The following is a 42387-nucleotide window of genomic DNA, read 5'->3' as shown; positions in this document are numbered from 1 at the left end:
CTCTACAGTCATCGCTGGGAGATAGAGCTGGGATATCGTGAAATAAAGCAGGGTCTCCAGGACAGCAGGCTCACGCTTCGCAGCAGGAAGCCGGAGATGATAAGGCAGGAGCTGTGGGGCGTGCTGCTGGCCTACAATCTGGTGAGATATCAGATGATAAGAATGGCCTCAACGCTGAAGGGATACTGGCCTAACCAGCTCAGCTTCAGGGAATCGACAGCGTGGGTGATGAAACTGCTCTGGACACTTGAAGGCGCTTCGCCTGGGCGTATCCCGGAACTGGTAAAGGACGTAAGTTCGATAGCAGAGATGGTCAGACTACCGGGACGACGGGAGCGCTCGTTCCCAAGGGTGGTGAAAGAGAGACCCTATAAATATCCGACAGCCAGAAGAAAAAATGCCAGTCAGGCTTAACTGACTGGCATTAGGCCTTATGGCCGCCTTGAAATGCGCAGAGTATTTTTAAACAACAGGGCTTACTCGTTGCCCCATTCATTCAAAAAATTGGCAATCTCATCGATTCGCACCGCTTGAATACCCGCTTCACGGGCCATCTCTTGCTGCGACTCTTCGCTAATCTCTTCGTTATTGCTAAGACGAGTCAGTAACAGCTGGAAGTAGTGCGCCAGTGCATCGAGTTCTGCTTCGCTCACATCGTGTTCAGATTCCGACGCGTATTCTTCAGCAATGTCATAATACTTCAGTGGAATATTGTTATTCATTATCAGCTCCCCTTTAAACTTTGAGCATTTTCACTGCGGCATCAATGTCGATCTCATCTTCAGTAAAGATCAGCGTCGTCCCCTGGAAAGTGGTCACCGCCAGTTTTTTCACTGAGCGCATTTCATCAGGCTTAACGTCTGTCTTGGGTTTGATGTTGTTCATCAGAAGGCCCACCGACAGAACGGTGTTTTCTTTATCAATGCGGGTATCAACCGGCTCTTCTTCACTGTAAACCACGAAGGATTTAATCGATGTGAGCTTCAGACGCTCACCGGCGATAAAGATGTATTTGCTTTCCGGTATTACTTTCACCGAAAAGGCCGATAAACCTTTGTTATTGGTGGTCGGTTCGAACGTCACTGCCGCGTCTTTTTTAATCAGATCAGGGTTGGCGACCTTAATCACATGGAAATAACGGTTGTCTCCGTTTTCATCTTTGATAAATCCAAAACCTTTGTCTTCAAACCAGGTTGTGATCGTTCCGTTCATCGCCATTACCGCCTACTTAATCGTTAATCTAATCAGTTTTTTGCAGCGCGCAGTGTAAAGCACATTGCCTGCGCAGACTACGCCTTTGCTGTAAGTCTGGACGATAAATTTCTGCTGTGCGAGCGCGAGCCTGTGAGAAGAGGGCAAAATTCGTCAGCCCGCTGAAAATTGGTTATCATCCGCACCCACTTCCCAGCCTGGCAGTCCGATGTCCACCATTATCGATACTTTTATAGCTCCGCCGTGTTCTGAAGAGATCTCGATTCTCTATCAGGATGAGCATCTGGTATTGATCGATAAACCCACGGGGCTGCTCAGCCTTTCAGGTAAAAATCCGCAAAATCTGGATTCCGTGCATCACCGGTTGGTGAAGTTATTCCCCGGCTGCACCTTAGTGCATCGCCTCGATTTCGGGACATCCGGATTAATGGTGGTGGCGCGCAGCAAAGCGATCAACGCCTTGTTGTGCCAGCAGTTTAGCCAACGCAGCGTGACTAAAATTTACACGGCGCTATTGTGCGGACATCTCAGCCACGATGAAGGAATTATTGACGCCGCGATAGCAAAAGACCCGGCGCTGTTTCCGTTGATGTCGATTTGTGCCGAGACGGGGAAGCCTGCGCGTTCGCGCTATCAGGTAATAGAACGCTTAACTCATGAAGGGGATAATAGCGTGATATTGTCGGTTACGCGGGTGCAGCTATTGCCAGAGACGGGGCGCACCCATCAATTACGTATTCACTGTCAGCAATTGGGCCATCCGATTCTTGGCTGTGATCTGTATGGCGGGTTACTGCAGCCGGGCACGGAAAAGACACCCCGGCTGATGCTGCACGCCAGTGAATTGCATTTTGTCCATCCCATTAGCGGGGAGAACATCACTGCGCGTCATGCCAGCCCGTTTTGACACGGGCGGCATGTATTACCACATCAAATCATCCGGCACTTTGAAGTCCGCGTACGGATCGTCTTCATCCTGCTCTTCCTGACTCAATGCACTGTTCAACACAATGCTATCTGCGTCACGCTGGGCAATTTTATCAGCCACGCTGGCGGGAATAATCGCGTATTTGCTTTCGCCACTGCTATCCGCAGCCAGGCGCGCAATCGCCAGACGGCCATTGATCAACTGTGTTTGCGTGGTCTTATCCACACTGATCTTTTTAATTAAGTTGCTATCGGTGAAGTTGAAATCAATCGTCCCTTTGGCAACGGTGATCGCGTTCATTTCGATCAGTTGCTTAACCTGTGCTTTGTACTCTTTGGACAAAGTGGCTTGCTTCTGCTGCTCACTTAGCTGCTTATCACGCTCAATTTGCGCTTTTTTATTCTCTTCCACCGCTTCGCGAGCTTCACGTGCCTGCACACGAGACTTCTTGGCAGTGCGCTGCACTTTGGCCATTTTCTTGGTGGAAACTAATCCAGCTTTGAGCATCTGCTCTTGTAAGGTGAGTTTTGTCATCTTCGTCTCTAAAATCCGTTAAAACCTGGCCGGATTATACCTGTAATACGAAGGCTGATCACGGCGAGGTTCGAGATCCTGATAAATCGTCGTATCAGCGCAGGAGTAATGCCAGCAAGGCAATCAGAGCGGGAAGGGCCTGCACATAGAGAATTTTTCGACTGGCGGTCATCGCGCCGAAGATTCCGGCAATCAACACACAGATGAGGAAAAACAGAGTGACAGACACACCGTTTTCTCCCAGCCATAACCCCCAGAGTAAACCCGCCGCCAGAAAACCGTTATAAAGGCCCTGATTGGCCGCCAGCACTCGGGTTTCGCGCGCAAAGTCGACGCTGAGTTTGAAGGCTTTCCGGCCGGTTTTCGTCTCCCACAGAAACATCTCCAGTACCAGAATGTAGATGTGAATCACGGCGACGAGAGCAACAAGGATATTGGCTAACACGGAATTCCTTAATTGAGCGTTCTTAAAATGTATGGAAAGTTTAAGCCAGATTAGCGCCGGTTATTTTTTTCGGAAAAAAAGATTAGCGATAGCGGTTAATATTCCAATGAACGGCATCGTGATAGCCCCCGCTCGAAAATTATGCTGATCTATGTGTTTTTCTTTACGGATGTCATTAAAACGTGAAAGTGCTGCCTTTTCATCGGCCGCGCTGACTTCTTCAAACTGTTTTTCGAATCCCTGACGGGTTAACAGAGTTGCCCTCACATTATCTGACTTTTGCAGCGCCGCGATCTGGTTTCTTTTTTTATAAAAACAGTACTCAGGCATTCGATATTCCTTATCAAAAGAGGTAACAGCAATTTATCAGCAGGAACGAAAAGGTACCAAGGTGTCAGAGGTTTTTTTCATGAATATGTGACTTGCGTTATTAGGCAAGTAATACCATGCGACGAGGAGGTACATTTGTTATTGAATCCGCGAAGTTCAGCGCAGATGTTTTGACGCATTCCCAGACGTGTCAGAGCAGTCGCTGACCATCTAATCGCACTGTTCGAGGTTAATCAGCATTCACTGCAGCAGCTCTGAAACAGCACGGCGAAATCAGCACACGCCTGGCGAAGGTTTTGCGCTATATTGGCAGCACTAACACCCGAATATCTCTGCGAAACAGGTAACATTGGCAATGGCTCTGATCCCGAAAAACTATGCACGGCTGGAAAGCGGCTACCGTGAGAAAGCATTAAAAATCTATCCATGGGTTTGTGGACGCTGCTCACGTGAATTTGTTTACTCCAACCTGCGTGAACTCACCGTGCATCATATCGATCACGATCATACTAACAACCCGGAAGATGGCAGTAACTGGGAGTTGTTGTGTCTCTTTTGTCACGACCATGAGCACTCTAAGTACACCGAAGCTGACATGTACGGCACCCGAGTGGTGGCCGGGGAAGATGCGCAGAACGATGTAGAAGCAGCAACCTATAATCCCTTTGCTGATTTAAAATCGATGTTAAATAAGAAGAAATAATCCGCACTGATCATTGATGCTGCCAGCATGCCGAACAGAGGCTGGCAGCCTTTACCGTTTGATTTACTGGCGTAACTTCTCTAAAAGTTGCTCAGCCCCTTTATCAATTCCTGTCTCTGCTGCGCTAAGTGAACCAAAAGTCGCACCCACGTTCATCGCATTTGGATATTGTTCCGCAACGTACGCCAGTAAGAGTTCGTTTGATGCCGCATCTTTCACCTCCACGGCGAAATTCACGTAGCCACTCATCAAGCCACGTCCTCCACGTACCGACTGAACGATATTGTAAGGGCCTCCGGCTAAATCAAACTTTGTGAATGTGCCGATCACTTGCGGCGTGGTATCGGCGCCGGTCAGCGTCAGTTTCAATTTGAGCGCAGGAGCCGCCCCGGCAGGGGGATTGGTGATGAATTTCTCCGCTAGCACGTCTTCAAACTTCTTACGCATATATTCAGCGAGTTGACGACGATCATCCACAGACAAGTCATTGAATTGCGCATCATTGCCGCTGTAAATGTCGACCGGTTCAATGCTGATGCTGCGATATTTGCTCCAGTCTACGGGAGCGGCATAACGAAAGGGAATGCGATCGCTATCGTCAGACGTATTCGGCGACATGCGTGATGCTGACGCGATACCAGCATATTTCACCGGGCTGGTAGAGGAACAACCGACAGCGGCAAAAGCGGCCGCTAATACAAGGCTGCGATACAACGGGCTGAACAAACGACTCATGTTGAGGCTCTCCGATAGAAGTTATAAATGAACTGTACGGTTTAGTTAATATCAGTTAGCATAAATCTGTCAAGAAGAGGTTTAAGGTGTGACATCGTGATGCGGGGGCAGAGAGGTGAATGAAAGACGTTCGTTAGTGTCGAGTGAAAGGTTTACCGGAGACCTGGTGGAATGATGGCCGGATTTGCGGCAATTGTATTTTTGCTCATCCGCGCCATCCGCAATCTCGTGGAGTTAATTTATCTATGGCAATCAGGCATAAAACAAAGCCGTTTTTATGCGGTCAGGGTTTGGGGGGCGCGCCTCAAACCCCTAGTGATGCTGCTGATTATCGACACCATTGTGGTGGTGGCGCTAATTTTCATTCTGTCAGCCAGAATTCAGATGTTGTGAGCGGCACCTCTGAGGAACAACGAAACGGCGTTTTGCACCATAGTCGTCACCTCACTTTTGGTATAATTCGGCAACGTTCGCTGAAGGAATAGTTCATCGACTTCAGCTTTTACTAAAGCTGAAAATTGTTTGGCGCGTAATGCCGGGCTGCCGCCGATCAATTCCCCGCTGGCGATGTGATGCTCCATTACCGCCGTCAGGGCGTTCATACTCTCACGTACCCCGGACTCATGAAAAAGCGCGCCGATATCGGAATGGCCCGCTTCACCAACCACCATTCTGTACAACTGCAGAGCCTTCCAGTCTGATGTCAGCGCGCCCAGCATACCTTCACCAAAACGCTGTAACTTCTCACTTAACAACAGGGATTGAGTCTCCGGGTGGTTAAGTTCATCAGCCGCACGCATCAGAAAATTTGTACTAAAACATCTGACAACGGCTTCAAACAGGCTCTCTTTAGAAGCGAAGTAATTATAGAGTGTCGCCTTCGAGCAACCGGCCTGCTTTGCTACGCCATCCATTGAGGATCGCTCATATCCTTGTTCCAGGAACACGGCTGAAGCGGCGTTGATAATGTCAGTTCTCTTTTGTTCGGTTAGCGTGCGCATCACTCTCTCCTCTGTCGGCGATAAATATTAACAAAACCGGCTGGTTCATTAAAGGAGAGAGGATGGTGGATTCGACGTCTGGAAAATGTCGAGTGAAACCTTAATTGCCACGAAGGGATGTGCGCTGCACAAGCAACACGCTGATTAAAACGATGACCAGTCCGACAAAAGCCGTACCGCTCATCACCTGAGATAGCACTATCCAGCCGAGCAGCACGGCGGTGATCGGGCTGAGTAATCCAAGCGATGCCACCGCAACGCTGGGCAGGCGGCCAATTCCCCTGAACCACAACCCGTATGCCACAAATGCACCGGCCAGGGAGAGATAGGCATAAGCGGCCCACTGCGGCAGCGTCAGTGTGGGCAGTGGGGCGTCAATCAGCCACGCTGCGGGTAGCAACATTATTCCACCCAGTATCAGCTGCCAGCCGGTGAGGGCCATCACCGGCAAATCCATTTTCCAGCGGCGTGTCAGCCATACGCCTGTGGCCATACAGGTCGCGCCCAACAACGCTGCCACAATGCCGACCGGTTCGAACACTGTTTGCGGAGAGAGTAATAGCAAGGCCATCCCGACAACCCCGGCCAGCGCTGCCCATAAAGTGATTCTTGCTGGCGCCCGATGTTCAACTCCCCATGCCAGTAACATCACCAGCAGCGGTTGTATCGCGCCTAATACGGCAGCAAGCCCGCCAGGTAGTCGATAGGCAGCGACAAACAACAGCGCCTGGAAAACACCGATATTCAGCGCACTAAGAATAATGAGCCGTCCAATATCGCGGCTGGCGGGCAGGCGAAGAGTGAACAGCAACAACAATACCCCTGCCGGAAGTACCCGAATCAGCGCCGCCGTAAAAGGACGGTCGGGTGGCAGAAATTGTGTTGTGACGATGTAGGTCGATCCCCAGATAGCCGGGGCCAGGGCAGTCAATATCACGTCACGCCAGTACGAAAGAGAGAAAGAGGATTGCATCATTTTGCCTTTATCTTCAATTCAAGATAAAATCAGTGTGTCCACCAATTACCTTGAAGTCAAGATAAATGAATGATCCATCTGAAACCCGATCTGATGCCGTCGATCTCATCCTTCAGCAGTGGCAGCGCGAGCGGCCAGATTTAGACTGCAGCCCGATGGGGCCGATTGGACGCATCAAGCGTTGCACGGCGCTGATTGAACAGCGACTTGAAGAAGCCTTTGCCGAGTTTGAATTGAGCATGTGGGAGTTTGATATGCTGGCAACGCTGCGCCGTGCCGGAGCACCTTATAGTCTGAGTCCCACCGAGTTGTTTTCGACGCTAATGGTCACCTCGGGCACCATGACGCATCGCCTAAAGCGCCTTGAATCCAGAGGGCTGATTACCCGACAGGTAAATGCAGAGGACGCGCGAAGCATGCTGGTGCAATTAAGTCCGGACGGGCTGGCGTTAATCGACCGTGCGGTAGAAAAACACGTGGGTAACGAAAGAAAGATTCTCTCTGGGCTCTCTCCTGAAGTGCTGATGGCACTGGATAGCCACCTGTCGGGCTTACTGCAATCGCTTGAAGGATCCCACCAGCGCTAGTCGCCCCATTCCCACGCGTCAGCGTTGTGACGTAGCAATGCGTATTCCCCTTTCAGGCCACCGAAATTTAATTCAGGTCCGGTGCTGTGGCGTAAGTTGAGCACACCGGATTCTTCTATCACTTTCTTGCCAATCCCCGCGCCTGAACCCCCGTTTTTTTGCGATCCATAACACAATCGTATCGTGATCATATTGACAACATTTCATGAGATTCAGTAAAACTTTATACATCAGGTATACATGATAAATACCCGTGAAATGCATTAAATACTTACGCTTTACACCGCTAAAAAACCCTACGTTGTACGGGCAATCCGCCAGTACAAACAATGAAAACGTGTATTGGAGTAACGGAATTGCAAAAGATCACCTCACTGCCTGCCGATGATTCGATGCCGGGTTGGTTTCATACCAGTGCCGCTCGTACGCCACGCCCGGCGCATATTGGTCAGAAAAAAACACGCTTCGCGATTGTGGGGGCGGGCTTAACGGGTCTGGCAGCTGCGCGACAATTAGCGCTGAATTTCCCCAATGATGAAGTGGTGCTGATCGAGGCGCAGGAAGTGGGATATGGATCGGCAGGACGTAACGCCGGTTTTGCCATTGACGTACCCCATGATATCGGCGCGAAAGATTATATTGGCGACGTCACCATTGCGAATAAAGTCCTCAAGCTGAATACATTAGGGCAAAACTATCTGCGTCAGATTGTGCAGGAACACGGCATCGAATGTCAGATGACCGAATCCGGTAAATATCAGGCATCAGTCGGTGAGCAGGGCACGGCGATTCTCGAAGCCTATCGTAGCGGATTGGCAAAGATCGGGCGCGAATCCGAAATGATCTCGGGTAAAGATCTGCCGGATCACATTGGCACTTCTTATTACAAGCAGGCGCTGTTTATTCCCGGCACCATCTTGTTGCAGCCTTCAGCATTGGTAAAAGGTCTGGCGGATAATCTGCCTGCTAATGTCACGCTGTACGAGTACACGCCCATCACGTCGATTGATTACGGTGACAAAGTGACGTTGGTGCATGACAAAGGGAGCATCACCGCTGATACGTTGATCCTGGCTAATAACGGTTTTGCGTCGCACTTTGGTTTCCTGCAGCGCCGTCTGTTACCGACTTTTCTTTACGGCAGCCTGTCACGTCAGTTGACTGAAGAAGAGCAGGCACGATTGGGTGGCAAAGCGGTGTGGGGGGTGATTCCGGCGCATCCGTTTGGCAGCACCATTCGTCGCACAGTGGATAATCGTATTCTGGTGCGCAACAGTTTTAGTTTCCACCCGGATGGACGACCGCGCGAGAAATACCTTAAGCAGTATCTGGAAAACCATCGCAAATCGTTTGAACGCCGTTTCCCAATGCTGCCGCAGGTGGATTTTGAATACACCTGGAGCGGAGCGATCTGCCTGTCAGAAAACCACGAAGGCTTCTTTGGCAAACTGGCACCGAATGTTTATGGTGCGCTGTGCTGTAACGGATTGGGCATAACGCGCGGCACGGCAACCGGCAAATTGATTGCCGATATGATCGCCGGTGAGAAAAACGAACTGATCGATTTCCTCACCCAATCACCGGGTCCAAACCGCACGCCAGCTGAGCCTTTCCTTTCGATTGGCGTGAACTCGGTGTTGAAGTGGGGCCAATACCGCGCGGGCATGGAAGTTTAAGAAGGATATCGCCGCCATCACTAATGGCGGCTTTTAACCTCATCGATTACCACTTCATCTCGCCAGTATTCACTTTCGCACTCAGCTCCAGTGAACTCTCATCCGGCAAATTCGGATAGGCTTTTTTCATCGCTTCAATCACTTCTGCAGACCCTTTGTGCTGCTGAAGTGCTTTTTCAAAGGTTTGCAGATAATTAAGGGTAAAGGTCACCGCGCCATCGCCCGCCGGACGAGCGCCAATGTAGTGTCCTGGAATCACTACTTTCGGTTTAAGTTGCTGAATCTCTTTAAGCACGCTGCGCCACTGCTCACGGCTGGCTGGCGTTTGCGTATCTGCGGTCCAGACGTGGATGCCCGCTGCCACGGCGGTGCCACCCAGCACGGCCTTATTGGCTGGGATCCACAGATAAGCGGATTTATCCCCCGCATGGCGCAGTTCAATACGTTCACCATCCACGCTAAACGAAGTCTGATGGGTGATCTGCGGTACATAAAGTTGGGTAGGCGCACCACCCGGCATTTTCGGGCCCCAGTACGCTAACTTGGCGGCTTTGGTAGCTTCGATATGCTCAACCACCGTCGGTGCTGCGACAATTTTCACCTGAGGGAAGGCTTTGACGATGGGCTCCAGGCCAAAATAGAAATCAGGATCGCCTGAGGTAATCAGGATTTGAGTGAGTTTTTTGCCGCTGGCTTTGATCATCTCTACCAGTTTCCCGCCGTCTTTCGGGCTGAACTGTGCATCGACCAGCAGCGCTTCATGTGGCCCGGTAATCAGCGTTGACGACACCGGAAACACACCTTGTTCCTGTGGATTGTAAACTGCCAATTGCAATGGGGCAGCAAACGCTGGGCCGGCTGCCAGTGCGAGCACCAACGTCAGTGACTTCATCTTCATCTCATTTTCCTTTCAGTGCCAACATGGCTGGTAAGCACATCATTGTAAGGATTTTGCTGTCTGCTAGAATTCCCGCAAATAGAGATGATCAGTTTCATAAAACGATCAGATGGAGAGCAGATGGACAGAGTCACAGCCGCTTCAGTATTTAATCGCATTTGCGAACTAGGCAGCCTGAGTGCCGCAGCGCGGGCGCTGGATATCTCCCGGCCAATGGTCAGCCGTTATCTGGATGAAATGGAGAAATGGGCAGGAGCTCGTTTGCTGCACCGTTCATCACGTCGCTTGACCATTACCCCGGCCGGGGAAAAAGTGCTGGAGAAAACCCGCATGCTGGCACGGCTGGCCGATGAGATAACCGGACAGGGCGAACCGGGAGAACCGCAGGGCACATTACGCGTCGCCTGTGCGCACTCCACCGCGACCCATATTCTGGGGCCGATGATCCCGGCATTTCTGGCACGCTATCCACTGCTGCGCATTGAGTTAGAAATCAACAACCAGCCGGTGAGTTTAGTGGGAGAACGCATCGATGTGGCGGTGAGGATCACGGAAAATCCTGAACCGGGCGCAATTGCCCGCCGTCTTGGCGAATGTGCTTCGGTGGTGTGCGCATCACCCGATTATTTGCGCAAGCATGGCAATCCTGAAACGCCGCAGGATTTGAGCCAGCATAATTGCCTGCACTATAGCCGCTTTGCCGGGCAGAGTTGGCAGTTCAACGATGCCAATGGCGATGCACTGAGCACAGCCGTGAGCGGAAATTTCAGTGCCGGCATCTCATCGGTATTGTGCGATGCCGCCATCGCCGGATGTGGGCTGGCCATGGTGCCAGAAATGGAAGCGCAAGCCGGGATAGCAAACGGTCAGTTGCAATGTGTACTGCCGGACTTTACGCCAAAAACCCTCGGCATTTATGGATTGTATATGTCGCGCGAACGCCAACCCGCCGCACTGCGACTGTTTCTCGATGCGGTGCAGCAACAGCTGGCATCATAAAATATGGGGTTTGATCTCAAGCAGGGCGTTGTACAGTTTTTAACTCCAGATTAGGTGATAGTATCTCCCGGTAAACATCATCTAATGTTAATAAGGGAGTATTAACTGATGCGCCGGTATTTTATCCGCAGTTTTCTCATCATCGGTCTATTGGGGAGCAGTTGCCTGAGTCTCGCCGAACAGACAGCCGGCGCTACGCAACTCGCGGGATTGATACGTGAGCCGCTCGCATTAACCGTAACCTTACCGAACGGGCAACACGCGGTGCTGGATGCGTTTGTTACACGACCCGACATACCCGGTGTATTTCCCATCGCGCTTATCACCCACGGCACCGATGGCAGCGAGCAGAGCGATCGCCAGCATCTCACGCCGAACCATTTCTCAGCTGCCGCCATCACCTTTGCCCGACATGGTTATGCCGCTGTGGTGGTGATGCGACAGGGCTATGGTCAATCCACCGGCCACAACGATTATCAAGGCAACAGCTGCGCCCAGCCGCAACATGCTCTAGCAGGGAAAATGGCACGAGACGATATCCTTGCTGCACTGACGGCGATACGGGTACAGCCCTGGGCGGCAAAACATCAAGCTGTGCTGGTCGGCCAATCATCTGGCGGATTCAGCGTGCTCGCCGCCAGTGCCCTGAATCCACAGGGTGTACAGGCTATCATAAGCTTTTCAGGTGGACGCGGAGCCATGGGTGAGGGCCAGGTTTGTGATAAAACCTCACTGCTGGCGACGCTGAAATCTTATGGTCAAACCGCACGAATCCCAACACTCTGGCTTTACACTGCCAATGATCAGTCGTTTTCACCCCAGCTTGGCGAGGAGATGTTCAAGGCTTACCATCACGCAGAGGCTAAGGGTAAGCTGATCACTCTGCCGGCTTACGGTAACGATGGGCATGATTTACTGATTTCAGCACCGGAAGGATTCTGGTGGCGCAGCGTCTCGTCGTTTCTTAGCCAGCAACATTTGCCGAGCCATGGAGTCGTGTCCCTTGCTGAGGCCGAGCTTGCTGCACCGGCAGGATTAACGTCATCAGGTCAACAGGCGTTCAAACACTACCTGTCAGATCGCGGCTATGAGAAAGCGTTCGCCACCAACGGCGAAGGTGTGTGGGGCCGCGCGTACTGGGCTCGCACCCAGCAGGATGCAAACCATGAAGCTCTGGCAAATTGCGAGCAGTATCGTGAGAAGGAAGAAGCGGCGTGCACCATTTACGCCGCTGGAGATCAACGCCCAGCGGCGAAATGACGCGCTAGGCGATGGGCGTGACTTGCATAAAGTGCATGATCGCCACCAGTGTAACGATCGACAGCACCGTGGAGATGAGGATCGCGCCAGAAGTGATTTGCGCATCACGCCGATAATACTCAGCCAGCATAAAGGGCCCGGTGCCGGTGGGCAGTGCCGCCAGCAGAATCGCCATGTTGGTGAGATCCTGCGGCAGGTGAAACAGCCAGACGGCTAAAATCCAGGTCAGCAGCGGCTGCATCACCAGCTTGGCCACCACGACCAGGCCCACCGTGGTGAAACTCATTTTCGCCGCGGTGGGCAATTCGCTGGCTTTGGCTTTTTGTCGGCTGGCTAGAAACACCCCTAAACACACCAGCGCGCAAGGGCTGGCCGCACCGCCGAGCAGTTTTAGGAAGGTTTCAACGCTATCTGGCATGGTCAAACCTGCGCTGGAGCATGCTGCGCCTAGCAGCGGAGAGATAATCAGTGGATTTTTTAAAATGGCGCGCAGTACTTTAATCGCCAGTCGATGAAATTCACGTTCACTCTGCAAACCAATCTCGATCATCGCGATGGCAATCGCGAACAGGATACACGCCACCACAATAGTCGCCGTGGTGGTGGGGATCAGGCTGCTTTTACCAAAAATCAGTAACAACAGCGGAAAACCCAGATAACCGGTGTTGGGATAGGCGGCGGCAACGCCATCGACGCTGGCATCGGCAGTGGATTTGCCTTTGAATTTTTGACAGGCAAACACGATAACAAATGAGGCGGCGCAGGAGAGGGCAAACGCCCAGAAGAATCCCGGTTGATAAATGGTGTGCCACGGCGTGTGTGCCATGATGTCAAACAGCAGCGCGGGCAGCGCCAGCCATACCACAAATTTATTCAGTTCCGTCGCCGAGGTTGGCCCTAATACACCTAGCATGCGGCAAGCATATCCCGCCACAATTAAGCCGAAAACCGGCAAAAGAATCAGAAACGTCGCTATCATTGTGTCCTCCCAGTAAGCTGAAGGACTCTAGTGCCTTTAGTGATGCAGATCCAATAGCAAATTTGGCCGGGATTGATACGGAAAATGAATCATGCTTGATATGAAGCCTCTGCGGTACTTTATCGCGCTGGCAGAAGTGAAAAATTTCCACCGTGCCGCGGAGCGTCTGCATCTGTCACAGCCGTCCTTAAGTCGTCACATCGCTGCACTGGAAAAAGCGGTGGGTACACAGCTGGTGGAACGCAATACGCGCCAGCTAATGCTGACGCCCGCCGGTGAGAGCTTCTACCAGGATGCACGTAAGATCCTCGAATCACTCCAGCAGGCGCAACAACTGGCGCGTGACACCGCCGCGGGCAAATCGGGTTTATTGCGAGTAGGTTTCACTATGTACTCTGCACACAGCGTAATCCCGGAGTATGTGCGATTGATTCGCCATCACTTCCCCAATATTGCTCTGGAGTTGGAAGAGGCAGTCACTGAAGACCTGCCGGATAAAGTGCTGGCAGGTGAAGTCGATTTAGCGGTACTGGTGGAAGGAACTGCACGCGTGGGCATGCAGACATTGACCGTGTTAACCGAGCCTTTATGTGTGGCCATGTCGCGCACACATCCTAAAGCGAGAAGTCGGAAATTGCAGATCGAAGATCTGCGCGACGATCCTTTTGTGATGACCTCCGCCAGCGCCGGGAGCCGATTAACCGCGGTAATTATGGATTATTGCCGGGCTCATGGTTTTGAACCGATGGTCAGTCTGCAGGTTCGTCTGCAACACACCATGCTTAGCCTGGTCAATGACGCTAGCTATGTGGCATTGGTGCCTTCATCTGTTCAACAACTCAAAATGGATGGCATCGTCTTCAAACCACTGGCGGATGCGCCGCAAGTTAATCTTGCCGTTGCCTGGAGCAGCGATAACCGCAATCCCTGCCTCAACAGTTTTATAAAACTGCTGATTCAACGACACGCAGCAGTGTGAAACCTACGCCAGCCGCATAATCCTCTGCGGCGCGATAACTACATTGAATTAAATCAGACAGTTAAGATGGATAAGCAGCGCGAGTCAGTGGCGGTTTCAGCCTGAAATCGCCACAAATTCAGCATTGTGTTGTTCAAAAAATAAGCCAATATTTACTTTATCATTAAGCCAATTTTAATCTTCGCCACGTAGAGTGCCCTCACAGTCACAACCATCAGTAAACGAAGTCAGAATTGCCGAGGCGTAACAGAACTCCTGTTAGTTGCCCGCGTCTATAGACCGTGCTGAGCTGTGTTATCCGCTGGAGAGTACCTTTGCTGCGACTATTATTTCTGTTGATGGGTGGACCGGCGCTAAGAGCGGGTTGGCCTTATCTGACCGGGCTGGGCCTGCTGTGTGCTGGTGCGAGTGCCGGGATCCTGATGGATCTGTTGCAACATGGAAGTTTATCGTTCCCCTTGCATGTGTTAGGGGTATTCCTTGCGGTCGAAGGGCTGGCGGAAGCGATGAGTGCAATCTATTCGCCTGCCGGCATTGCCTGGCCACCTTTGATGAAATCTGCAGGGCTGATGCTGTTTGGCCTGTTGGTATTCATTGCAACGCATGACAGCAGCCTCTGCTTCTCACTGGGTTTTGCCTTGATTTTTCTACTGGATGGCGGGTTCCGTGTCATTTCATGCAGCCTGATGCGTTGTCGGCGATGGACGCGAAAATTCAGCCTCGGATGCGCGGAAATCCTGTTCAGCCTCCTGATTGCCATCCATTGGCCGCTGGCTCCGCATGTGATCGTGCCGCTGTGTTTTGCACTTTTGCTGGCGGGATGGGGCATCAATCTCTTGTTTATGGGAGCGCAAATTCATGCGCTGCCAGAGAACACCAGTGTCACCGCACTGCCTCTCTTTACCCGCAAAGGGCTGCGTGCGCCGCATGGATTGAATTATGAACATCCGCCGCTGCAGGCTGGGCATACCAGTGTGCCGCTCAATGTCTACATCTGGACGCCGTTGGGTTCGGGCGATGTCGCCGGACGTCGTCCATGGTTTGACCGTTGGGTCGCAGCGATTGACCATCGCGGTGAAGTATCAACCGGCCATACCTCGTTAGAGATGGGTGATGAACTCTATATCAGCCTCTACCCGGTTGATGACGTTTCACGCAGCTTGCGCGGTTTCCTGCAAACGCTGCGCGCGAAAGATGAGTTCGACGTTGAGGGTTGTTTACTGCCATCGCTGGAAAGTGAAATCAAAAGATGGTGCCGCCCCGATAAACGTCTGGTTCTCACGCATTACAATCAGGCAGCCCTGCGCAATTACTGGCGCGCGAATGCAACCGATACCCGCTATAACCTCACGTCCCGCAACTGTTCGACCAGCGTGATGCAGGCGCTGGACGTTGCTACTGAAGGTTTGTTGGGTGAACACGGTTTGAAAGGGCTTTGGGTCATCCTCGATCCCGATTTTTGGTTGTTGAGTCTGGTACGCAGCCGCGCAGAAGGCATGACGTGGACGCCAGGACTGGTGATGGATTACTGCATTTTGCTGCGCCGTGTGCTGGAATCTCAGCAGCGAACCAGCCGATATCGCAAAATCATTCATCGTCTAAGAGTCGAACTGCTCGGCGCACGGATGGTCGTGCGCAGTTTGTTACGTTGACCGTTTTTGAACAGCATTCAGGCAAAACCATTCTGTTGCAGAATGGCTCTGGCCGCTGTTGTACTGAGAAAGGCGGCAAGGGGATTAGCAGAGTGGGTGAAAGTCGCCCATCCATATTCCGCCTGGATGTTGAACGGTTCAGGGATGAGAAATACCTGCAAATGTGAATGATGAATTAGGCGTGGAGCATAGCTGGCGTAACCAATGAAGAGATCTGCGTGCTGTTGGTCGATTAACCATTGTGCTGCCAGTTCGCCCGTGGGGACAGCCAGGCTATCGATGCCACCCACCAGCTGACGCGCGCGCTGTTTCAACCTTTCACCGCAGCCTGGATAAACCTGTCCGATATTGTCAAACAGCTGCCAGGTGTAATCGCCGGAAGGGTCGCTTGACGGCGTCGATGTTGCCAGCCGCAGGTCGTCACGTTGTAAAAGTGAAAGCCAGGTGTCGTTTTCGGTGACAACGTCACGTCTTGCGGTCAAACATAAGCTGTTAGCGGCAAATTTGCCGGTGTGCATTGCCAGACCGCGCTGTAACAGCGTGGCCGGGTGCTTAAGATTGGCGGAGGCAAACAGATCGCAGCGTGCACCTTGTTCAATCCTCTGCCGAAGTAAGCCTGCAGGGCCAAAGTGGGTGTCGGTCGTCAGGCCAGACTGATGATGAAAGGCTGTCATCAGATCCGGCCAGACACCGCGCAGACTACCGGCTGCCAGAATGTGCAGCGTTGTCATGATAGGCGGTCCGATAAAAATGCTGATACCAGCGATCAGCCTGCTGTTGCATATCAATATCGCGGAATTTTTCCGGATAGAGTTTCTTCGCCATCCAGAGCTCACCTAAGCCGATAGCTTCTGGCATTGGATATCCCCAGGCTTTGGCATATTCCGGCATCAGCCAGACCCGATGATTCTTCACCGCGTCAATCGTGCGCCAGCGTGGATCTTGTTGGATCTCATCCACCACTTGAGGATAGCGATCCTGGACAAAAATCACCTGAGGATTCCACGCCACAACTTGCTCCATGCTGACTTGCTTGAAACCCTGAACGGTCGATGCCGCAACGTTGTAGGCGCCCGCGTGCAACATCATCAAACCGGTGTATTTGCCAGAACCATAAGTGGTGAGGTCCGGATTGGCCATGTAAGCACGAACACGCTGTTGCTCAGTTAAACCATGCAGACGATCGCTCACCAGTTTACGTCCGGCAAACGCCGCGGCAATCAGTTCTTTGGCCTGTTGCTGCTTATTCACCACCTCACCAATCAAGGTAATCCCTTCTTTGATGCCGAGATCGTAAGCTTGATTCTCATTCTGCATGCTGGGGTTAATCTTGCCTTGTTCCCCTGCATCGTCATGGCGTAAGGAAATAGCCAATACCGGAATGCCCAGCGCCGAAATCTGGTCAATCATCTCTTTTGGCGCGTAGTTAGTGACAAAAACCACCTGCGGATGCAGCGCCACCAATTTTTCTAAATCCACATGGGTCAGATCGCCCAGCATGGCTTTCTGTGCCAGTTCAGGCACCAGCTGCGCGTAGCCATCACCCAACTGTTGCTTCCAGTTCGCGAGGATGCCGACGATCTTATCGGTCGCGTTGAGTTGCACCAGCAGGTTCAGCGTTTGGTGCTGTAGCACCACCACGCGATCGACCTGATCGGGGATCGTCACCTGACGACCAATTTGGTCGGTCACCACACGGCTGGCGAAGGTGTTCAAAGAGGTGAAGGTGAGTAAGCCCGCCAGAATCAGGCGGTTAAGCGTTGTGTTCATGAGTTATCCCTGCAGCGTAATGCAACGGATTATATAGCGCTAATTGGCAGGCGCCTATGACTCTTTCAGTGATACGCAGTCGTCGGACGACATGGCACAGCGTCATCTGCTACTATATCGGCCCAATTGCAGCGCGATCCGCTGTCAATTTTCACCTGTCAAATCAAAACAAAAGCCATCGGGCGAATCAACCTGCATGGCGGTGGAGTAGTGGTTGTTATGTTGCACGATGTAGGAATTATTAATGTCTGGACGTTTCTGGCGGGTGCGCTGGTGATTATTCTGCTGCCCGGCCCAAACAGTTTATACGTGCTGCGTACTGGGATGAGCCGCGGTGCTAAAGCGGCGTCTAAGGCGATAGCAGGGGTGATGATGGGTGATCTGATTCTGATCTTCCTTGCCTGGGCCGGTGTTGCGACGCTGATTCGCACCAGTCCGCACATTTTTATGGTGGTGAAGTATCTGGGCGCGATGTTCCTGCTCTACTTAGGCGTAAAAATCATTCTGGGTGCATTGCGCAAGCGCGAAGGTAACCAGCCCGCTGAAGCCGTTAAAATAGAAAATTATTTCCTGCGCGCACTGCTGCTGGGCGTGACCAACCCGAAAGCCATTCTGTTCTACGTCTCCTTTTTCATCCAGTTTATTGATCCAGCAGTCACTCACACTGCGCCTGCCTTTGCAGTGCTGGGCTCGATGATTCAACTGATCAGCCTGAGCTATTACCTGATTTTGCTGATGGCGGGCAACGTGATGGTTCGCTTTCTGAAAAATCGCACTCGTCTGGTAAAACTGGGGAATATGCTCACGGGCATGTTGTTCTTTGGTTTTGCTGTGCGCTTAATGAGTGCACAAAGTTAATTTTATCCCCAGCGCTAATATCCAGGAAACAGCAGGAAAACCTGCTGTTTCCGTTTTCGGGTAGCATTTAGACAGCCATGATATCTCAGCCCAACCAACCAATCAGTGCCGCAGCGCACAAGCAATAGCCACCGAACAGATGCCAGCGATCATGCTCCAGCCAGCGGGAAAGCCAGCGCAGCGCCAGAAGTCCGGCGACAAAACTCAGTATCATGCCCACCAGGCTGGGCAGAAGCACGCCGCTGCTCACTGCGACCGTACCAGCAGAACCTGAACTGAAAACACGCAGGCCCTCTTTAACGATCACCGCCGGTGTCAGCACCACGGCTAACGCAAAACTAAATTCTTCCGCACGTTTACGGGCCACACCCAATGAAAGACCGGTAGAAATCGTGGCGCCAGAACGAGAAAAACCGCGGAATGGGAGGCATAAACCCTGAACGAAACCAATACCTGCAGCGCTCAAGGGCGAAAGTTCGCCGCGATCTTTTTCTTTCAGGCGTGAAGAGAGGATAATTAATAAGCCTGCGGCAGCGAGACCACTGGCGATTAATTTACTGTTACTAAACAACGACTCTATTTCAAACGTGTCGGTGTTCGCGGCGAAGAAATATTTAATCAGCTTCATCAGCGTCAAACCCACTACGCCGGTCACTGCGGTGGCGAGAATAATTAAAAATACATTCTTCTTAAATGCACGGCCCGAACTGAAATAGGTCTCCCGCCAGTTATTCCAGAAGTAAACAATCACCGCGAACATCGTGCCGGTATGCAGCATCACCAGCAACAGTGTCATATCGGGGGCCGCAGGGTCCAGCCCCAGGAGTTTCTCCGTCATAATTACGTGTGCAGAGCTGGAAACCGGCAGTAACTCTGCCAGCCCCTGTATTACGGCCAGAATGGATACATCGAAATAATTCACCCGTTCGCCCTCAGATAAAATAATGGGAAATGAGACCTGACTTAACCTCGCACACCCTGACACATTTCTCATTTTAGCCGTGATAAGTATTATCCTATTCGACATGTCGTTTATGAAATGTTTACTGAATTAAAAATCGAATAATACGCAGGTTATAACTGCATGACGTGGCGCTGTATTTTCCGATGATGTTTTATCCATCCAGTGACATTTAGCAACGCTGAAAGCAGCCTGCATCGGTGATGACCAAAATGGCGCATCGCTGCGCTATTTTTGTGCTTCCTGTTAAACCGAATGCATTAAAACGAAACATAAGTATTCGATCTTGTATCCAAGTCCGTATCCCATCAGGCGTTATCTCCTCGCCGCTGATTGTTGGCACCTTCTGGCACGCAAACTGCATTAATCCCGTTAAGTGACCAAATCGGGAGATGAATCATGTTTGAGGCTTTACTGGATGAGGATGCTACTACATTGGCAGCGCTGATCCGCAATGGCGAGGTGTCTGCCCGCGAATTGACGCAAGCCGCGTTGGATCGTATGGAAAAACGCGAACCACTGATTCGGGCTTTTTGTACGGCATCACCCGAATTGGCGTTACAGCAGGCATCAGTGGTGGATGCGAAGCGTGCACGCGGTGAAGCGCTGGGGGCTTTTGCGGGTGTGCCATTGGCGGTAAAGGATCTCATTTGTACGGCGGGTGTGAAAACCACCTCCGGTTCGGCAGCCTATGCCGATTTCATTCCTGAAGATGACGACATCACCGTCGAGCGCCTGCTGGCTGCTGATGCTGTGCTGCTGGGGAAAACCACTGCGCCCGAGTTTGGTTATAGCGGCGTTGGGCACAATCCGCTGTTTACTTCACCGCGCAATCCCTGGGATTTGAGCAAAACGCCCGGCGGTTCCAGTGCCGGATCCGGCGCGGCGCTCGCCGCTCGCCTTTGCCCGATGGCATTGGGCAGTGACGGCGGCGGATCGGTACGTATTCCAGCGGCGCACTGCGGCGTTTATGGATTCAAGGCCTCGATGGGGCGGGTGCCGTTATGGCCCGGCTGCCGCGATGAACGCTTTCCCGGCGTCTCTAGCTGGGAATCACTGGAGCATATTGGCCCCATGACACGCACGGTGCGAGACAGCGCACTGATGATGTCAGTGATGGCAGGCCCGGATATGCGCGATCGTCACTCCATTCCCTGCAGCGACGTGAACTGGATTTCCTCTCTGGAAAAACCCTTAAACGGGCTGCGCATTGCGTTTAGTGCCGATTTTGGCTATGTCGCCGTCGAAAAAGAGGTGCGTGACGTTGTCACTAAGGCCGCTCGACATTTCGCCAGTGAACTGGGGGCGGAATTAGAAGAGGTTGATCCAGAGATTGCCGATGAAGGCGCCACCTTTGCCGCGCTGGTGGCCTTTGAAAGCGATCTCACAGGCATGCGTCAGATGCAAAGCGAACTGGGCTCACGCATGTCACCTCATCTGAGCGCCATGCTGCAACGCGAATGGCGCGCTGAACACTTTACCGACGCCAATACCGCACGCAAGAAGATCTGCAATCAGCTGTGGCGATTTATGCAGCGTTACGACTTGCTGTTGACGCCAACGCTGGCAGTGCCGCCGTTCCCGCTCAACATGCAGGGACCGGAAATCATCGATGGGCACATGGTGCGCAGCGACCATTGGTTGTCGTTCTGTTATCCCTTCAATTTCACTGGCCAACCGGCGGCCTCAATCCCTGCGGGCTTCACCGCCAGTGGCTTGCCGATTGGTCTGCAAATCGTGGGTCGTCACCTGGACGATGGCCTGGTGCTGGCGGCAAGTGCCGCTTTCGAGCGCATCCAACCGTGGAATCACCTTTATCCTGCCTCAATCGGAGTTGCCCATGAGTAACAAATCATCCCCTGCGCTGGAGCACGAATTTGAACACGAGCCGGTTCCTTTGAGTCACCGTCACTCAACAAGATCCGTATCTGCCGTCTGGTTCGGTTTCCCGATGATCCTCACTAACGCACTGTTTGGCGGCATCATTACCTGGCATCTGGGTTTTTGGCCCGCGCTGATTGCCATCCTACTGGGCAATCTGGTGTTGTTCGCTTACGTTGGCGCACTGAGCTGGTTTGCTGGTAATACCGGGATGAACTTCGCCCTGCAGGCAAAGCGTACCTTTGGCACTAAAGGCTATATCCTCGTTTCCGGTTTTCTCTCGACCGTCGTGATTGGCTGGTATGCGTTTCAAACCGGATTAACCGGCACGGTAATCAACCAAACCTTTGGCTGGAACGCACTTGCGGTAACCGCCATCGCTATGGTGCTATACACCGGCGTTACCTTCCTCGGCGTTCGTGCGTTGTCGATTCTGGGCATGATTGCCGCACCGCTGTTTGTGGTGCTCGGTTTGGTCGCGTTGTGGCTGATTGGACAGGACCATGATTTCAGTACCATCACCCAGTTCAAGGGCAGTGCCAGTGCCGTCGGCGCTATGAGCATGGGAACGGCAGTGACCATGGTGGTGGCCGGATTCGCCGATTCGGGCACCATGACGGCGGATTTCACCCGCTGGTCGAAAGACGGTAAATCAGCAGTTATCGCCGCGTTTTCCGCCTTTCCTATGGCGAACGTCATCTCATATCTGTACGGTGTGGTGATTGTAGCGGTGGGCGCGGCGGTTGATCCGGTCAATAATGGCGGTAATTTCCTGCCAATGCTGATGAATCATGGCACGTTACTCTCCATCATCGCTTTCCTGTTTGTTTTCATTAACCTCGGCTCGGTTTGTACCCATTGTTTGTACAACGGTGCCGTTGGCTTTAGCCATCTGTTCAGCAGCAAGATGCGAGTCTGGACATTGATCCTCGGCGCCATCGGCGGGGCACTGGCGCTGGCGGGCGTCTGGTCTTACTTCCTCGAGTGGCTGAGTTTGCTCGGCATCGTGGTACCGCCGTTTGGTGCGGTCATGATCGTTGACCTGATCTTCATGGCAAAAATCAGCGAGCAGCGCAAAACCCGTCGTCTGCGCGGTAGCGCTTTTGCCGCCTGGGCGATTGGCAGCTTGTGTGCGGTGATTGCCCACATTGAATTCCCGCAGTTTGGTGAAGCGGTGATTGGCCTGGTGACGGCTGCTGCCAGTTACACTTTGATTGTCAAACTGAAACGTGAAAACGCAGCGAGCCTGATGGAGCAGAAAAATGCCTGAATTCACCATTGATTCAACACCTTATCCCTGGCCCTTTGATGGGCGGTGTACGCCTGCGGATACCGCACTGATCATTATCGATATGCAGACCGATTTTTGTGGCAAGGGCGGCTACGTCGATAGCATGGGGTATGACATCGCACTGACCCGCGCTCCGATAGCGCCTTTGCAGCGCGTGCTGGCACGCATGCGGGAGTTAGGCTTCCCGATTATCCATACGCGCGAAGGCCATCGCCCTGACTTGAGTGATTTACCCGCCAATAAACGCTGGCGTTCAAAGCGGATGCAGGCGGAAATCGGTGCGCCCGGTCCCTGTGGCCGCATTTTGGTGCGCGGTGAGCCGGGCTGGGAAATTATCCCGGAGCTGGCGCCACTGGCGGGTGAAACCATCATTGATAAGCCAGGCAAAGGCTCTTTTTATGCCACCGATCTTGAACTGATCCTGCGCAGTCGGGGGATGCGTAATCTTATCATCTCGGGTATTACCACCGATGTCTGTGTGCATACCACGCTGCGCGAAGCCAACGATCGCGGCTTCGAATGTCTGGTGCTGTCCGATTGCTGCGCCGCGACCGAGCTAAAACACCACGAAGCGGCACTAAGCATGATTCACATGCAGGGCGGTATTTTTGGTGCGGTGGCCAGTTCGGAGACGTTGCTGGCGGGCCTGACTCAACCTTCCGCCGCGTTAAGCGTTTAACCATTGCAGATAATGTCCCGGCCACTCAGTCGTTTGTGTGCCGGGCTTACCCAATCCAAAACCATGCCCCCCGCTGGGATAGCGATGCATCTCAACCGGCACATGCTGTTCCTTACACGCGGCAGCCATGATCAAAGTATTGTGCGGATCGGAAACAGGATCGTCTTCGGCCTGTACCAGGAAAAACGGCGGTGATTGCGGATTAACGTAGGATTGAACCGACCAGGCGGTATCCGCGCTGAGTGATGCGTCTTTCCCGACCAACACTTTATGCGTGGAGGTGTGCTCATAAGGTGGCTCAAGCGTAATGATGGGATAGATCAGCGCGGCACGATCGGCCGTTGCGGGGAGATTGTCCATTGCATCACTGGCCTGATAAGCGTGAAAATCCGCGCGGTTCGCCGCCATTCCCAGCAGGTGCCCGCCAGCCGAAAAGCCCAATACGCTGACATTGTTCTCACGGTGGCGCACGATACGCAGTGCGCGCTGTGCATCCTGAAGTGACACTAACGCGCCATCTTTCCAGCCTTCCTGCGGCAGGCGATAACTCAGCACATACGCTGTGTAGCCTTGAGCCGCCAGCCACGCGGCAGCGGGCCAGGCTTCTTTGCCCATTTCGATACGCTTATAGCCGCCGCCAGCCGCAATCAGTACAGCGCGTCCCTTGGGCTGAACAGGCTTGAAGACGGTGAGCGTCGGCATGGCAATATTCCGCTGCGCACCTTTGGCACTAAACGTCATCGCCCCTAAAGGTCCACCGCCACCAGGCGGTTGTTTTGGCCACAAGGGCAATACCTGTGCGGGTTTTGCCGCGGAAGCGGCCAGGCTAAAGCCGCTGCGCGCAGCAAAGGGGGAGAGCAGTAAACCGGTAAGAAAGTGGCGACGGAGCATGGCCGATCCAGACTGAATGCAAAAAGGTATTGAATCAGAAGAATCGGCAGAGAGTATGAAGAAGATGTTGTTAAGTATGACCAATCAACTCATTTTCCTCACGCTACGTGATGCAACGTCTCACCTACAGCGTCAAACAAGCGATCCAACTCGGCAGGCTGTGTATTGAACATCGGTCCAAACTGCAGCGTATCGGCACCGAAGCGCACATAAAAACCAGCTTTCCATAGTGCCATGCCCGCATCAAACGGTCGAATGGTGGCATCGCCGTCGCGAGGCGCAAGCTGGATGGCACCCACCAGACCGCAGTTGCGGATATCAATGACGTTCGGGCATTCACGCAGCGCATGCAGTGCATGGGCAAAATGCGGTGCCAGCTCGGCGGATTGCGCAATCAGCGCATCATGTTCCAGTAACTCCAGCGTCGCCAGGCCCGCCGCACAGGCCACCGGATGGGCAGAGTAGGTGTAGCCGTGAGCAAATTCAACCGCGTGTTCTGGCAGTTTTTGCGCCATAAAGGTGTTGTAGATTTCGCTGCTGGCGACCACGCCACCCAGCGGCACCGCGCCATTGGTGATCTGCTTGGCGAAATTGAGGATATCGGGCATGACGCCAAAATACTCAGCGCCGCTCCAGCGGCCCATGCGGCCAAAACCGGTAATGACCTCATCGAAGATCAGTAAAATATCGTGCTGGGTGCAGATTTCACGCAAGCGTTGCAGATAGCCTACCGGTGGGATAATCGCCCCCGCAGAGCCGGAAAGAGGCTCAACAATCAGGGCGGCGATGTTAGAAGCATCATGCAGCTCAATCAGTTTCAGCATCTCATTAGCCAACGCCACACCGCCGGTTTCGGCCTGGCCAGCAGTGAAGGGCAGATCGGTTTGCAGCGTGTGTGGAATATGGTCAACGTCCATAAACTGACCGAACATCTTACGATTGCCGCCAATGCCGCCCAGGCTGGTTCCGGCGATATTTACGCCGTGGTAACCTCGCGCGCGTCCGATAAATTTGGTTTTCGCCGGCTGGCCTTTGATGCGCCAGTAAGCGCGCGCCATCTTCACCGCCGTGTCTGCTGATTCCGAGCCCGAGCCGGTGAAGAACACATGGTTTAGATCACCCGGCATATGCTGGGCAATCTTGTCTGCCAGCTGAAATGACAGCGGATGGCCGTACTGGAAGCCGGGCGAATAATCGAGCGTACCCAGTTGTTTCGCCACCACCTGCTGGATTTCACTGCGGCAGTGGCCCGCGCCACACGTCCATAAACCGGAAAGGCTATCAAAAATCTGCCGTCCTTTATCATCATTCAGCCAGCGGCCTTGAGCGCCGACAATGATACGGGGATCGCGCTGGAAATTCCGGTTGGCAGTAAACGGCATCCAGTGCGCTTGCAGATTGAGATCGGTAGTGTTGACAGCATCAGACATGATGTTTCTCCAGACAGGTGTATGAAGAGTTTGCATTTAACGGTTAGTTAAGTTAAATCCCTATTAATTAATCTTCAGTTATTGATTTACTCACCTATATGAAAAGCAAATCGCTCGCGCAGGTCACCGACTTTGATCTCAAATTATTGCGCCTGTTTAAAACTGTGAATGAGAGCGGCAGCTTCTCTGCAGCAGAAAGTTTGTTGGGCATGACGCGATCGGCCATTAGCCTGCACATGGGCGATCTTGAAAAGCGACTTGGCATGCGATTGTGTCAACGCGGACGGGCGGGTTTTGCCTTGACCGAAGAAGGGCGTGAGATCCTGCGACACAGCGAAAGTATGATGGCGGCTATCGAGCAGTTTCGCCTGCAGGTTAATCAGATGCACAAGCAGCTGCGCGGCGATTTGAATATCGGGATTATCAATAATCTGGTCACGCAACCACGCATGAAAATCACCCATGCGCTGGAGAAACTGCATGAGATCGGCCCCGACATTCGGCTCAATATCAGTATGATGACGGCCGCAGAGATTGAAAGAGGGCTGATGGATGGTCGCTTGCACGTCGGTGCGCTGCCAGTCACTTCGCCGATTTCCGGCCTGGATTACATGCCGTTATATGATGAGCGGTCGCAGCTTTACTGTAGCAACACCCATGCGTTGTTTTCCCTCGAGCCAGATGAAGCGCAACTGAAGGGATGTGATGCCATCGCACCCGCTTTTCGCATGACGGCAGAAGCGATTGCCATGCACCAAAAACTCAATTGCAATGCCACGGCAACCGACCGCGAAGGCATTGCCTTTTTGATTCTCACCGGCCGCTTTATCGGTTTCTTGCCTGACCACTATGCCGCACAGTGGGTGGAGAAAAAGATGATGCACGCCATCGCACCGGAACGTTTCCACTTCACCAGTAAGATCGCCGTGGTGACACGCAAAGGGCGCAGCCAGAATGCCATTCTTGAACGATTTTTACAGGCGATTGAGTGGGAATGAGTTTTACCACAAGGCGTAAAAAGAACACGTTACTAGTTACAACATACTTTAAAGCTGCATCAATACGCTAAATGCCGGCAATTGTGCGTCATCAGTCTACAGGAAAGAAGGGAGCGTCAGTCACTGCAGAATATGACGAACCTCCCTGCTTTAAGTTGTAAAAGGGGGTGCATGATGCCGCCAGACGTGATCAACTGGGCTCAGATGACATTAAGCTTGAGTTACAGCGGCTGATTATGGCTTATCTGCAAAGCTAGCGGGAAATGAGCAGGGTGACGAGAGCCACCCTGATAAAAACGGTTAAGCGCGCTTCGGTTCACCACGCACCGGCAGATCGCCAGCGACGAAGTAATCTGCTTCGCTGCGCGGCAACGGCTGGCGACCACGAATGTTATCCGCGATCTTTTCACCGATCATGATGGTGGTGGCATTCAGGTTGCCAGTGATGATCAGCGGCATAATTGACGCATCTACCACGCGCAACGCCTGCAATCCATGCACACGACCTTCTCCATCGACAACCGCCATTTCATCGCTACCCATTTTGCAGGTGCCGCAAGGGTGATAGGCCGTTTCTGCGTGGTTACGCACAAACTCATCCAACTGTTCATCAGTCTGGCAATCGAGGCCCGGACTGATTTCTTTGCCGCGATACTTATCCAGCGCAGGCTGATTGATGATTTGACGCGTAATACGAATCGCGTCACGAAATTCCTGCCAGTCCTGTTCATGTGCCATGTAGTTGAACAAAATAGCCGGATCACGACGCGGATCGCGCGATTTAATCTGCACATGCCCACGGCTCGGTGAACGCATTGAACCTACGTGACACTGGAAACCGTGCGCTTCAACGGCGTTAGAGCCGTTGTAGTTAATCGCTACTGGCAGGAAGTGATACTGAATGTTCGGCCAGGTAAACTCTTCGCGGCTGCGGATAAAGCCACCGCCTTCAAAGTGGTTGCTGGCACCAATGCCAGTGCCGTTAAACAGCCACTCTGCACCGATCTTCGGCTGGTTCCACCATTTCAACGACGGATAGAGTGACACCGGCTCTTTGCACTCGTACTGCAGGTACATTTCGAGGTGATCCTGCAGGTTTTCGCCGACGCCCGGCAGATCATGTACCACCGGAATGTCGAATTTGTTCAGCAGTGCAGCAGCGCCCACGCCAGAACGCTGCAGAATCTGTGGCGAGGCGATGGCTCCGGCGCACAGCAACACTTCACGGCGAGCATGCACCTGATGTGGCGTGTTGCCCGATCCCTGCAAATATTCCACGCCCACCGCGCGCTTGCCTTCAAACAGGATGCGATCGGTGGTGGCATGGGTGACGATCTTCAGGTTTGGACGCACTTTGGCGGTATCGAGATAGCCACGCGCGGTGCTGGATCGACGACCTTTCGGCGTGACGAAGCGATCCATCGGTCCGAAGCCTTCCTGCTGATAGCCGTTCAAATCTTCCGTGCGCGGATAGCCTGCTTCAACACCGGCTTCAATCATCGCGGCAAACAGCGGGTTATTACCGGGTTTACAGGTGGTGATGCTTACCGGGCCTTCACCGCCGTGATAGTCATTGGCGCCAATATCGCGGGTTTCTGACTTGCGATAGTAGGGCAGGCAGTTCAGGTAGCTCCAGCTTTCCAGCCCAGGCTGCTGCGCCCAGTTATCGAGATCCATCGCGTTGCCGCGGATATAACACATACCATTGATCAGCGATGATCCGCCCAGACCTTTACCGCGTCCGCACTCCATGCGGCGGTTATTCATATGCGGTTCTGGCTCTGTTTCATACGCCCAGTTGTAGCGTTTTCCCTGTAGCGGATAAGCCAGCGCGGCTGGCATCTGCGTGCGGAAATCGAAGCGGTAGTCAGGGCCACCCGCTTCTAAAAGCAGCACATTCACGCTGCTGTCTTCGGTCAGTCTTGTTGCCAAAACGTTCCCTGCGGATCCGGCTCCGATAATGATGTAATCAAATTCCATTAATCGCTCCTCAGGTTAAAGCTCAATTAAAATACGGACTGAAAACGGGATAACTCGACCTGCACCGACTTCACCTGGGTGTAGTTTTGCAAGGTCATCAGGCCATTCTCACGGCCAATACCAGAGTGCTTGTAGCCGCCCACCGGCATTTCGGCGGCAGATTCGCCCCAGGTGTTGATCCAGCAGATACCCGCTTCGATCTGGTGAATCACGCGGTGTGCGAGGTTCAGGTCTTGCGTCACTACACCCGCAGCCAGACCGAAATCGGTGGCATTGGCGCGACGTACCACTTCTTCTTCGCTTTCGTAAGTCAGAATCGACATCACCGGCCCGAAGATCTCTTCACGCACGATGGTCATCTCATCGCGGCAATCGGTGAATACGGTCGGTTCAACCCAGGCACCGTTATCAAACCCGGCACCGCTCAGGCGTTTGCCGCCGCACAGCAGACGCGCACCTTCGTTGATACCGGATTCGATATAGCGCATCACGTTGTCACGATGCGGGAAGCTCACCAGCGGACCGAAATTGGTGTCGGGATCGTTGAGATCACCCGCTTTAATGCGTGCAACACGCTCAGCGATTTTCGCTTCAAACGTGGCCTGGAATTTAGCCGGGATAAACACGCGCGTACCGTTGGTGCAGACCTGGCCCGAGCTGTAGAAATTGGCCATCATGGCGATGTCAGCGGCCAGATCGAGATCGGCATCATCAAAAATGATCAGCGGTGACTTGCCACCCAATTCCATAGTGACTTCTTTCAGCGTGGAACCTGCGGCATTCGCCATCACTTTTTTGCCGCTGGCCACGCCGCCGGTAAAGGAGACTTTATCGATGCCCGGATGGTCAGTCAGCAGTTGACCAGTGACCGCGCCACGACCGTTCAGCACATTGAATACGCCGGCAGGCACGCCCGCTTCGGTGTAAATTTCTGCCAGCTTCAGTGCTGTCAGTGGAGTGACTTCACTCGGTTTAAAGATCATCGCGTTACCCGCTGCCAGTGCAGGGGCAGATTTCCATAAGGCGATCTGAATCGGGTAGTTCCACGCACCAATACCAGCGACCACGCCGAGCGGTTCACGACGGGTATAAACAAACGCCGTGTCGCGCAGTGGGATCTGCTGGCCTTCCAGCGTCGGGATCAGACCGGCGTAATATTCCAGCACGTCAGCACCGGTCACGATGTCAACATATTGGGTTTCGCTCAGCGGCTTACCGGTGTCGAGGGTTTCCAGCGCGGCCAACTCGTCGTTGCGCTCACGCAGAATATCGACGGCACGGCGCAGAATGCGTGAGCGCTCCATGGCGGTCATCGCGGCCCAAACTTTCTGGCCTTTTTGCGCGGCAGCGACGGCACGATCAACATCGGCTTGTTCCGCCTCATGTACTTCGGCCAGTACTTCGCCATTGGCCGGGTTGATGGTCTGGAATGTATTACCTGCGCTCGCCGCAATGAACTGACCATCGATATACAGCTGCTGTTCGGTGAATCGGGACATGATTTCTCCTTCCTCAGTGATTCAGTGCGCCAGCAAGTTGCTGACGGATAAATTGGGTGGTGAGCGTTTTCGCGACATCGATATTGAAGGGCAGACCGCTTAGCGCAGCTCGCAGCCAAAGGCCATCGATTAGCGATGCCAATCCGTGAGCCGCCAGTCGCGCCTGTTCACGCGGCAATTCACGGTGAAACTCGGCGGCGAGGGTTGAAAACAGGCGTCGGCTACTGACCCGTTCCAGACGACCCAACTGCGGCTGATGCATGCTGCTGGCCCAGAAATCCAGCCAGGCTTTCATCGCCGCGCTGTGCACCTGTGTGTCATCGAAGTTACCTTCGACAATCGCCAGCAAGCGTGCTTCGGTCTTCGCGCCCGCCAACGGTTTCAGGCGGGCAGCCACGGCATCACGTAACTGACGAGTGATATCGCGCATGGTGGCTTCCAGCAAACCGTTCTTGTCCTTGAAGTAGTGGCTGATGATGCCGGTCGAAACCCCCGCACGGCGGGCAATCTGCGCAATAGTTGCGTCATTAATTCCTACCTCGTTAATCGTATCGAGGGTTGCATCAATCAGCTGCCGACGACGAATCGGCTGCATTCCCACCTTTGGCATGACTCCAGCTCCACCACAATGTCAGAGGACTATTTAAACTTTTTTTGATTGCACGTTCAATATAAAAAAGAATTTTGTTAGGATACTGTGCTTCGATTGTTACAAAAGCACAGCGGTGAACCGGGCTATGCGGCTCATCGTCAGAAGAAAGCACTACAGGGAGGGACAACAGGGGTACTGATAACAACAAGGCCTGGCAGACAGGTCACGCTAATCCATTGAGTCATTACAGGAAATTAACCAGAGGTCATCGATGATTAATCCACCTGCCAGTGAAAAAGACAGAATCAATCCTGTGGTGTTCTACACCTCAGCCGGACTGATTCTGACATTTTCACTTGTCACTATTTTTTACAGCGAGCTGGCTGCCAGCTTGATTCAAACTGCGGTTAACTGGGTTACCGCTACGTTTGGCTGGTACTACATGCTGGCCGCGACGCTGTATATCGTTTTCGTTATCTACATGGCCTGTTCACGTTACGGCGCCATCAAGCTAGGGCCAGAGCAATCCAAACCAGAATTCAGCTTATTAAGCTGGTCAGCGATGCTGTTTGCGGCCGGTATCGGTATCGATCTGATGTTCTTCTCGGTGGCCGAACCGGTCACGCAGTACATGCAACCGCCTGAAGGCGCCGGACAAACCATGGAAGCCGCCCGACAAGCCATGGTGTGGACGTTGTTCCACTACGGCGTAACTGGCTGGTCAATGTACGCGCTGATGGGGATCGCGCTGGGGTACTTTAGCTACCGCTACAATTTGCCGCTCACCATCCGTTCTGCGCTGTATCCAATCTTTGGCAAACGTATTAACGGGCCGATTGGCCATACCGTGGATATTGCAGCGGTAGTGGGGACCATCTTCGGCATCGCCACCACCTTAGGGATCGGCGTGGTTCAGCTCAATTATGGCCTGAACGTGTTGTTCGATATTCCGGAAGGCTTTACCGCGCAGGCGGCGTTGATTGTGCTGTCGGTGATTATCGCCACCATTTCCGTGACCTCCGGCGTGGATAAAGGCATCCGTATTCTGTCGGAACTCAACGTTGCGCTGGCATTGGGGCTGATTCTGTTTGTGCTGTTCATGGGCAAAACCGACTTCCTGCTGAATGCGTTGGTGCTCAATGTCGGTGATTACATCAACCGCTTTATGGGCATGACGCTGAACACCTTTGCGTTTGATCAGCCAAGAGAGTGGATGAACAGCTGGACGTTGTTCTTCTGGGCATGGTGGGTCGCCTGGTCACCGTTTGTTGGCTTGTTCCTGGCGCGTATTTCACGTGGTCGTACTATCCGTGAGTTCGTGCTCGGTACGCTGATTATTCCGTTCACCTTCACGCTGTTGTGGCTGTCGGTCTTTGGTAACGCCGCGCTGTATGAAATTATCCACGGTGATGCCGGCTTTGCTCAGGAAGTGATGGCGCATGCAGAACGTGGCTTCTACAGCCTGCTGGCGCAGTATCCGGCGTTCAAGTTCAGCGCTTCGGTCGCGACCATTACCGGCATGCTGTTCTACGTCACCTCAGCGGATTCCGGTTCACTGGTATTGGGTAACTTCACCTCGAAGCTGAAAGACATCAACAGTGATGCACCGAACTGGCTGCGTATCTTCTGGTCAGTGGCGATTGGTGTTCTGACCATGGGTATGTTGATGACCAACGGTATTTCTGCGCTGCAGAATGCCACGGTGATCATGGGACTGCCGTTCAGCTTTGTGATCTTCTTTGTGATGGCCGGTTTGTATAAGTCTCTCAAAGTGGAAGACCATCGCCGCGCCAGCGCCAGTCGTGAAACGGCACCGTACATTCCGGCCAGCAACGATCGCCTGAGCTGGAAGAAACGTCTGTCGCGTCTGATGAACTATCCAGGCACACGCTACACCCAGCAAATGATGGAGAACGTCTTGTTCCCGGCGATGCAGGATGTGGCGAAAGAACTGGAGTTGCGCGGTGGTCGGGTTTCACTGGACCGCGTGGAGCCGGAAGAGGGCCATCCGTTAGGTTATCTGGATTTGCGCGTGCTGCTGGGTGAAGAGCAGGACTTCGTGTATCAGATCTGGCCGCAGCAGTATTCGGTGCCGGGCTTTACCTATCGAGCGCGCAGCGGTAAATCGACCTATTACCGTCTGGAGACATTCCTGCTGGAAGGCAGCCAGGGCAACGATTTGATGGACTACAACAAGGAGCAGGTGATTATCGATATTCTCGATCAGTACGAACGCCACCTGAACTTTATCCATTTGCATCGCGAAGCACCGGGCAGCAATATCACTTTCCCAAGCGTGTAAGCCCACGGACAGCGGCAGCCCTGCCGCTGTCCGTGCACTTTCCCTGGAGCAAGCTACACTTTCAGCCTGCTCTAAGGGAGACTGAAATGAAATTGGGTTTTGCGTGTAAGTACTTCGATGCACAGGCTAAGCAGCCGTTTCCGTTTAAAATCACCACGCGTACGCGTTTCCTGAGTCTTGATCGCGAAGAACAAGCGCGTTTACTGGCGCAGCTGGCAACCAACAACCTCGAAAACCAAATCCTCACGCTGCAGCAACTGGCAAAACTGCCGGATGCGATGCGCATGATGCGGATTGGCAGCGACCTGTTGCCGCTGTATACCGTACCAGAGGCCACCGCCATCTACAGCGAATTAATGCCCGATTTAAAACCGTTGTTTGTCAGGTGTGGCGAGATAGCGCGCGCAAACAACATCCGTCTCTCATTCCATCCCGGACAATATTCCGTACTCGCATCGGATAATGAAGGGGTAGTGGATCGGGCGATTGAGGATGTGGAGTATCATGCACTGTGTGCCGTGATAATGGGGTATGGTCGCCAGTTTCAGGATTTCAAAATCAATATCCATATGAACGGCAAAAAAGGCATCGAGGGGTTTCGCGCGGCGTTTCAGCGTCTCTCTCCTGAAGCACGCAATATGCTGACGGTCGAAAATGACGAAATATCTTGTTCGCTGGATGATGTATTACAGGCGCGCGATCTCTGTCCGGTGGTGCTGGATATTCACCATCACTGGGTGAAAGAGAATCAATTTATCAAAGCGGATGATGCGCGTATCCCGTTAATTATCGAATCGTGGCGCGGTGTGCGTCCGGTATTACACTATTCGATTGCGCAGGAAGGATTAATCCCAGAACATGGCTTCCCGGATCAGCGCGATTTAACGGTGGCAAAAACCAAACTGCGTGCACATTCTGACTACTACTTTAATCAGGATTTAAATGACTGGGCGCTGTCATTTAAAGATTTCGACATTATGTGTGAAGTGAAAATGAAGAATCTGGCGGTCGAGCGCTTGTACCGTTATGCGCTCGACCAGGGCGAGATTAAGGCGAGGTAATCACAATCGCCACACGGCGATTCTGCGCGCGGCCTTGTGCACTGTTATTGCTGGCAATCGGGGCGCTCATGCCCAGGCCTCGGGTGGTGATGTTGGTTCGCGGTACATCCGCACCCAACGCCCATTGTGTTGCCACAGCATCAGCACGTTTCAGTGACAACTGCTGGTTATAATCCGCCTTGCCGTAATTATCCGTATGACCGTCAATCCGGACATGCTGAATACCGGTGGCTGAGAGATTTTTTGCCATATTGGCGATATTGGCTTTACTGGCTGCGGTGAGTTCAGACTCATTTACCCCAAACAGGATTTTGTCCGATAAACCCAATCCCCAGCCTTCCATATTTTCAGTAAAACCTGCGCTTTGCATCGCCGCGATCTGCGCGGCGGTGAAGCGACCTTTAGACTGACAGCCCGCACAAACCAGAATACACAGCAGCAGAAAGAGTTTAATTTTCATACCCGTACCTTACTTATCCCTTTGTTTTTGTACATATGCATATCCGCACGTTCCAGAATCGATTGCACCGTATCGCCATGCTGCGACCAGGCGTAACCAATAGTGACTGAGGTGGTGATCGGTGTGCCTTCCGCGATCATAATCTTCTGCGCAATGGCTTCCCTGATCTCCTCTGTCAGCTGCAGCAGCTGTTTCTCAGTCGCGCGGCTGGTTATTAACATCGCAAATTCATCACCGCCGAGTCGCGCAACCATATCCTGTTTGTAGGCCAGTGCAAGCAGGCGGGAACCGATGGCTTTCAACACCTCATCGCCCGCCGCATGTCCCCAGTTATCATTGATGCTCTTGAATCGATCGCCATCCAGGAACAGCAACACAAAGCGCTCCTGAGCGAACTGGCCATCAAGCAATCGGGTTAATTGCGTAACAAAGGCGGCACGGTTGGCCAGCCCGGTGAGCGGATCTTCCAACGCCTTCGCCGCTAACGAACGGTTATCTCGCAGTAACGAAGCTTGCAGCGATTGCATCTCCGCTAACAACGAGTTGAGATCGTCCGAAAACAGCTGAAATTCTTTGGTCGGGCTTTCAGGGATTCGCAGTGAAAAATCCCCCGAGCTGATGACGTAATGAATCGAGCTGGTGATATTGCGCAGCGTCTGCAAAATGCCCCGATGCAGAAAAGCGCTCAGCATAAAGGCAACAATCAGTACGCAGAGCATGCCGCTGGATAAAATCATCACTGAGTAGCGAATAAAATCCGTCGCCCCTTTGACCGTACCCGCCAGCGTCAACGTCCCGACGACATTTTCCGCGTGATTGATATTCACGCTCAGCGGGCGCGCGTAGATCCATTCGCGTAAGAAGTTCTCATACCAGCCATCCTGCTGCTGTTGGTCTTGCCAGTTAACCAGCACCGTTTGGTCGTCCGTTACCAGTTTCGCCGTAGCAAACATGCCTTCATTGCCCAACATGGCAATTTTTTTGTGGGCGTCATAACTGTCTTCAAATACGGTGGCAGCGGTCAGGCTGTTGCTCAGCGTTGCGGCAATCAGCTCCAGGTTGCGCTTCTCATAACGCTTGATGAAAAGTAACGAAGTGGAGGTCAGCAGCAACCAGCACAGCAACAAGATAACGGCGGAGTTGATGATGCTGATCTTGCGCAGCCTGATGCGGATAGATGATTTTTCATTTTTGATTTTTTCAAATTTCATCTTATTGGCTTCCTTTGCGCGACAGCAATAACACATCCGGACTCACACGAACGCCACTGCGAGCCAGTGAATCAAGGTTTACGGCAAACATCGGATGATCGGCATTAAAAATAAGACAGAAAGCGGCTCCAATGGCGCAATCGGTATTATTTTCAGCCAGAGAGAGAACGGCGTGGCCTTTCTCCAGGCTGAGCAATTCGGTCTGTTGCTGCGGCGACTGATCGCCGAAATAGAGGGCATCACAGCGATTGCTGGCTAACTCGGTTTCACTGTTGAGATAGACCACGCTAAAGGGCAGCGATGTCGCGGTGGCGCTGGCAGGAAAATTGACATGGCGCGCAGAATTGAACACACACAACTGTGGAGCGTCGTGCAACGCCGGCCAGCGGGTGAAGCTAATGATACCGCTGACAATACGGTTGGCTTTGTCATCTTTCGTCGCGGGGTTTTGCGCCGCAGCAGCAGGCAGGGATAGCGGCAATATCAACAGTGCCAGCGAACCGATGCAGATCAGCGCGGCTTTAAGCTGAGCCAAAAGCAGAAAAAAAACTTCACGAGGGTGAAGACGAGGTTCAAAACGTAACATGACGCTATTCCGCTGGGTTCAACCCGCAAATAGTACCATCGGCATTTATAAAAGAGTACAGGTGTTCAATAGCGGAAAACGCGGACTATTTACTCTGGCAGGATAATCAGATCCAATTATTAATAGAGGGTTTAATGCAGTATTTATATAAACATGCCGGGCGAACTGACATCGCCCGGCAGTGAATCGCAAAGATTATTCACTTAAATCGCGGCCATTGCTGGCAATCACTTTTTTATACCACCAGAAAGATTTTTTGCGGGTGCGCGCCAGTGAGCCATTGCCTTGATCATCACGATCGACGTAAACAAAGCCGTAGCGTTTACTCATCTCGCCCGTTGAGGCTGCGACCAAATCAATGCATCCCCAGGTGGTGTAACCTATCACCGGGATGCCATCGGCTATCGCTTCGCCCATTGCCTGAATGTGCTGCTTCAGGTAGCTGATACGGTAATCGTCATGAATCTCGCCGTTGGCATCGATTTCATCGCGCGCCCCCAGGCCGTTTTCCACCAAAAATAGCGGCTTTTGATAGCGGTCGTACATCATGTTCATGGTGATGCGCAGCCCTAAGGGATCGATGCCCCAGCCCCATGCGCTCCGGGGAATGTGCGGGTTGGTCAGCGATTTGACTACGTTCGCCGCACTGCTGTTTTTCTCGTTCATATCGGCTGAGGCACAGCGCGACGCGTAGTAGCTGAAGGAGACAAAATCCACGGTATGACGCAGGAGTTCTGCATCACCGTCCTGCCACTCAATCTCAATGCCTTTCTCGCGGAACACGCGTGCTGCGTAGGAAGGATAGGCACCGCGCGCCTGCACATCGATAAAGAACAGGTTCTCGCGATCTTTTTCCATCGCCGCCCAGACATCTTCAGGGTTACATGACCACGGATAGAAATTGCCGCCCGCCAGCATGCAGCCGACCTGATTTTCGGGGTCAATCTCGTGTGCAATTTTCGTCACCAGCGCACTGGCGACCAGTTCATGATGCGCCGCCTGGTATTTAACCTGTTCTCGATTATCCTCTGGTCCGAAGACCAGGCCAGCGCCAGAGAACGGGCTGTGCAGCAGAATGTTGATCTCGTTAAACGTCAGCCAATATTTCACCAGCCCGTTGAAAGCGTCAAAGCAGGTGCGGGCGTAGCGGGCGAAGAATTCAATCATCTTGCGGTTGCGCCATGAACCGTACTCGGTAACCAAATGCATCGGTACGTCAAAATGGCATAACGTCACCAGCGGCGTGATGCCATATTTTTGGCACTCTTCGAACAGGCTGCGATAGAAAGCGATACCTTCAGGATTTGGCGTTAACTCATCGCCTTTCGGGTAGATGCGGCTCCAGGCGATGGACGTACGAAACACCGTGAAGCCCATTTCCGCCATCAACGCGATGTCATCTTTGTAACGACGATAAAAATCGATGGCATCGTGGCTCGGATAGTATTCATCATCACGCAAGGTGAAGCGCGGTTCCAGCCCGAGTTTGACCGGCATACGGTGTTCGCCATGCGGGATCATATCCACCGTGGTTAAGCCTTTACCGCCCGCCAGATAGCTCCCCTCCGACTGATTAGCGGCTAACGCGCCGCCCCATAAAAATCCCTCTGGAAATGTCACTTCAGACATAAAAAACCTCAGTTAATCAATTCACATTGACGGCTTTAGCAGGATCCACAACCGGTTTAGGCTGCGCTGTTTCACTCACCGGAATATCTTCAAAGCCAAGAATCAGGGTCAGAACAAATGAAAGCACCACCGACAACACCATCACGCCACCCACCCACACAATGCTCATCGGGTTGGCCGGATCAAAAAACTGTACGCTGGTAAACAAGCCGGGTGAGGCCATGGAGTGGCTGGCGAGCCCGCCGATGCCGGCTACCGCGCCACAGATAAATCCGCTGATCAGGCTGGCGATCAGTGGTCGTTTGAGTCGCACCGCAACACCATACAGCGCGGGTTCCGAGATCCCAGCCACGATCGCTGAAGCCGCTGCGGCAAAAGCGGTCTGACGCAATTCCGGATTCTTGGTTTTGAAGGCTACGGCCAGCGATGACCCGCCGAGTGACAGATTGGCGCCAATTTCAGAGGGCATTACCATGCCTTCTTTGCCGGTTTCCGCAATAGTCTGGATGATGGTCGGGGTAAACACGCGGTGCATGCCGGTCATCACCAGCAGTGGCCACAACGCGCCCATGATCGCAACGGATAACCAGCCGAGATAGCCATGAATGGTGTAAACCAGCGCTGAAATACCGCTACCAATCCAGATGCCGAGTGGGCCAATCAGCACAATGGCAATCGGTGCGGCGATCAGCACAATCAACATCGGTTTGAGGAAGTTTTTGGTGACCGCAGGGGTAAAGCGATCCACCCAGTATTCGATGTGCGACAGGATCCACGTCATCACCAGCGCCGGGATCACGGTGTAAGTGTATTTCACCGCCGTCACCGGGATATAGGCGAACTCCACGGCCTGGCCTTGTGCCGCTTTGGCCATCAAATCAATAAAGTTGGGATGCACCAGTACGCCAGCAATCGCAATCGCCAATGACATATTGGTTTTAAATTTCAGTGCCGCCGAGGCCGCCACCATTACCGGCAGGAAGAAAAAGGCGCCGTCACCGATCACATTCAGGATCACCAGCGTAGACGAACCTTTATCCAGTACACCGCCCATCTCCAGCACCATTGCCAGCAGCTTGACCATCGATCCACCGATGATCGCCGGGATCAGCGGCGACATGGTGCCCACCAGCGCATCAAGAATGCCCGCGCCAATGCTGCGCAGAGTGATTTTGCGTTTCACTGGGGCGCTGTTATCGCTATTCGGTGTACCGAGTTTAAGCACTTCCTGATACGCGAGATTGACGTTATTGCCAATGATCACCTGGCATTGCGTATCGGTATGCACCACGCCCATCACGCCCGGAATTGCTTTCAGCGTGGCGTTATCGATCAGGGTAGTGTCGCGTAGCACGAAACGCAGGCGCGTCATGCAGTGCGTGACGGCTTCAATATTGGTTAAGCCGCCGAGCGAAGCCACGATGGCGCGTGAAACGTCAGCATAATTTTTAGCCATGGATTGTAGGTCTCTGATTTTTTTTGAGTAGGGGTACGTTTGCCCGCATATCTATTGCGAGTCATGAGAAACCGGTTTCACAAAATCATGAATATGAAATCAATGGCAGGCAAGAAGTTTAAAATTTGATGTTTAAAAATGTGATAGTTATCGATAACGAAGTGAGGAGCGGGCAAACATTACGGTGAAAAAATTCTCCGCATAATTCGCGACTTAGGTACACTTCAGCGATACGAGCGTAAATCAGAGTGAAAAATGGCAACCATAGTTGAGGTGGCGAAGGTCGCAGGCGTATCGAAAGCCACGGTGTCACGTGTGCTGTCCGGCAACGGTTATGTCAGCGAAGAGAAGCGGGAATTGGTGTTTAAGGCTATCGCGGAAACCGGCTTTCGCCCCAATTTACTGGCGCGAAATCTGGCAACCAAGTCGAGCCAGACTATTGGCCTGGTGATCACCAATACCCTCTATTTCGGCAGCTATTTTACTGAGCTCATGCAGCATTCCGCCCGACTGATGGAGCAGCAGGGGCGACAACTGCTATTGGTGGATGGCAAACACAGTGCGGAAGAGGAGCGTGCTGCGATTCAATTTTTGCTCGATTTGCGCTGTGACGGCGTCATCATCTATCCGCGCTTTCTCACCATTGAAGAAATGGACGCTATCATCGATCAGCACTCGCATCCGATTCTGGTGATCAACCGTCGTCTGCGGCAACACGACAGCTACAGTATTTACGCCGATCAACAACGCACCAGCGCCGACGCCGTTGAAGCGTTAATCAAACTGGGGCATCGTGACATTGCCTTTATTACCGGGTCGCTCGATTCGCCCACCGGCCGTGAGCGCCTGGCGGGCTACCAATCGGCGCTGGCAAAACACCAGATTCCGGTTCAGCAAGCGTTGATTATTGAAGGGAAGTGGCAGGCGCAAAACGGCGTAGCGGCGGTTGAAACCTTGTTAAAACAGGGCACTCCGTTTAGCGCACTGGTGGCCAGTAATGATGATATGGCGGTAGGAGCGTTAAAAGCGTTGGCATCGCACAACATTGCGGTTCCGGCTCAGGTCTCCGTGCTGGGATTTGATGATATTCCGCTGGCCCCCTTCACCGTTCCATCGCTCTCTAGCGTGAAAATGCCGGTGACGGAGATGATTCAGGAAACGCTTGCAAGGCTGATATCGATGCTCGACGGGGGCGAAATGCGCAATCGCCAGCGCTTCTCGGGTGAAGTGATGATGCGAGAATCCGTCGGCCCAGGACCTTATGCCAGTGAAAACGTTGTTTGAATGACCCAAGTTGGTGTCGCAATCATTAACGCCACTACTTGAAATCCTTTATCAAGCCTCAATGCCTTTGCTAATCGTTGGTATATTAACCATCCAAAATCAGAGGCGTTAAAAAGGGGGCGGTTGTATTTAGTGCATTCAATCGCATTCTATTTTGAATTGGAAAGTCCAAATTAAAGTGAGGTTTAATTGTATATTCTATTAGTTAAATGCATTCGGTGTATAATTTAATCAGAATAAGTCTTATTGTGAGTAAATAATTGTCAGTGCTAAGTTGAATTTACACATCCGGACATCTTTCCTGAGGGAATTATGCACGCACGCATCAAGCATCTTGACGGAATGCGCGGTCTTGCCATCTTAATGGTGATTGGTTACCACGCGTATGCACGTTGGCCAGAACTCTTGCCCTATGTAAACCTCACACAACATATTCCAGTTTTTTCTTTCGGCTGGCTTGGTGTTGAGTTGTTTTTCATGATCTCCGGCTTTGTCATATTTATGACGCTGGATAAGTCTGATAGCTATATCAGCTTCCTGAAAAAACGCTGGCTGCGACTGTTTCCGGCAATGCTGATTGCCAGTTTGTTACTCTATGCTGTGGGTGGGTTTTTCCCGGAATGGTCAGCTATGACACCCTATGTCAGGAATCTGCTACCTGGGCTGATCTTCACTAATCCTGAAACGTTGACACAAATAACCGGTATTGAATTTAAATCGATGGCGGGTTCATTTTGGTCGCTGTACGTTGAAGCGGTATTCTATCTGATTATTGGTGCCATCTATTTTACCCTGGGACGGAAATATTGCTTGCCGGGCTTGCTGGTGCCCATGTTACTGCTGTCCGCCTCCTCGGTATTAAAATCTTTAGGTCATCCCATTTTCATTGATATTATTGCTAAGTTTGGTTTTATTCACTACGCGTGGTTTATGATCGGCTGCCTGGTATATGAAAGAATGCATGGCCGTGACAAAGGCTTTCATTATGCGGTTGTGGCTTTTGCCATGCTGATTAATTTCAGCTATTACGTCAAGAATGCCGGGGTGCTGACGGTGATCCCGCTGCTGATAGTGATGTTGTTCTTCATTGCCAGTTTTTATTCTAAACAGCTTGAGCGTCTGTTATCACTTCGATTCTTCACCGCGATAGGTTTTGCCAGTTACGCGTTTTATCTGATACACGAAAACCTCATGATTGCCATGCTGATAAAACTCAACGTGCACATTAAAAGTGAGATGATCATGTTGCTCATGCCAATAGTGGTCGCCACCGGGCTGTATTATCTGGCCTGGTTTATCACCAAATATCTTGAACCGGCGTTGAGAAATATGTTGAAGGGCAAGCGGACACCGGCACCAGAGGTGGGGTAATAAAATGGGGGCGGTGTTAATCCCGCACCCGATGCTACACGTTACAAACCAAACCCATAACGCAGCGCAGTATATGCCACCATGCCAGCCAGCACGGTGGCAAACAAACCGCGCGTGACGATGCCGGTGATCGCCGCAATCAGCGCTGCCAGTAACGATAAACTCAAACCTGAAGCGGTTAACGCCGGCTTTTCGATCAACTCGGCCGTGACAATGGCCGCCATAATGCCCGCCGGGATAAAGCTCAGCCACTGTTGCGCCAGCGGGGCGAGTCGGAAGCGGGAAAGCAGCAGAATCGGGCCA

Annotated in this window: 43 protein-coding genes (1 of these 43 only partly in view); 19 read left to right on the top strand and 24 right to left on the bottom strand. The window is 52.6% G+C overall.

Going from position 1 to position 42387, the window contains the following annotated elements; genetic code table 11:
* Nucleotides 1-414: transposase (locus WFP70_RS20050; protein WP_141399016.1), on the top strand; the 414-nt coding region annotated here is incomplete at its 5' end.
* A gap of 62 nt (nucleotides 415-476) precedes the next feature.
* On the opposite strand, the gene WFP70_RS20045 is transcribed toward WFP70_RS20050, so the two are convergent.
* Complete coding sequence (locus WFP70_RS20045) at nucleotides 477-722, bottom strand: DUF2543 family protein (protein WP_058960931.1); 246 nt, start codon at nucleotides 720-722, stop codon at nucleotides 477-479.
* Between the two features lie 13 nt (nucleotides 723-735).
* Nucleotides 736-1218 carry a cold-shock protein gene (locus tag WFP70_RS20040; protein ID WP_166934561.1) on the bottom strand — a complete coding sequence of 161 codons (483 nt, stop codon included), beginning with the start codon at nucleotides 1216-1218 and terminating at the stop codon, nucleotides 736-738.
* A gap of 202 nt (nucleotides 1219-1420) precedes the next feature.
* Here WFP70_RS20040 and WFP70_RS20035 point away from each other — a divergent pair, with 202 nt between their 5' ends.
* Nucleotides 1421-2119 (top strand): RluA family pseudouridine synthase, encoded by a 699-nt coding sequence (locus tag WFP70_RS20035; protein WP_337024254.1) that lies wholly within the window; start codon nucleotides 1421-1423, stop codon nucleotides 2117-2119.
* A 15-nt stretch (nucleotides 2120-2134) separates the two neighbouring features.
* Here WFP70_RS20035 and WFP70_RS20030 read toward each other — a convergent pair whose 3' ends face one another.
* From WFP70_RS20030 to WFP70_RS20020, 3 genes are all read right to left on the bottom strand, one after another.
* Nucleotides 2135-2674 carry a DUF2058 domain-containing protein gene (locus WFP70_RS20030; RefSeq protein ID WP_166934565.1) on the bottom strand — a complete coding sequence of 180 codons (540 nt, stop codon included), beginning with the start codon at nucleotides 2672-2674 and terminating at the stop codon, nucleotides 2135-2137.
* A gap of 94 nt (nucleotides 2675-2768) precedes the next feature.
* Nucleotides 2769-3119: a DUF1304 family protein gene (locus WFP70_RS20025; protein WP_166934566.1), complete on the bottom strand. Its 351-nt coding sequence runs from the start codon at nucleotides 3117-3119 to the stop codon at nucleotides 2769-2771.
* A 60-nt stretch (nucleotides 3120-3179) separates the two neighbouring features.
* Nucleotides 3180-3449: a hypothetical protein gene (locus WFP70_RS20020; RefSeq protein WP_337024253.1), complete on the bottom strand. Its 270-nt coding sequence runs from the start codon at nucleotides 3447-3449 to the stop codon at nucleotides 3180-3182.
* A 355-nt stretch (nucleotides 3450-3804) separates the two neighbouring features.
* Here WFP70_RS20020 and yajD point away from each other — a divergent pair, with 355 nt between their 5' ends.
* On the top strand, nucleotides 3805-4152 hold the full coding sequence (gene yajD / locus WFP70_RS20015; protein WP_034824111.1) for an HNH nuclease YajD: 348 nt from the start codon (nucleotides 3805-3807) through the stop codon (nucleotides 4150-4152).
* 63 nt (nucleotides 4153-4215) lie between these two features.
* Here the strand turns inward: yajD and WFP70_RS20010 are convergent, their stop codons facing one another.
* Nucleotides 4216-4887, bottom strand: a complete 672-nt coding sequence (locus WFP70_RS20010) for a DUF3313 domain-containing protein (RefSeq protein WP_337024252.1) — start codon at nucleotides 4885-4887, stop codon at nucleotides 4216-4218.
* Nucleotides 4888-5058: 171 nt separating this feature from the next.
* Here WFP70_RS20010 and WFP70_RS20005 point away from each other — a divergent pair, with 171 nt between their 5' ends.
* Nucleotides 5059-5280, top strand: a complete 222-nt coding sequence (locus WFP70_RS20005) for a hypothetical protein (RefSeq protein WP_034824109.1) — start codon at nucleotides 5059-5061, stop codon at nucleotides 5278-5280.
* On the opposite strand, the gene WFP70_RS20000 is transcribed toward WFP70_RS20005, so the two are convergent.
* Together WFP70_RS20000 and WFP70_RS19995 are read right to left on the bottom strand one after the other, a co-directional pair.
* Nucleotides 5268-5888 (bottom strand): TetR/AcrR family transcriptional regulator, encoded by a 621-nt coding sequence (locus WFP70_RS20000; protein WP_337024251.1) that lies wholly within the window; start codon nucleotides 5886-5888, stop codon nucleotides 5268-5270. The genes WFP70_RS20005 and WFP70_RS20000 overlap by 13 nt on opposite strands.
* A 100-nt stretch (nucleotides 5889-5988) precedes the next feature.
* Nucleotides 5989-6861, bottom strand: a complete 873-nt coding sequence (locus WFP70_RS19995) for an EamA family transporter (protein ID WP_337024255.1) — start codon at nucleotides 6859-6861, stop codon at nucleotides 5989-5991.
* A 68-nt stretch (nucleotides 6862-6929) separates the two neighbouring features.
* On the opposite strand from WFP70_RS19995, the gene WFP70_RS19990 reads away from it, so the two are divergent.
* Together WFP70_RS19990 and WFP70_RS19985 are read left to right on the top strand one after the other, a co-directional pair.
* Entirely contained in the window at nucleotides 6930-7451 is a 522-nt protein-coding gene (locus tag WFP70_RS19990; protein WP_337024250.1) for a MarR family winged helix-turn-helix transcriptional regulator, read from the top strand.
* 356 nt (nucleotides 7452-7807) lie between these two features.
* Nucleotides 7808-9127, top strand: coding sequence for an NAD(P)/FAD-dependent oxidoreductase (locus WFP70_RS19985; protein WP_097119104.1), 1320 nt, complete (start codon nucleotides 7808-7810; stop codon nucleotides 9125-9127).
* 46 nt (nucleotides 9128-9173) lie between these two features.
* Here the strand turns inward: WFP70_RS19985 and WFP70_RS19980 are convergent, their stop codons facing one another.
* Nucleotides 9174-10025 (bottom strand): Vmh family MBL fold metallo-hydrolase, encoded by an 852-nt coding sequence (locus WFP70_RS19980; RefSeq protein WP_337024249.1) that lies wholly within the window; start codon nucleotides 10023-10025, stop codon nucleotides 9174-9176.
* A 120-nt stretch (nucleotides 10026-10145) separates the two neighbouring features.
* Between WFP70_RS19980 and WFP70_RS19975 the strand changes: the two genes are divergently transcribed.
* On the top strand, nucleotides 10146-11024 hold the full coding sequence (locus tag WFP70_RS19975) for a LysR family transcriptional regulator (RefSeq protein WP_337024248.1): 879 nt from the start codon (nucleotides 10146-10148) through the stop codon (nucleotides 11022-11024).
* Nucleotides 11025-11132: 108 nt separating this feature from the next.
* A complete protein-coding gene (locus WFP70_RS19970; RefSeq protein ID WP_337024247.1) occupies nucleotides 11133-12284 on the top strand; it encodes a dienelactone hydrolase family protein in 1152 nt (383 codons plus the stop codon).
* 4 nt (nucleotides 12285-12288) lie between these two features.
* Here WFP70_RS19970 and WFP70_RS19965 read toward each other — a convergent pair whose 3' ends face one another.
* Nucleotides 12289-13263 (bottom strand): AEC family transporter, encoded by a 975-nt coding sequence (locus WFP70_RS19965; RefSeq protein ID WP_182057546.1) that lies wholly within the window; start codon nucleotides 13261-13263, stop codon nucleotides 12289-12291.
* Nucleotides 13264-13354: 91 nt separating this feature from the next.
* Here WFP70_RS19965 and WFP70_RS19960 point away from each other — a divergent pair, with 91 nt between their 5' ends.
* Complete coding sequence (locus WFP70_RS19960; protein ID WP_160834212.1) at nucleotides 13355-14242, top strand: LysR substrate-binding domain-containing protein; 888 nt, start codon at nucleotides 13355-13357, stop codon at nucleotides 14240-14242.
* A 314-nt stretch (nucleotides 14243-14556) separates the two neighbouring features.
* On the top strand, nucleotides 14557-15894 hold the full coding sequence (locus WFP70_RS19955) for a hypothetical protein (protein ID WP_337024246.1): 1338 nt from the start codon (nucleotides 14557-14559) through the stop codon (nucleotides 15892-15894).
* A 17-nt stretch (nucleotides 15895-15911) separates the two neighbouring features.
* Here WFP70_RS19955 and modA read toward each other — a convergent pair whose 3' ends face one another.
* Together modA and WFP70_RS19945 are read right to left on the bottom strand one after the other, a co-directional pair.
* A complete protein-coding gene (modA, locus tag WFP70_RS19950) occupies nucleotides 15912-16625 on the bottom strand; it encodes a molybdate ABC transporter substrate-binding protein (RefSeq protein WP_337024245.1) in 714 nt (237 codons plus the stop codon).
* Complete coding sequence (locus tag WFP70_RS19945) at nucleotides 16594-17664, bottom strand: ABC transporter substrate-binding protein (RefSeq protein ID WP_337024244.1); 1071 nt, start codon at nucleotides 17662-17664, stop codon at nucleotides 16594-16596. Before WFP70_RS19945 ends, modA begins: the two co-directional genes overlap by 32 nt.
* Before the next feature lie 219 nt (nucleotides 17665-17883).
* Between WFP70_RS19945 and leuE the strand changes: the two genes are divergently transcribed.
* Complete coding sequence (gene leuE / locus WFP70_RS19940) at nucleotides 17884-18522, top strand: leucine efflux protein LeuE (RefSeq protein ID WP_058961387.1); 639 nt, start codon at nucleotides 17884-17886, stop codon at nucleotides 18520-18522.
* An 85-nt stretch (nucleotides 18523-18607) separates the two neighbouring features.
* Here the strand turns inward: leuE and WFP70_RS19935 are convergent, their stop codons facing one another.
* Complete coding sequence (locus tag WFP70_RS19935; protein ID WP_337024243.1) at nucleotides 18608-19444, bottom strand: undecaprenyl-diphosphate phosphatase; 837 nt, start codon at nucleotides 19442-19444, stop codon at nucleotides 18608-18610.
* A 438-nt stretch (nucleotides 19445-19882) separates the two neighbouring features.
* Here WFP70_RS19935 and WFP70_RS19930 point away from each other — a divergent pair, with 438 nt between their 5' ends.
* Genes WFP70_RS19930 through biuH form a run of 3 tightly spaced genes read left to right on the top strand, consistent with a single transcriptional unit; the run spans nucleotide 19883 to nucleotide 23334 of the window.
* Entirely contained in the window at nucleotides 19883-21331 is a 1449-nt protein-coding gene (locus tag WFP70_RS19930; protein ID WP_337024242.1) for an amidase, read from the top strand.
* The gene (locus WFP70_RS19925; protein WP_337024241.1) at nucleotides 21324-22634 is read left to right on the top strand and encodes a purine-cytosine permease family protein; all 1311 of its coding nucleotides are present in this window, start codon (nucleotides 21324-21326) and stop codon (nucleotides 22632-22634) included. The genes WFP70_RS19930 and WFP70_RS19925 overlap by 8 nt, the downstream gene beginning before the upstream one ends.
* Entirely contained in the window at nucleotides 22627-23334 is a 708-nt protein-coding gene (gene biuH / locus WFP70_RS19920) for a biuret amidohydrolase (RefSeq protein ID WP_337024240.1), read from the top strand. Before WFP70_RS19925 ends, biuH begins: the two co-directional genes overlap by 8 nt.
* On the opposite strand, the gene WFP70_RS19915 is transcribed toward biuH, so the two are convergent.
* Nucleotides 23323-24225, bottom strand: coding sequence for an alpha/beta hydrolase (locus WFP70_RS19915; protein ID WP_337024239.1), 903 nt, complete (start codon nucleotides 24223-24225; stop codon nucleotides 23323-23325). The two genes, biuH and WFP70_RS19915, sit on opposite strands and share 12 nt — an antisense overlap.
* Before the next feature lie 98 nt (nucleotides 24226-24323).
* The gene (locus WFP70_RS19910; RefSeq protein ID WP_337024238.1) at nucleotides 24324-25655 is read right to left on the bottom strand and encodes an aspartate aminotransferase family protein; all 1332 of its coding nucleotides are present in this window, start codon (nucleotides 25653-25655) and stop codon (nucleotides 24324-24326) included.
* Between the two features lie 98 nt (nucleotides 25656-25753).
* Between WFP70_RS19910 and WFP70_RS19905 the strand changes: the two genes are divergently transcribed.
* Complete coding sequence (locus tag WFP70_RS19905) at nucleotides 25754-26653, top strand: LysR family transcriptional regulator (RefSeq protein ID WP_211728968.1); 900 nt, start codon at nucleotides 25754-25756, stop codon at nucleotides 26651-26653.
* Nucleotides 26654-26953: 300 nt separating this feature from the next.
* Here the strand turns inward: WFP70_RS19905 and betA are convergent, their stop codons facing one another.
* From betA to betI, 3 genes are read right to left on the bottom strand one after another with little or no spacing between them, the layout of a single operon-like run.
* Nucleotides 26954-28633 (bottom strand): choline dehydrogenase, encoded by a 1680-nt coding sequence (betA, locus tag WFP70_RS19900; protein ID WP_337024237.1) that lies wholly within the window; start codon nucleotides 28631-28633, stop codon nucleotides 26954-26956.
* 26 nt (nucleotides 28634-28659) lie between these two features.
* Nucleotides 28660-30132, bottom strand: coding sequence for a betaine-aldehyde dehydrogenase (gene betB, locus WFP70_RS19895; RefSeq protein ID WP_337024236.1), 1473 nt, complete (start codon nucleotides 30130-30132; stop codon nucleotides 28660-28662).
* A 13-nt stretch (nucleotides 30133-30145) separates the two neighbouring features.
* The gene (gene betI, locus WFP70_RS19890; RefSeq protein WP_034824050.1) at nucleotides 30146-30742 is read right to left on the bottom strand and encodes a transcriptional regulator BetI; all 597 of its coding nucleotides are present in this window, start codon (nucleotides 30740-30742) and stop codon (nucleotides 30146-30148) included.
* A 253-nt stretch (nucleotides 30743-30995) separates the two neighbouring features.
* On the opposite strand from betI, the gene WFP70_RS19885 reads away from it, so the two are divergent.
* Nucleotides 30996-33026, top strand: coding sequence for a choline transporter (locus WFP70_RS19885; RefSeq protein ID WP_045815600.1), 2031 nt, complete (start codon nucleotides 30996-30998; stop codon nucleotides 33024-33026).
* 86 nt (nucleotides 33027-33112) lie between these two features.
* A complete protein-coding gene (gene uvsE, locus WFP70_RS19880) occupies nucleotides 33113-34087 on the top strand; it encodes a UV DNA damage repair endonuclease UvsE (protein ID WP_337024235.1) in 975 nt (324 codons plus the stop codon).
* On the opposite strand, the gene WFP70_RS19875 is transcribed toward uvsE, so the two are convergent.
* The 5 genes from WFP70_RS19875 to ascF all read right to left on the bottom strand — a co-directional run bounded on the left by WFP70_RS19875 (nucleotide 34074) and on the right by ascF (nucleotide 39429).
* Nucleotides 34074-34547 carry an OmpA family protein gene (locus tag WFP70_RS19875; protein ID WP_337024234.1) on the bottom strand — a complete coding sequence of 158 codons (474 nt, stop codon included), beginning with the start codon at nucleotides 34545-34547 and terminating at the stop codon, nucleotides 34074-34076. The genes uvsE and WFP70_RS19875 overlap by 14 nt on opposite strands.
* Nucleotides 34544-35758: a diguanylate cyclase domain-containing protein gene (locus WFP70_RS19870; RefSeq protein WP_337024233.1), complete on the bottom strand. Its 1215-nt coding sequence runs from the start codon at nucleotides 35756-35758 to the stop codon at nucleotides 34544-34546. The genes WFP70_RS19875 and WFP70_RS19870 overlap by 4 nt, the downstream gene beginning before the upstream one ends.
* A 1-nt stretch (nucleotide 35759) precedes the next feature.
* A complete protein-coding gene (locus tag WFP70_RS19865; protein WP_337024232.1) occupies nucleotides 35760-36344 on the bottom strand; it encodes a YfiR family protein in 585 nt (194 codons plus the stop codon).
* A 195-nt stretch (nucleotides 36345-36539) separates the two neighbouring features.
* Nucleotides 36540-37973, bottom strand: coding sequence for a 6-phospho-beta-glucosidase (locus WFP70_RS19860; protein WP_337024231.1), 1434 nt, complete (start codon nucleotides 37971-37973; stop codon nucleotides 36540-36542).
* 16 nt (nucleotides 37974-37989) lie between these two features.
* On the bottom strand, nucleotides 37990-39429 hold the full coding sequence (ascF, locus tag WFP70_RS19855; RefSeq protein WP_337024230.1) for a PTS cellobiose/arbutin/salicin transporter subunit IIBC: 1440 nt from the start codon (nucleotides 39427-39429) through the stop codon (nucleotides 37990-37992).
* Nucleotides 39430-39684: 255 nt separating this feature from the next.
* Between ascF and WFP70_RS19850 the strand changes: the two genes are divergently transcribed.
* Nucleotides 39685-40713 carry a LacI family DNA-binding transcriptional regulator gene (locus tag WFP70_RS19850; RefSeq protein ID WP_337024229.1) on the top strand — a complete coding sequence of 343 codons (1029 nt, stop codon included), beginning with the start codon at nucleotides 39685-39687 and terminating at the stop codon, nucleotides 40711-40713.
* A 312-nt stretch (nucleotides 40714-41025) separates the two neighbouring features.
* A complete protein-coding gene (locus tag WFP70_RS19845) occupies nucleotides 41026-42084 on the top strand; it encodes an acyltransferase family protein (protein ID WP_337024228.1) in 1059 nt (352 codons plus the stop codon).
* 41 nt (nucleotides 42085-42125) lie between these two features.
* Here the strand turns inward: WFP70_RS19845 and WFP70_RS19840 are convergent, their stop codons facing one another.
* A protein-coding gene (locus WFP70_RS19840) for an AzlD domain-containing protein (RefSeq protein ID WP_034824025.1) crosses the window boundary here: on the bottom strand, nucleotides 42126-42387 show its 3' portion. 62 nt of this gene lie beyond the right edge of the window; only the last 262 of its 324 coding nucleotides appear in the window; its start codon lies off the right edge, out of view; the stop codon is at nucleotides 42126-42128.

Source organism: Pantoea sp. USMM079 (genome assembly GCF_037153115.1).
GTDB classification, from domain to species: domain Bacteria; phylum Pseudomonadota; class Gammaproteobacteria; order Enterobacterales; family Enterobacteriaceae; genus Pantoea; species Pantoea communis.
This window is presented reverse-complemented; position numbering and strand designations above follow the sequence as displayed.

Coding starts and splice junctions, on each gene's coding strand:
- biuH (WP_337024240.1), top strand. CDS start 22,627: ATGCCTGAATTCACCATTGATTCAACACCTTATCCCTGGCCCTTTGAT.
- WFP70_RS19875 (WP_337024234.1), bottom strand. CDS start 34,547: ATGAAAATTAAACTCTTTCTGCTGCTGTGTATTCTGGTTTGTGCGGGC.
- WFP70_RS19870 (WP_337024233.1), bottom strand. CDS start 35,758: ATGAAATTTGAAAAAATCAAAAATGAAAAATCATCTATCCGCATCAGG.
- WFP70_RS20010 (WP_337024252.1), bottom strand. CDS start 4,887: ATGAGTCGTTTGTTCAGCCCGTTGTATCGCAGCCTTGTATTAGCGGCC.
- betB (WP_337024236.1), bottom strand. CDS start 30,132: ATGTCCCGATTCACCGAACAGCAGCTGTATATCGATGGTCAGTTCATT.
- WFP70_RS19925 (WP_337024241.1), top strand. CDS start 21,324: ATGAGTAACAAATCATCCCCTGCGCTGGAGCACGAATTTGAACACGAG.
- WFP70_RS19905 (WP_211728968.1), top strand. CDS start 25,754: ATGAAAAGCAAATCGCTCGCGCAGGTCACCGACTTTGATCTCAAATTA.
- WFP70_RS20020 (WP_337024253.1), bottom strand. CDS start 3,449: ATGCCTGAGTACTGTTTTTATAAAAAAAGAAACCAGATCGCGGCGCTG.
- WFP70_RS19945 (WP_337024244.1), bottom strand. CDS start 17,664: ATGAACACAACGCTTAACCGCCTGATTCTGGCGGGCTTACTCACCTTC.
- WFP70_RS19915 (WP_337024239.1), bottom strand. CDS start 24,225: ATGCTCCGTCGCCACTTTCTTACCGGTTTACTGCTCTCCCCCTTTGCT.
- WFP70_RS20000 (WP_337024251.1), bottom strand. CDS start 5,888: ATGCGCACGCTAACCGAACAAAAGAGAACTGACATTATCAACGCCGCT.
- WFP70_RS19980 (WP_337024249.1), bottom strand. CDS start 10,025: ATGAAGATGAAGTCACTGACGTTGGTGCTCGCACTGGCAGCCGGCCCA.
- WFP70_RS19910 (WP_337024238.1), bottom strand. CDS start 25,655: ATGTCTGATGCTGTCAACACTACCGATCTCAATCTGCAAGCGCACTGG.
- yajD (WP_034824111.1), top strand. CDS start 3,805: ATGGCTCTGATCCCGAAAAACTATGCACGGCTGGAAAGCGGCTACCGT.
- WFP70_RS19995 (WP_337024255.1), bottom strand. CDS start 6,861: ATGCAATCCTCTTTCTCTCTTTCGTACTGGCGTGACGTGATATTGACT.
- WFP70_RS19990 (WP_337024250.1), top strand. CDS start 6,930: ATGAATGATCCATCTGAAACCCGATCTGATGCCGTCGATCTCATCCTT.
- betA (WP_337024237.1), bottom strand. CDS start 28,633: ATGGAATTTGATTACATCATTATCGGAGCCGGATCCGCAGGGAACGTT.
- WFP70_RS19975 (WP_337024248.1), top strand. CDS start 10,146: ATGGACAGAGTCACAGCCGCTTCAGTATTTAATCGCATTTGCGAACTA.
- ascF (WP_337024230.1), bottom strand. CDS start 39,429: ATGGCTAAAAATTATGCTGACGTTTCACGCGCCATCGTGGCTTCGCTC.
- WFP70_RS19960 (WP_160834212.1), top strand. CDS start 13,355: ATGCTTGATATGAAGCCTCTGCGGTACTTTATCGCGCTGGCAGAAGTG.
- WFP70_RS19885 (WP_045815600.1), top strand. CDS start 30,996: ATGATTAATCCACCTGCCAGTGAAAAAGACAGAATCAATCCTGTGGTG.
- WFP70_RS19860 (WP_337024231.1), bottom strand. CDS start 37,973: ATGTCTGAAGTGACATTTCCAGAGGGATTTTTATGGGGCGGCGCGTTA.
- WFP70_RS19930 (WP_337024242.1), top strand. CDS start 19,883: ATGTTTGAGGCTTTACTGGATGAGGATGCTACTACATTGGCAGCGCTG.
- WFP70_RS19845 (WP_337024228.1), top strand. CDS start 41,026: ATGCACGCACGCATCAAGCATCTTGACGGAATGCGCGGTCTTGCCATC.
- WFP70_RS20040 (WP_166934561.1), bottom strand. CDS start 1,218: ATGGCGATGAACGGAACGATCACAACCTGGTTTGAAGACAAAGGTTTT.
- modA (WP_337024245.1), bottom strand. CDS start 16,625: ATGACAACGCTGCACATTCTGGCAGCCGGTAGTCTGCGCGGTGTCTGG.
- WFP70_RS19965 (WP_182057546.1), bottom strand. CDS start 13,263: ATGATAGCGACGTTTCTGATTCTTTTGCCGGTTTTCGGCTTAATTGTG.
- WFP70_RS19850 (WP_337024229.1), top strand. CDS start 39,685: ATGGCAACCATAGTTGAGGTGGCGAAGGTCGCAGGCGTATCGAAAGCC.
- WFP70_RS19865 (WP_337024232.1), bottom strand. CDS start 36,344: ATGTTACGTTTTGAACCTCGTCTTCACCCTCGTGAAGTTTTTTTTCTG.
- uvsE (WP_337024235.1), top strand. CDS start 33,113: ATGAAATTGGGTTTTGCGTGTAAGTACTTCGATGCACAGGCTAAGCAG.
- WFP70_RS20030 (WP_166934565.1), bottom strand. CDS start 2,674: ATGACAAAACTCACCTTACAAGAGCAGATGCTCAAAGCTGGATTAGTT.
- WFP70_RS20035 (WP_337024254.1), top strand. CDS start 1,421: ATGTCCACCATTATCGATACTTTTATAGCTCCGCCGTGTTCTGAAGAG.
- leuE (WP_058961387.1), top strand. CDS start 17,884: ATGTTGCACGATGTAGGAATTATTAATGTCTGGACGTTTCTGGCGGGT.
- WFP70_RS20045 (WP_058960931.1), bottom strand. CDS start 722: ATGAATAACAATATTCCACTGAAGTATTATGACATTGCTGAAGAATAC.
- WFP70_RS20005 (WP_034824109.1), top strand. CDS start 5,059: ATGATGGCCGGATTTGCGGCAATTGTATTTTTGCTCATCCGCGCCATC.
- betI (WP_034824050.1), bottom strand. CDS start 30,742: ATGCCAAAGGTGGGAATGCAGCCGATTCGTCGTCGGCAGCTGATTGAT.
- WFP70_RS19970 (WP_337024247.1), top strand. CDS start 11,133: ATGCGCCGGTATTTTATCCGCAGTTTTCTCATCATCGGTCTATTGGGG.